59 protein-coding genes, 1 tRNA gene, 1 pseudogene and 1 riboswitch (2 of these 62 running past the window's edge) are annotated in these 55,593 nt (G+C 76.2%); of the genes and pseudogenes, 14 read left to right on the top strand and 47 right to left on the bottom strand.

What is annotated here, in order from left to right; translation table 11 throughout:
* Window positions 1-16: the end of a DUF4383 domain-containing protein gene (locus ACRYM2_RS01675; RefSeq protein ID WP_432519397.1), read on the top strand. Its footprint begins 443 nt before the window's first position; the window shows 16 of its 459 coding nt (coding positions 444-459); the start codon falls outside the window, past its left edge; its stop codon occupies window positions 14-16.
* A 169-nt stretch (window positions 17-185) separates the two neighbouring features.
* Window positions 186-440 (top strand): type B 50S ribosomal protein L31, encoded by a 255-nt coding sequence (locus ACRYM2_RS01680; protein WP_432519398.1) that lies wholly within the window; start codon window positions 186-188, stop codon window positions 438-440.
* A gap of 92 nt (window positions 441-532) precedes the next feature.
* Here the strand turns inward: ACRYM2_RS01680 and ACRYM2_RS01685 are convergent, their stop codons facing one another.
* From ACRYM2_RS01685 to ACRYM2_RS01700, 4 genes are read right to left on the bottom strand one after another with little or no spacing between them, the layout of a single operon-like run.
* Window positions 533-988, bottom strand: a complete 456-nt coding sequence (locus tag ACRYM2_RS01685) for a class I SAM-dependent methyltransferase (RefSeq protein ID WP_432519399.1) — start codon at window positions 986-988, stop codon at window positions 533-535.
* Window positions 989-1,033: 45 nt separating this feature from the next.
* Entirely contained in the window at window positions 1,034-1,453 is a 420-nt protein-coding gene (locus ACRYM2_RS01690) for a PPOX class F420-dependent oxidoreductase (RefSeq protein ID WP_432519400.1), read from the bottom strand.
* Complete coding sequence (locus ACRYM2_RS01695; protein ID WP_432519401.1) at window positions 1,450-2,970, bottom strand: cryptochrome/photolyase family protein; 1,521 nt, start codon at window positions 2,968-2,970, stop codon at window positions 1,450-1,452. The genes ACRYM2_RS01690 and ACRYM2_RS01695 overlap by 4 nt, the downstream gene beginning before the upstream one ends.
* 49 nt (window positions 2,971-3,019) lie before the next feature.
* On the bottom strand, window positions 3,020-3,820 hold the full coding sequence (locus ACRYM2_RS01700; protein ID WP_432519402.1) for an MBL fold metallo-hydrolase: 801 nt from the start codon (window positions 3,818-3,820) through the stop codon (window positions 3,020-3,022).
* 42 nt (window positions 3,821-3,862) lie between these two features.
* Here ACRYM2_RS01700 and ACRYM2_RS01705 point away from each other — a divergent pair, with 42 nt between their 5' ends.
* Genes ACRYM2_RS01705 through ACRYM2_RS01715 form a run of 3 tightly spaced genes read left to right on the top strand, consistent with a single transcriptional unit; the run spans window position 3,863 to window position 5,588 of the window.
* Window positions 3,863-4,339 carry a hypothetical protein gene (locus tag ACRYM2_RS01705; protein ID WP_432519403.1) on the top strand — a complete coding sequence of 159 codons (477 nt, stop codon included), beginning with the start codon at window positions 3,863-3,865 and terminating at the stop codon, window positions 4,337-4,339.
* Window positions 4,336-4,830 (top strand): DUF2243 domain-containing protein, encoded by a 495-nt coding sequence (locus ACRYM2_RS01710; RefSeq protein WP_432519404.1) that lies wholly within the window; start codon window positions 4,336-4,338, stop codon window positions 4,828-4,830. The genes ACRYM2_RS01705 and ACRYM2_RS01710 overlap by 4 nt, the downstream gene beginning before the upstream one ends.
* Window positions 4,827-5,588: a cytochrome c oxidase assembly protein gene (locus ACRYM2_RS01715; protein WP_432519405.1), complete on the top strand. Its 762-nt coding sequence runs from the start codon at window positions 4,827-4,829 to the stop codon at window positions 5,586-5,588. The genes ACRYM2_RS01710 and ACRYM2_RS01715 overlap by 4 nt, the downstream gene beginning before the upstream one ends.
* On the opposite strand, the gene ACRYM2_RS01720 is transcribed toward ACRYM2_RS01715, so the two are convergent.
* From ACRYM2_RS01720 to gcvP, 3 genes are all read right to left on the bottom strand, one after another.
* Window positions 5,557-6,642, bottom strand: coding sequence for an SPFH domain-containing protein (locus tag ACRYM2_RS01720; protein WP_432519406.1), 1,086 nt, complete (start codon window positions 6,640-6,642; stop codon window positions 5,557-5,559). The genes ACRYM2_RS01715 and ACRYM2_RS01720 overlap by 32 nt on opposite strands.
* Window positions 6,642-7,130 (bottom strand): NfeD family protein, encoded by a 489-nt coding sequence (locus tag ACRYM2_RS01725; RefSeq protein ID WP_432519407.1) that lies wholly within the window; start codon window positions 7,128-7,130, stop codon window positions 6,642-6,644. Before ACRYM2_RS01725 ends, ACRYM2_RS01720 begins: the two co-directional genes overlap by 1 nt.
* Before the next feature lie 86 nt (window positions 7,131-7,216).
* On the bottom strand, window positions 7,217-10,108 hold the full coding sequence (gene gcvP, locus ACRYM2_RS01730) for an aminomethyl-transferring glycine dehydrogenase (RefSeq protein WP_432519408.1): 2,892 nt from the start codon (window positions 10,106-10,108) through the stop codon (window positions 7,217-7,219).
* A gap of 73 nt (window positions 10,109-10,181) precedes the next feature.
* A riboswitch (glycine riboswitch) is annotated at window positions 10,182-10,272 on the bottom strand.
* 59 nt (window positions 10,273-10,331) lie between these two features.
* Here gcvP and ACRYM2_RS01735 point away from each other — a divergent pair.
* Both ACRYM2_RS01735 and ACRYM2_RS01740 read left to right on the top strand, forming a co-directional pair.
* On the top strand, window positions 10,332-11,093 hold the full coding sequence (locus tag ACRYM2_RS01735; protein WP_432519410.1) for a ParA family protein: 762 nt from the start codon (window positions 10,332-10,334) through the stop codon (window positions 11,091-11,093).
* Between the two features lie 169 nt (window positions 11,094-11,262).
* Window positions 11,263-11,952 (top strand): SMI1/KNR4 family protein, encoded by a 690-nt coding sequence (locus tag ACRYM2_RS01740; RefSeq protein ID WP_432519411.1) that lies wholly within the window; start codon window positions 11,263-11,265, stop codon window positions 11,950-11,952.
* 118 nt (window positions 11,953-12,070) lie between these two features.
* On the opposite strand, the gene ACRYM2_RS01745 is transcribed toward ACRYM2_RS01740, so the two are convergent.
* From ACRYM2_RS01745 to clsA, 9 genes are all read right to left on the bottom strand, one after another.
* Window positions 12,071-12,667 (bottom strand): MerR family transcriptional regulator, encoded by a 597-nt coding sequence (locus ACRYM2_RS01745; protein WP_166617306.1) that lies wholly within the window; start codon window positions 12,665-12,667, stop codon window positions 12,071-12,073.
* Between the two features lie 138 nt (window positions 12,668-12,805).
* A complete protein-coding gene (locus tag ACRYM2_RS01750) occupies window positions 12,806-13,279 on the bottom strand; it encodes a bifunctional nuclease domain-containing protein (RefSeq protein WP_166617305.1) in 474 nt (157 codons plus the stop codon).
* Between the two features lie 67 nt (window positions 13,280-13,346).
* Window positions 13,347-14,096: a transcriptional regulator FtsR gene (gene ftsR, locus ACRYM2_RS01755; RefSeq protein WP_432519412.1), complete on the bottom strand. Its 750-nt coding sequence runs from the start codon at window positions 14,094-14,096 to the stop codon at window positions 13,347-13,349.
* A complete protein-coding gene (locus tag ACRYM2_RS01760; RefSeq protein WP_432519414.1) occupies window positions 14,093-14,587 on the bottom strand; it encodes an FHA domain-containing protein in 495 nt (164 codons plus the stop codon). Before ACRYM2_RS01760 ends, ftsR begins: the two co-directional genes overlap by 4 nt.
* 77 nt (window positions 14,588-14,664) lie before the next feature.
* Window positions 14,665-15,048, bottom strand: a complete 384-nt coding sequence (gene gcvH / locus ACRYM2_RS01765) for a glycine cleavage system protein GcvH (protein WP_432519415.1) — start codon at window positions 15,046-15,048, stop codon at window positions 14,665-14,667.
* Between the two features lie 41 nt (window positions 15,049-15,089).
* Window positions 15,090-15,908 (bottom strand): DUF881 domain-containing protein, encoded by an 819-nt coding sequence (locus ACRYM2_RS01770; RefSeq protein WP_432519416.1) that lies wholly within the window; start codon window positions 15,906-15,908, stop codon window positions 15,090-15,092.
* Window positions 15,905-16,237 (bottom strand): DUF1290 domain-containing protein, encoded by a 333-nt coding sequence (locus ACRYM2_RS01775; RefSeq protein ID WP_166617301.1) that lies wholly within the window; start codon window positions 16,235-16,237, stop codon window positions 15,905-15,907. Before ACRYM2_RS01775 ends, ACRYM2_RS01770 begins: the two co-directional genes overlap by 4 nt.
* An 11-nt stretch (window positions 16,238-16,248) precedes the next feature.
* Window positions 16,249-17,103, bottom strand: a complete 855-nt coding sequence (locus ACRYM2_RS01780) for a DUF881 domain-containing protein (protein ID WP_432519417.1) — start codon at window positions 17,101-17,103, stop codon at window positions 16,249-16,251.
* The gene (clsA, locus tag ACRYM2_RS01785) at window positions 17,100-17,663 is read right to left on the bottom strand and encodes a cardiolipin synthase ClsA (RefSeq protein ID WP_432519419.1); all 564 of its coding nucleotides are present in this window, start codon (window positions 17,661-17,663) and stop codon (window positions 17,100-17,102) included. Before clsA ends, ACRYM2_RS01780 begins: the two co-directional genes overlap by 4 nt.
* 130 nt (window positions 17,664-17,793) lie before the next feature.
* Here clsA and ACRYM2_RS01790 point away from each other — a divergent pair, with 130 nt between their 5' ends.
* The 3 genes from ACRYM2_RS01790 to ACRYM2_RS01800 all read left to right on the top strand — a co-directional run bounded on the left by ACRYM2_RS01790 (window position 17,794) and on the right by ACRYM2_RS01800 (window position 19,488).
* Entirely contained in the window at window positions 17,794-18,057 is a 264-nt protein-coding gene (locus ACRYM2_RS01790; RefSeq protein ID WP_432519420.1) for a hypothetical protein, read from the top strand.
* On the top strand, window positions 18,054-18,665 hold the full coding sequence (locus ACRYM2_RS01795; protein ID WP_432519422.1) for a hypothetical protein: 612 nt from the start codon (window positions 18,054-18,056) through the stop codon (window positions 18,663-18,665). The genes ACRYM2_RS01790 and ACRYM2_RS01795 overlap by 4 nt, the downstream gene beginning before the upstream one ends.
* Before the next feature lie 67 nt (window positions 18,666-18,732).
* Window positions 18,733-19,488, top strand: a complete 756-nt coding sequence (locus ACRYM2_RS01800) for an SDR family NAD(P)-dependent oxidoreductase (protein ID WP_432519423.1) — start codon at window positions 18,733-18,735, stop codon at window positions 19,486-19,488.
* A gap of 346 nt (window positions 19,489-19,834) precedes the next feature.
* Here ACRYM2_RS01800 and ACRYM2_RS01805 read toward each other — a convergent pair whose 3' ends face one another.
* The 7 genes from ACRYM2_RS01805 to ACRYM2_RS01835 form a co-directional block, all read right to left on the bottom strand.
* The gene (locus ACRYM2_RS01805; RefSeq protein ID WP_432519425.1) at window positions 19,835-20,254 is read right to left on the bottom strand and encodes an Hsp20/alpha crystallin family protein; all 420 of its coding nucleotides are present in this window, start codon (window positions 20,252-20,254) and stop codon (window positions 19,835-19,837) included.
* Between the two features lie 120 nt (window positions 20,255-20,374).
* A complete protein-coding gene (hrpA, locus tag ACRYM2_RS01810) occupies window positions 20,375-24,514 on the bottom strand; it encodes an ATP-dependent RNA helicase HrpA (protein ID WP_432519426.1) in 4,140 nt (1,379 codons plus the stop codon).
* Window positions 24,515-24,620: 106 nt separating this feature from the next.
* A complete protein-coding gene (locus ACRYM2_RS01815; RefSeq protein WP_432519427.1) occupies window positions 24,621-25,289 on the bottom strand; it encodes a cysteine hydrolase family protein in 669 nt (222 codons plus the stop codon).
* Window positions 25,286-26,335, bottom strand: coding sequence for an LLM class flavin-dependent oxidoreductase (locus ACRYM2_RS01820; RefSeq protein ID WP_432519428.1), 1,050 nt, complete (start codon window positions 26,333-26,335; stop codon window positions 25,286-25,288). Before ACRYM2_RS01820 ends, ACRYM2_RS01815 begins: the two co-directional genes overlap by 4 nt.
* Window positions 26,332-27,432 carry an ABC transporter substrate-binding protein gene (locus tag ACRYM2_RS01825; RefSeq protein ID WP_432519430.1) on the bottom strand — a complete coding sequence of 367 codons (1,101 nt, stop codon included), beginning with the start codon at window positions 27,430-27,432 and terminating at the stop codon, window positions 26,332-26,334. The genes ACRYM2_RS01820 and ACRYM2_RS01825 overlap by 4 nt, the downstream gene beginning before the upstream one ends.
* A 53-nt stretch (window positions 27,433-27,485) precedes the next feature.
* A complete protein-coding gene (locus tag ACRYM2_RS01830) occupies window positions 27,486-28,247 on the bottom strand; it encodes an ABC transporter permease (protein WP_432519431.1) in 762 nt (253 codons plus the stop codon).
* Window positions 28,244-29,083, bottom strand: coding sequence for an ABC transporter ATP-binding protein (locus ACRYM2_RS01835; RefSeq protein ID WP_432519432.1), 840 nt, complete (start codon window positions 29,081-29,083; stop codon window positions 28,244-28,246). Before ACRYM2_RS01835 ends, ACRYM2_RS01830 begins: the two co-directional genes overlap by 4 nt.
* Before the next feature lie 40 nt (window positions 29,084-29,123).
* Here ACRYM2_RS01835 and ACRYM2_RS01840 point away from each other — a divergent pair, with 40 nt between their 5' ends.
* Window positions 29,124-29,690 carry a TetR/AcrR family transcriptional regulator gene (locus ACRYM2_RS01840; RefSeq protein WP_432519434.1) on the top strand — a complete coding sequence of 189 codons (567 nt, stop codon included), beginning with the start codon at window positions 29,124-29,126 and terminating at the stop codon, window positions 29,688-29,690.
* Window positions 29,691-29,716: 26 nt separating this feature from the next.
* Here the strand turns inward: ACRYM2_RS01840 and ACRYM2_RS01845 are convergent, their stop codons facing one another.
* On the bottom strand, window positions 29,717-30,340 hold the full coding sequence (locus ACRYM2_RS01845; RefSeq protein WP_432519474.1) for a LysE/ArgO family amino acid transporter: 624 nt from the start codon (window positions 30,338-30,340) through the stop codon (window positions 29,717-29,719).
* Between the two features lie 74 nt (window positions 30,341-30,414).
* Between ACRYM2_RS01845 and ACRYM2_RS01850 the strand changes: the two genes are divergently transcribed.
* The gene (locus ACRYM2_RS01850) at window positions 30,415-31,365 is read left to right on the top strand and encodes a LysR family transcriptional regulator ArgP (protein ID WP_432519436.1); all 951 of its coding nucleotides are present in this window, start codon (window positions 30,415-30,417) and stop codon (window positions 31,363-31,365) included.
* A gap of 113 nt (window positions 31,366-31,478) precedes the next feature.
* Here ACRYM2_RS01850 and ACRYM2_RS01855 read toward each other — a convergent pair.
* From ACRYM2_RS01855 to ACRYM2_RS01895, 9 genes are all read right to left on the bottom strand, one after another.
* Window positions 31,479-31,552 (bottom strand) — tRNA-Pro (locus ACRYM2_RS01855).
* 43 nt (window positions 31,553-31,595) lie between these two features.
* Window positions 31,596-33,119 (bottom strand): ribosome biogenesis GTPase Der, encoded by a 1,524-nt coding sequence (gene der / locus ACRYM2_RS01860; protein WP_432519437.1) that lies wholly within the window; start codon window positions 33,117-33,119, stop codon window positions 31,596-31,598.
* Window positions 33,116-33,871, bottom strand: a complete 756-nt coding sequence (locus ACRYM2_RS01865) for a lysophospholipid acyltransferase family protein (RefSeq protein ID WP_432519439.1) — start codon at window positions 33,869-33,871, stop codon at window positions 33,116-33,118. The genes der and ACRYM2_RS01865 overlap by 4 nt, the downstream gene beginning before the upstream one ends.
* Entirely contained in the window at window positions 33,868-34,668 is an 801-nt protein-coding gene (gene cmk, locus ACRYM2_RS01870; RefSeq protein WP_432519441.1) for a (d)CMP kinase, read from the bottom strand. The genes ACRYM2_RS01865 and cmk overlap by 4 nt, the downstream gene beginning before the upstream one ends.
* 49 nt (window positions 34,669-34,717) lie before the next feature.
* On the bottom strand, window positions 34,718-35,830 hold the full coding sequence (locus ACRYM2_RS01875; protein WP_432519442.1) for a prephenate dehydrogenase: 1,113 nt from the start codon (window positions 35,828-35,830) through the stop codon (window positions 34,718-34,720).
* A 7-nt stretch (window positions 35,831-35,837) separates the two neighbouring features.
* Window positions 35,838-36,200: a chorismate mutase gene (gene aroH, locus ACRYM2_RS01880; protein ID WP_432519443.1), complete on the bottom strand. Its 363-nt coding sequence runs from the start codon at window positions 36,198-36,200 to the stop codon at window positions 35,838-35,840.
* Between the two features lie 65 nt (window positions 36,201-36,265).
* Window positions 36,266-37,231, bottom strand: a complete 966-nt coding sequence (locus ACRYM2_RS01885; protein ID WP_432519444.1) for a pseudouridine synthase — start codon at window positions 37,229-37,231, stop codon at window positions 36,266-36,268.
* Window positions 37,228-38,094: an SMC-Scp complex subunit ScpB gene (gene scpB, locus ACRYM2_RS01890; RefSeq protein WP_432519445.1), complete on the bottom strand. Its 867-nt coding sequence runs from the start codon at window positions 38,092-38,094 to the stop codon at window positions 37,228-37,230. Before scpB ends, ACRYM2_RS01885 begins: the two co-directional genes overlap by 4 nt.
* A 3-nt stretch (window positions 38,095-38,097) precedes the next feature.
* Window positions 38,098-39,006, bottom strand: coding sequence for a segregation and condensation protein A (locus tag ACRYM2_RS01895; RefSeq protein WP_432519446.1), 909 nt, complete (start codon window positions 39,004-39,006; stop codon window positions 38,098-38,100).
* A 197-nt stretch (window positions 39,007-39,203) separates the two neighbouring features.
* Between ACRYM2_RS01895 and ACRYM2_RS01900 the strand changes: the two genes are divergently transcribed.
* Both ACRYM2_RS01900 and ACRYM2_RS01905 read left to right on the top strand, forming a co-directional pair.
* A complete protein-coding gene (locus tag ACRYM2_RS01900; protein ID WP_432519448.1) occupies window positions 39,204-39,629 on the top strand; it encodes a hypothetical protein in 426 nt (141 codons plus the stop codon).
* 211 nt (window positions 39,630-39,840) lie between these two features.
* A complete protein-coding gene (locus tag ACRYM2_RS01905; protein WP_432519449.1) occupies window positions 39,841-41,502 on the top strand; it encodes a cellulase family glycosylhydrolase in 1,662 nt (553 codons plus the stop codon).
* A gap of 75 nt (window positions 41,503-41,577) precedes the next feature.
* Here ACRYM2_RS01905 and ACRYM2_RS01910 read toward each other — a convergent pair whose 3' ends face one another.
* The 14 genes and pseudogenes from ACRYM2_RS01910 to ACRYM2_RS01975 form a co-directional block, all read right to left on the bottom strand.
* Window positions 41,578-43,527, bottom strand: a complete 1,950-nt coding sequence (locus ACRYM2_RS01910; protein WP_432519451.1) for a LysM peptidoglycan-binding domain-containing protein — start codon at window positions 43,525-43,527, stop codon at window positions 41,578-41,580.
* A 12-nt stretch (window positions 43,528-43,539) separates the two neighbouring features.
* A complete protein-coding gene (locus ACRYM2_RS01915) occupies window positions 43,540-44,733 on the bottom strand; it encodes a hypothetical protein (RefSeq protein WP_432519452.1) in 1,194 nt (397 codons plus the stop codon).
* Window positions 44,733-45,419 carry a hypothetical protein gene (locus ACRYM2_RS01920; RefSeq protein ID WP_432519454.1) on the bottom strand — a complete coding sequence of 229 codons (687 nt, stop codon included), beginning with the start codon at window positions 45,417-45,419 and terminating at the stop codon, window positions 44,733-44,735. Before ACRYM2_RS01920 ends, ACRYM2_RS01915 begins: the two co-directional genes overlap by 1 nt.
* Window positions 45,395-45,886 (bottom strand): pilus assembly protein TadG-related protein, encoded by a 492-nt coding sequence (locus ACRYM2_RS01925; RefSeq protein WP_432519455.1) that lies wholly within the window; start codon window positions 45,884-45,886, stop codon window positions 45,395-45,397. Before ACRYM2_RS01925 ends, ACRYM2_RS01920 begins: the two co-directional genes overlap by 25 nt.
* Window positions 45,883-46,296: a TadE/TadG family type IV pilus assembly protein gene (locus ACRYM2_RS01930; protein WP_432519456.1), complete on the bottom strand. Its 414-nt coding sequence runs from the start codon at window positions 46,294-46,296 to the stop codon at window positions 45,883-45,885. The genes ACRYM2_RS01925 and ACRYM2_RS01930 overlap by 4 nt, the downstream gene beginning before the upstream one ends.
* Window positions 46,293-46,694, bottom strand: a complete 402-nt coding sequence (locus ACRYM2_RS01935) for a TadE/TadG family type IV pilus assembly protein (RefSeq protein ID WP_432519458.1) — start codon at window positions 46,692-46,694, stop codon at window positions 46,293-46,295. The genes ACRYM2_RS01930 and ACRYM2_RS01935 overlap by 4 nt, the downstream gene beginning before the upstream one ends.
* 11 nt (window positions 46,695-46,705) lie before the next feature.
* The gene (locus ACRYM2_RS01940; protein WP_432519459.1) at window positions 46,706-46,978 is read right to left on the bottom strand and encodes a hypothetical protein; all 273 of its coding nucleotides are present in this window, start codon (window positions 46,976-46,978) and stop codon (window positions 46,706-46,708) included.
* A 42-nt stretch (window positions 46,979-47,020) separates the two neighbouring features.
* A pseudogene (locus tag ACRYM2_RS01945) lies at window positions 47,021-47,278 on the bottom strand (type II secretion system protein); the annotation flags it as partial.
* Window positions 47,279-48,086: 808 nt separating this feature from the next.
* Window positions 48,087-48,986, bottom strand: a complete 900-nt coding sequence (locus ACRYM2_RS01950) for a type II secretion system F family protein (RefSeq protein WP_432519460.1) — start codon at window positions 48,984-48,986, stop codon at window positions 48,087-48,089.
* Entirely contained in the window at window positions 48,983-50,344 is a 1,362-nt protein-coding gene (locus ACRYM2_RS01955) for a TadA family conjugal transfer-associated ATPase (RefSeq protein ID WP_432519461.1), read from the bottom strand. The genes ACRYM2_RS01950 and ACRYM2_RS01955 overlap by 4 nt, the downstream gene beginning before the upstream one ends.
* Window positions 50,341-51,150 (bottom strand): hypothetical protein, encoded by an 810-nt coding sequence (locus tag ACRYM2_RS01960; protein WP_432519463.1) that lies wholly within the window; start codon window positions 51,148-51,150, stop codon window positions 50,341-50,343. Before ACRYM2_RS01960 ends, ACRYM2_RS01955 begins: the two co-directional genes overlap by 4 nt.
* Window positions 51,151-51,153: 3 nt before the next feature.
* Complete coding sequence (locus ACRYM2_RS01965) at window positions 51,154-51,579, bottom strand: hypothetical protein (RefSeq protein WP_432519465.1); 426 nt, start codon at window positions 51,577-51,579, stop codon at window positions 51,154-51,156.
* A 490-nt stretch (window positions 51,580-52,069) separates the two neighbouring features.
* On the bottom strand, window positions 52,070-54,664 hold the full coding sequence (locus ACRYM2_RS01970) for an AMP-binding protein (RefSeq protein ID WP_432519466.1): 2,595 nt from the start codon (window positions 54,662-54,664) through the stop codon (window positions 52,070-52,072).
* A 288-nt stretch (window positions 54,665-54,952) separates the two neighbouring features.
* On the bottom strand, window positions 54,953-55,593 hold the 3' portion of the coding sequence (locus tag ACRYM2_RS01975; RefSeq protein WP_432519475.1) for a ParA family protein. It continues 226 nt past the right edge of the window; the window shows 641 of its 867 coding nt (coding positions 227-867); the start codon falls outside the window, past its right edge; it ends in the stop codon at window positions 54,953-54,955.

Consider the following 55,593-nt stretch of genomic DNA (forward strand, 5'->3'; position numbering starts at 1 on the left):
GAACGGCATCTTCTGAGCCGCACCGCTCACGGCGCACCACCACCGCCCGGGACCGCGCGTCCCGGGCGGTCGTGCGTGCGGCCCGGGCCGGGACGACCCGGCCGGGGCGGGCATGGATCGGGGCCCGGCGCGGTTGAGCAGGGTGCACCGGTGAGAACAGCTCTCACCGACCTCTGGAGGTCCCCGTGAAGACGAACGTGCACCCCGACTACGCCCTCGTGGTCTTCCGCGACAAGTCCGCCGGCACCTCGTTCCTGTCGCGCTCCACGCTGACCTCGCGCGAGGGCCTGCCGACCGTGGAGTGGGAGGACGGCGGCACCTACCCGGTCTTCGACGTCGACGTCTCCTCGGCCAGCCACCCGTTCTGGACCGGCAACGCGCGCGTGCTGGACACCGAGGGCCGCGTGGAGAAGTTCCGCCGCCGCTACGGCCGCGCCTGAGCCACCGCCCGCCCGCACCGCCCCCCGGCGGTGCGGGCGTCCTGCTGCCCGGTGCGGTGCGCGTGGTCGCCGGGCGGGGGCGCCGGGACCGTTCAGCGCACGGGCACCGCGCGCGCCTCGTAGGTGTACCCGCTGACGCGCGGGGTCCCGGGTTCGACGCCGGTGCGCAGGTCCACCACGGCGAACCCGGCCTCGGCCAGCAGGGCGGGCACGTCGCGGTCGAGGACGCAGCCGGCCAGCCGCAGGTCGAGCCGGTTGCCGCGCCGCTGCCAGCGGGCGGTGCGCTCGTCGGGGGCGAGGCCGTGCTCGAGCAGGTGCAGCGCCGCGCCGGGGCGCAGCACGCGCGCCACCTCCCGCAGCGCGGCGACGGGGTCGGGGACGCCGCACAGCGTCCAGGTGCACAGCGCCGCGTCGAAGCGGGCGTCGGGCAGGTCGAGCCGCTGGGCGTCGTCGCCGGCGATCGTGACCGGGACGGCGGAGGCCTCGCGCCGTTCCCGCGCCAGGCGCAGGGCCGCCGCGGACGGCTCGACGGCCCAGATCCCGCGCACCGACGGTCCTCCTCCGGCCGCGCCGGGGCAAGGGCCCGGTGGACCTCAGCCGGTGACGGTCAGCGCGATCGCGACCCGTCGCCCGTCGAAGCGCCCCAGCCGCTGCAGCAGGCGCTCGAAGGCGCAGTACGCGCGGTACTGCCAGCCGTACGCGTCGAGCATCGCGGCGTCGGCGACCGGCAGCAGGTCGGGCTCCAGCAGGTCGGCGCGGGCGTCCACCGGCCGCCCGCGCGGGGTGCCGCGCACGGTGCAGGGGACGAGCTGGACGTGCGGGTCGCGGCGGATCCGCTTCACCTTGCCCAGCCCGGCCTCGGTCACGACGACGAGCCGGCCGTCGGGCAGCCGGCCGGCCCACACCGGTGTGGGCACCGCCCGCCCGTCGCGGCGGAACGTCGTCAGCTGCACGTACCGCGCCCGCGCCAGCAGCTCGCTCACCCGCGCGGTGTCGATCCCCGGACTGCTCACGGTGCCTCCGCTCCCCGTTCGGCCTCCTGGTGCAACACTCCCTCCAGGTCGCGCAGCCGGTCCAGCCCCCGCAGGGCCTGCGCCATCCGGTGGTTGCCCGCCAGCTGCTCGCGGTGGCGGGCGAGGAAGTTCCAGTAGCCCGCGGTGAAGGGGCAGGCGTCCTCGCCGACGCGGACCTTCGGGTCGTAGCGGCAGCTCCCGCAGAAGTCGCTCATCCGGTCGACGTAGGCGCCGCCGGCGGCGTACGGCTTGGTGGCCAGCAGCCCGCCGTCGGCGTGCTGGCTCATCCCCACGACGTTGGTGGTCATCACCCAGTCGTAGCCGTCCACGAAGTTGCGCCAGAACCAGTCGGCCAGCTCCGCCGGCCGGTAGCCGCGCTGCAGCCCCCAGTTGCCCAGCACCATCAGCCGCGGGACGTGGTGCGTCCAGCCCTCGTCGCGCACCTCCGCGAGCACGTGCCGCAGGCAGGCGGCCTCCACCGCGTCCGCGTCCAGGTCGCCGAACCAGCCCGGGATCGGGGTGGTCGCGCCGAGGGCGTTGCGCTGCTCGTAGCCCTCGCCCAGGTACCAGTACAGGTGCCAGGTCCAGGAGCGCCAGCCGACGACCTGGCGCACGAAGCCCTCCACCGAGGCCAGCCGCACCCCGTTCGCGCGCCCGTGCTCCTCGGCGCGCCGGGCCACCTCCAGCGGGTCGAGCAGACCGAGGTTCTGCGGCGCCGACAGCAGCGAGTGCGACATCCAGCGGTCACCGGCGAGCATGGCGTCCTCGTAGGTGCCGAACTGCTCCAGCCGCCGCTCCAGGAAGCGGCGCAGCGCGGCCAGCGCCTCGCGTCGGGTCACGGCGAAGCGGCGCGGGCCGTCGCGACCGGTGAACTCGACGCCGTCGTCGCGCTCCATGCGGTCCAGGTCCTCGCGCACCTGCGCGTCGATGTCGTCCTCGACCGGCCACCACGGCTCGTCCACGTCCAGCGCCGCCTGCTTCGGCGGGCCGGAGCGGTTGTCGTGGTCGTAGTTCCACGCGCCGCCGACGGGCCGCTCGCCGTCCATCAGCAGCCGGTGGTGGCGGCGGACGTCGCGGTAGAAGTCCTCCATGAGCAGCCGGCGCTGCCCGCGGGCGTCGGCCCAGGTGCGGAACTGCCGCTCGGAGACGACGAAGCCGCGCGAGGCGAGCACCTGCACCCCCTCCAGGCGGCGCACGAAGCGCCGGGCCGGGTAGGAGGTGGGGTCGCACACGCTCACCGGCTCCCCGCACTCGCCCAGGCCCTCGCGGTAGGTGGGGGCGCGCACGTACAGGGCCTGCTCGCCCAGCTCGGCGGCGCGGTGGCGCAGCGCGGACAGGACCAGGTGCGCCTTGCGGCGGTGGAAGCGGCCCCGGGTGAAGACGTCGGTGGACTCCAGCAGCAGCACCGGCTGGTGCGGGCCGTCGAGGAAGTGCGGGCCCAGCTGGTCGGCGAACAGCCACCGGCGGGTGCCCGGCGAGCGCTCGGGGAGGTCCTCGACCACGACGTCCGTGCCCACGACCCCACTGTGTCGTCGGCGGGCGCTCCCGGCACCCCGGGAGGCGCTGCTAGAAGTCGGCGGTCTCCCCCCGCTCCACCCAGCGCACCACCCCGCCGAGCCCGCGGCGCTCCACCTCGGCCCGGAAGTGCGACAGCGGGGAGCGGAAGACGCCGTAGTCGTCGTAGTGCACCGGCACGGCCGCGGCCGGCTCCACCAGCTGCAGCAGGTCCGCGCCGGCCACGCCGTCCATCGTCACCACCACGCCGCCCGGCAGCGTCGTGCCGCCCAGGTGCAGCACGGCCAGGTCGACGTGCGGGTAGCGCAGCGGCACGTGCGCCAGCTCGGGCACGTTCAGGGTGTCGCCGGAGACGTAGACGGTGCGCTGCACCGGCCCGCCCACCGGGCCGAACTCCAGCAGGCTGCCCATCACCGGCGGCAGCAGCCCCTGCACGGCCCCCGGCGCGTGCCGGCCGGGCGCCGCGGTCACCCGCACCTGCTCGGTGCCGGCGGTCAGCACGTGGTCCTCCCAGGTGCGCAGGCCGGTGACCGCGCTGAAGCCGTGCCGGCCGCTGAGGCGCCGCTGCGCGTGCGGGGTGGTGACGATGGGCACCGAGCGCTCCAGCCCGCGCCGGGCGACGCGGTCGAAGTGGTCGCCGTGCAGGTGCGAGAGCACCACCCCCGTCAGCGGCGGCAGGTCCTCCACGGCGATCGCCGGGTCGGTCAGACGCCGGGAGACCAGGCCCTTGCCGAGGTAGGCGTACTGGCCGCGGTGCAGGAAGTTCGGGTCCGTCAGCAGCGTCAGGCCGCCCCAGCGCAGCAGGACGGTGGCGGTGCCGACGAAGGTCAGCGACAGGTGCGGGGTGTCCACCCCGGGGGGTTACCCCGTCCGGGCGGTGGGTACGCGTGCGGTGTGGACCTGCTGAGCGTGTACGTCGACGACCACCTGGCCGGAGCGGCCGCGGGCCGCGCCCGCTTCGCGCGGGCCGCCAAGGCCCAGCGCGGCACCCGCTACGGGGAGGCGCTGTCCCGGCTGCACGACGAGGTGGCGCAGGACCGCCGGGCGCTGGAGCGCATCGCCCGCTCGCTGGGCGTGCAGCCGCGGCGCTCGCTGCAGCTGGCGGCCCGGGTGGGCGAGGCCGCCGGGGCGCTCAAGCCCAACGGGCGCCTGGTGCGCCAGTCCCCGCTGCGCCTGGTGGTGGAGCTGGAGGTGCTGACGCTGGGCGTGCTCGGCAAGGCGGCGGGCTGGCGCAGCCTGCTCGAGGTCGCCCGCACCGACGCCCGGCTCGACGCCCACGAGCTGCAGGAGCTGCTCGCGCGCGCCGAGCGGCAGGCGGCGGAGCTGGAGCAGCTGCGCCGCGACGCGGTCGTGGAGGTCCTCGTCCCGTGAGCCCCGAGCGCCCGGCGGGCTCCGAGCGCCGCGGGAGCCCCGGCGGCCCGCGGCGCAGGTCGCTGGTCACCGGTCTGCTCATCGGGGTCGGGATCGCCGCCTTCGTCGACGAGGTCGTCTTCCACCAGCTGCTGCACTGGCACCACTTCTACGACCGCTCGACCACGACCGCCGGGCTGGTCTCCGACGGCTGGTTCCACGCCTTCGGGTGGCTGGCGATGGTCGGCGGGATGTTCCTGTTCGCCGACCTGCAGCGCCGGCGGGCCACCGTGCGCCCGCGCCTGCTGGCGGGCGTCCTCGTCGGCAGCGGCGGCTTCCAGCTCTACGACGGGCTGGTGCACCACAAGCTGCTGCAGCTGCACCAGGTCCGCTACGGCGTGGAGCTGCTGCCCTACGACCTGGTGTGGAACCTCGCCGGCGCCCTGGCGCTCCTCGCGGGCCTGGCGCTGCTCGCGCGCCACCGGCGGCGCGAGCGGGCACGGACGGGGTGACGCCGCTGCTGCCCGAGGCCGTCGCCGTGGCGGCCTGGGCCGGGCTGGGCGCCTACCTGTGGGCGGAGTCGCGGCTGCACCGGCGCGGGGACCGCTGGCCGGTGGCGCGCACGGCGGTGGCGGCTGCCGCCGTGCTCAGCGCGAGCGCCGCCGCGCTGTGGCCGGTGCGCACCCTCGTCGACGAGGTCGCGGTGCACCTGCTGCTGACGATGCTCGCCCCGCTGCTGCTGGCGCTGTCGGCACCGGTGAGCCTGGCCCTGCGCACCCTGCCGCGCGCGCCGCGGCGGGTGCTGCTGGCGCTGCTGCACAGCCGCTGGGCCCGGGCGGTGACGTGGGCGCCGGTGGTGCTGGTGCTGCAGGTGGGCGGGGTGGCGGTGTTCTGGCTGGCGCCGCTGCCGCACGCGCTGCACGGGCCGTTGATGGTGCACATGCTCGCCGCGGGGTGGTTGTTCAGCACCTGCCTGGTCGGCCGCGACCCGGTGCCCGGGCGGCCGGGCACCCTCGGGCGCGCGGTGCTGCTGCTGGTGGCCGCCGCCGCCCACCACGTCGTGGCCAAGCTGCTGTACGCCCGCGGCGGCGGCTCCGGGGCGGAGCTGCTGTTCTACGGCGGCGACGCGGTCGAGGTGGCCACCGCGCTCGTGCTGTGCGCGCAGTGGTACGAGCGCACCCGGCCCCGGCCGGGCCGGGACGCCCGGGCCGACGTGACCGGCGGGGAGGTCGGGCGGCTCAGGGACCGGCGACGGGTCCCTGCCCGCTGATGCGGGTGGTCTCCTCCGCGTCGCGGGAGGCGCCGGCGGCCTCCTCGCGGGCGCGCCGCAGCGCCTCCTCGGGGTCCTCGAGCACGACCTCCTCGAAGTGGGTCGCCGGCTCGGGAGCCGGGCGCGGCGCCCGGGCGGCCCCCGCGGCGGAGGCGCCGCCGCCCTGCCCGGCGCCGTCGCCGTGGGCGGCGAACATCGAGCCGAACCCCTTGAGCGCGTCGTTCAGCTCGCTGGGCACGATCCACACCTTGTTGGCGTCGCCCTTGGCGATCTGCGGCAGCGTCTGCAGGTACTGGTAGGCCAGCAGCTTGGGGTCGGGGTCGCCGCGGTGGATGGCGTCGAAGACCTGCGTGATGGCCTTCGCCTCACCCTGCGAGCGCAGGATCGCCGCCTGCGCGGCGCCCTCGGCGCGCAGGATCGAGGACTGCTTCTCGCCCTCGGCGGTGAGGATCTGCGACTGCTTGAGGCCCTCGGCGTTGAGGATCGCGGCGCGCCGGTCGCGCTCGGCGCGCATCTGCTTCTCCATCGAGTCCTGCACGCTGGCGGGCGGGTCGATGGCCTTCAGCTCGACGCGGTTGACGCGGATGCCCCAGCGGCCGGTGGCGTCGTCGAGGACCCCGCGCAGCTGGCCGTTGATCTGGTCGCGGCTGGTGAGGGTCTGCTCCAGGTCCAGCGAGCCGATGACGTTGCGCAGCGTCGTCACGGTCAGCTGCTCGATGCCCTGGATGTAGTTGGCGATCTCGTAGGTGGCGGCCTTGGGGTCGGTCGGCTGGTAGTAGATGACCGTGTCGATGCTCACGACGAGGTTGTCGGAGGTGATGACCGGCTGCGGCGGGAAGGAGACGACCTGCTCGCGCAGGTCCACGGTGGCGCGGACCTTGTCGATGAACGGCACGAGGAAGTGCAGGCCCGCGTCGAGGGTGGTCTTGTAGCGGCCGAGCCGCTCGACGATGACGGCGGTGGCCTGCGGCACGATGCGGATCGTCCGGATGATCACCGCGGCGACGAAGACCACCACGAGGACGAGGACGATCAGGGTGACGGTGGTGCCCATCAGGGCGCCTCCTCCGGTCGTTGGGGCGCGGGGGGTGCGTCGACGACGGCCGTGGCGCCCTCGATGGCCACGACGACGACGTCCTCGCCCGCGGCGAAGGTCCGCCCGGCGGCGGTGCGCGCCGACCAGGTCTCCCCGACGAGCTTGACCAGGCCGCCGCGGGCGCTGACGTCGTCCAGGACGAGCGCCGTGCGGCCGAGCAGGGCGGGGGTGTTGGTGGTGCCCGCCGCCGGCATCCGCAGCCGCCGCAGCAGCAGCGGGCGGATGGTGGCCAGGAGCAGGCCGGCCGCGAGCGCCGCCACGAGCACCTGCCCGACGTAGCCCAGGCCCAGGGCGTCGGCGCCGGCGCCGGCCAGGGCACCGCCGGCGAGCATGGCGAAGACGAGGTCGAGGCTGGCCAGCTCGAGGATGCCGAGGACGAGGGCCGCGGCGATCCACAGCAGCCAGCTGTTCTCCAGCAGCGACTCCAGGAACCCCACCGCGACCACCCCCTCGTGGTCCCGACCCTACCCGCCCCTCCCCGCGGTGATCCCGTGCGGGATCACCGCGGGGGTCACCGCCGGGAGGGAGCCCGTCAGGACTCGTACTCCTCCAGCGGCGGGCAGGAGCAGACGAGGTTGCGGTCGCCGGCGGCGCCGTCGATGCGGCGCACCGGCGGCCAGTACTTGGTCCGCGGGTCCATCCCGCCCGGGTAGACGGCCTGCTCACGGGTGTAGGGGTGCTCCCACTCCCCCACCAGGCTGGCGGCGGTGTGCGGGGCGTGCCGCAGCGGGGAGTCCGCCACCGCCCACGCGCCGTCGGCGATCTCGCGGACCTCCTCGGCGATGGCGAGCATCGCGTCGCAGAAGCGGTCCAGCTCGGCGAGGTCCTCGCTCTCGGTGGGCTCGACCATGAGGGTGCCGGCGACGGGGAAGGACATCGTCGGAGCGTGGAAGCCGTAGTCGACCAGCCGCTTGGCGACGTCGTCGACGGTGACGCCGGTGGCCTTCGTCATCGGCCGCAGGTCGAGGATGCACTCGTGGGCCACGAGCCCGCCGGGGCTGCGGTAGAGCACCGGGTAGGCCTTCTCCAGCCGCGTGGCGACGTAGTTCGCGCTGAGCACGGCCTGCACCGTCGCCGCGCGCAGCCCGTCGGGGCCCATGAGGCGCAGGTAGGCCCAGGAGATCGGCAGGATGCCCGCGGAGCCGAACGGCGCGGCGGAGACCATGCCCACGCCGGAGCCGTCGGCGCCGGCGGCCGGGGAGGTGCCGGGCAGGAACGGCGCCAGGTGCGAGCGCACCGCCACCGGCCCGACGCCGGGGCCGCCGCCGCCGTGCGGGATGCAGAAGGTCTTGTGCAGGTTCAGGTGCGAGACGTCGGCGCCGAACGTGCCCGGGCGCGCCAGGCCGACGAGGGCGTTGAGGTTGGCGCCGTCGACGTAGACCTGCCCGCCCGCCTCGTGCACCAGGGCGCAGACCTCGCGGATGGACTCCTCGTACACCCCGTGGGTGGAGGGGTAGGTCACCATGAGGGCGGCCAGGCGCTCGGCGTGCTGGGCGGTCTTGGCGCGCAGGTCGTCCAGGTCCACGTTCCCGGCCTCGTCGCAGCGCACGACGACGACCTGCAGCCCCGCCATGACGGCGCTGGCGGCGTTGGTGCCGTGCGCCGAGGAGGGGATCAGGCAGACCGTGCGCTCCGCGTCGCCGCGGGAGAGGTGGTAGGCGCGGATGGCCAGCAGGCCCGCGAACTCCCCCTGCGAGCCGGCGTTGGGCTGCAGCGAGACCGCGTCGTAGCCGGTGACCTCGGCCAGCCAGCGCTCGAGGTCGGCGACCAGCTGGGCGGTGCCGGCCAGCTGGTCGGCGGGCGCGTAGGGGTGCAGGTCGGCGAACTCCGGCCAGGAGACCGGCTCCAGCTCCGTGGTGGCGTTGAGCTTCATCGTGCACGAGCCCAGCGGGATCGCGCCGCGGTCCAGGGCGTAGTCGGCGTCGGAGAGCCGGCGCAGGTAGCGCAGCATCGCCGTCTCGGAGCGGTGCTGGGAGAAGACCGGGTGCTGCAGGTAGCCGCTGCGGCGCAGCAGCGCGGCCGGCAGCGCGTGCTCCTGCGCGCCCTCCAGCGGCTGCACGCCGAAACCGCGCAGGGCGGCCGCGACGTGGGCGTCGGTCGTGGTCTCGTCGACGGTCAGCCCCACGTGGTCCTCGTCGACCAGGCGCAGGTTCACCCCGGCGGCCAGGGCGTCGGCGACGACCCGGCGGGCCCGGCCGGGCACCCGGGCCACGACGGTGTCGAAGAACTCCGCGTGCAGCAGCTCGACCCCGCCCGCGCGCAGCGCGGCGGCGATCGCGCCGGCGCGGCGCGCGACCTGCCCGCCGATGGTGCGCAGGCCCTCGGGACCGTGCCAGACCGCGTAGCAGCCGGCCATCACCGCGAGCAGGACCTGCGCGGTGCAGATGTTGGAGGTCGCCTTGTCGCGGCGGATGTGCTGCTCGCGCGTCTGCAGGGCCAGGCGGTAGGCGGGCTTGCCGTCGGCGTCGACGGAGACGCCGACCAGGCGCCCGGGCAGCGAGCGCTCCAGGCCCTTGCGCACGGCCACGTAGGCCGCGTGCGGGCCGCCCGCGCCCATGGGCACGCCGAAGCGCTGGCTGGAGCCGACGGCGACGTCGACGCCGAACTCCCCGGGCGCGCGCAGCAGGGTGAGGGCGAGCAGGTCGGCGGCCGCGACGGCGACCGCCCCGCGGGCGTGGGCGTCGGCCACGACGGCCTCGAGGTCGCGGACCCTGCCCGAGGTGCCCGGGTACTGCACGAGCAGGCCGAACACCCCGCGCTCGCCGACGGCGGCCAGCGGGTCGGGCGCGTCGAGGTCGACCTCGAGCAGCTCGATGCCCAGCGGCACGGCGCGGGTGCGCAGCACCGCCAGCGTCTGCGGCAGGACGTCGGCGTCGACGGCGAACACCGCGCCGGCGGGCGCCTTGGAGGTGCGGCGGGCCAGCGTCATCGCCTCGGCCGCCGCGGTGCCCTCGTCGAGCAGCGAGGCGTTGGCGACGTCGAGGGCGGTCAGGTCGGCCACGGCGGTCTGGAAGTTCAGCAGCGCCTCGAGGCGGCCCTGGGAGATCTCCGGCTGGTAGGGCGTGTACGCGGTGTACCAGGAGGGGTCCTCGAGCACGTTGCGGCGCACGACGGCCGGGGTGCGGGTGCCGTGGTAGCCCAGGCCGATCATGGAGGGCACGACGCGGTTGCGGCCGGCCAGGGCGCGCAGCGCCGCGGTGACCGACGCCTCGTCGAGGGCCTCGGGCAGGTCCAGCACGCCGTCGCGGATGCCGGCGGGCACGGCCCGCTCGACGAGCTCGTCGGTCGAGGTCAGCCCCACGACGGCCAGCATGCGGGCCACGGCGGCGGCGTCGGGACCGATGTGGCGGGCGCTGAAGGGCAGCGGCGCGGGGTCGGCGGAGAGCTCCGGCAGGGCGGTGGGCTCGGGTGCGGTCGTCGTCATGGGACGCTCCGGAGGTCGCGGGCGGGGGTACGGACCTCCCCGTCTGTCACCCGCGGCGGGGCTCCAGATCGGCCTGTCCCGCGTGGTCCTTCCGCCTGAGAGGTTCCGGGGATGTTGCCCCTTCGGCGCCCCGGTCGCACCGGGGTCTCTCCCGCGCGGGATGCACGGCCGCGCACCACTGTAGGGCACCGGGGCAGGGCCGGCGGAGCGCTAGGGTTCGCCCGTGATCAGCCTCGCCGTCTGCAGCGCCAAGGGTGGTGTGGGCAAGACGTCGGTGGTCCTGGGTCTGGCCTCGGCCGCCCTCCAGCGCGGCACCAGCACCCTCGTCGTCGACCTGGACCCCCAGGCCGACGCCACCTCCGGCCTCGACGTGAGCGCGCAGCGCCCGCACGACGTGGCGGCGGTGCTGCGCAACCCCAAGCGGCGCGTCGCCGAGGAGGCGGTGGCCCCCAGCGGCTGGGTCTCCGACCACCCCGGGCTGCTGGACGTGCTCACCGGTTCCGCCGAGTCCGCGGGCCTGGACGGCCCCGACGCCGACGAGGAGGCGCTGAGGTCGCTGCGGCGGGCGCTGCGCAAGGTCGACGACCACGACCTCGCGCTGCTGGACACCCCGCCCTCGCTCAACGGCCTGACCCGCTCGGCGTGGCGGGCCGCCGACGCGGTCCTCGTCGTCAGCGACGCCAGCCGCTTCTCCGTCGCCGCGGTGGACCGCACGCTGCGCGAGGTGCGCGCGCTGCGGCCCGCGCCGCGCGTCGTCGGGGTCCTCGTCAACCGCTTCACCCAGCGCTCGGGCGAGCAGCGCTTCCGCTACGAGGAGCTGCGCTCGCTGTTCGGCGACCTCGTGCTGGAGCCGCTGCCGGACCGGGCCGCGGTCCCGCAGTCGCAGGGCGCCGGGCTCCCGCTGCACGCGCTGCGCGCCCGCACCGCCAAGACGCTCGCGCTGCAGTTCGACGCCGTCCTGGACCGCGTGCTGGAGAAGGACTGAGCGCAGCGGTCGCGCCGGCCGGCACCGGGGGAACCGGGCGGCGCCGGCGCGCGTCCGAGGTGCGGGACGATCACCGAGCACCTACCGTCGTGTTCGGTGGTGCGCCGCAACCGTTCTGGCAGCAACCACCCCTGATCCCCCGCGCAGCGGCGCGGTCCGAGGAGGTCCCGTGACGTCGAAGGCCCCGGTCGAGCGCCAGCGGCTGGTCCGCGCGGCGCGCGGCAGCGCTGCCGGCCCCGCCCGCCCGAGCAGCCCGGAGGTCCCCGAGCGCCCCACCGGTGCGGAGGCTCCCGAGGCCGTCCGCATCCACGAGCTCGTGCAGCGGCTGCGCGCGCACTGGACGCGCTCGGGCGCCGACATCGCCACCCGGTTGCGCCCCGGCGTGGACGACTCCCGCCTCGACGCCGTCGAGCGCCAGCTCGGGCTGCTGCTGCCGCGCGCGGCGCGGGCGTGGTGGCGCGAGGTCGACGGGGTGGACCCGGTGCGCACCCGCTACCGCACGAGCGCCCCCACGGTCGGCCCCGGCGGCTGGGTGCCGCTGGACCTCGACGAGGCGCTGCGCCGGGCCAGCGGCCAGGGGCCCGGGCTCGCCGCTCCCCCGGCGCTGCTGCCGATGTTCGCCCGCGACGAGGAGCTCATCGCGGTGCGGCTGGGCTCCAGCCGCGCGGACGTGGAGCAGCTCGTGCTCTCCGAGGACGGCGAGGGCTACCAGCACTCCTGGCGGGTGGGCCTGGACGAGCTGCTGGGCACCTGGGCGGACTCGCTGCTGGCGGCCGTGCTGTGGCTGCCCGACGCGCACGACTGGGTCGTGGACCCGTTCGCGATGCAGGCGCTGCCCCGCCCGGAGCTCGTCGACTGAGGGCGTGCACCGGGCGGGCCGCCCGGTGCACGAACGAGGCCCGGAGCCCCCGTGCGGGGCGTCCGGGCCTTCGACGTGCGGGAAGGGGCGAGCAGGGCCAGGCGGGTGCCGACCGGCGTCAGCCGGCCTCGCGGGCCCGGCGGCGGGCGGACAGCTCGTCGGCCAGCACCATCGCGGTGTGCCCGGGGTCCCGGTCGGCCGGGCGCTCGCTGGGCAGGGAGGCCAGCTCGCCCTCCACCTCGCGCCAGACGCGGCCCACCGCGATGCCGAACACGCCCTGACCGCCCTGGACGAGATCTATCACCTCGTCCGCCGAGGTGCACTCGTAGACGCTGGCGCCGTCGGACATGAGGGTGATCTGCGCCAGGTCGTCGACACCGCGCTCGCGCAGGTGCGTCACCGCGGTGCGGATCTGGTGCAGCGAGACCCCCGTGTCCAGCAGCCGCTTGACGACCTTGAGCACGAGGATGTCGCGGAAGCCGTACAGCCGCTGCGAGCCGGATCCGGAGGCACCGCGCACGCTCGGCTCGACCAGACCCGTGCGGGCCCAGTAGTCCAGCTGGCGGTAGGTGATGCCGGCCGCCTTGCACGCCGTCTGACCGCGGTAGCCCACCTCGTCGTCGAGGTCCGGGAGGTCCTCCTCGAACAGCAGACCCTGCGCGCGGGCGGGTTGGGACTTCCGCGACGACCCCGCGACTGCGTCGCTACTGCTCACGCCGGCCTCCTCGTCATCGCCACCCGTCGAGGCTTCGAGCGGGAGCGTCCTGCACACTGACCGTAGAGCGGCACCCCCGGAGCGTCAACGAGGCGCGCGGCGCGCCGCCCTCCGACCTTCTCCCGGTGGACCGCGGACTCACCGCTCGCCGGACTCGAAGTCCTCCGGGGAGATGTGGTCCAGGAACTCGCGGAACTTCTCGACCTCGTCCTCGTCCTCGTCGGGCACCGGCACGCCGCCGGAGTCCAGGACCTCCTCGGCGCTCACGATCGGGCACCCCACCCGCAGCGCCAGCGCGATGGCGTCGGAGGTCCGCGAGCTGACCACCAGGCCGCCGTCGAAGGCGAGCTCGGCGAAGTAGACGTTGTCGCGCATCTCCACGATGCGGACCTCCTCCAGGCGCCGGCCGACGGCCTCGATGACGTCCTTGAGCAGGTCGTGGGTCAGCGGCCGCGGGGGCACGACGCCCTGCTGGGCGAAGGCGATGGCGCTGGCCTCCGGCGCACCGATCCAGATGGGCAGGTACCGGTCCCCGTCGCGTTCGCGCAGGAGCACGATCGGGTTGTTGGAAGGCATCTCGACCCTGACGCCGATGACATCGAGCGCGCGCACGGCTTCACCGTACCCCGTGCCCGGTGCCCGCACCCGGGAGGCCGCCCGGCCGGTGCCCGACCGGTGCTCAGCCGGTGACGCGTCCCAGCGCCCCGGCGACCAGCGCGGTGTGCAGGCGCAGGCAGGCGGCGGAGATCTCCCGCGCGACCTGCTCGGCGCGCGCGGAGGCCTCCGCCGAGCGCTGGCGCTGCATCGGCGCGACGACCTGCTCGGCGAGGGCGACCTCGCGGTCGGCGGCGGTGCGGAACATCCGCAGGTGGCGGGCCTCGATGCCGTGCGCGGCCAGGGCGGCGGCGGCCCGCAGGACCTCCAGCGCCTCGCCGTCGTACCAGGGCCCGCCGGGGGCCGGGGAGAGCACGCCGAAGCCCTCGAGGGCGTCGAGCATCTCCGCGGCGACGCCGGACTCGCGCAGCAGCTCGGTGCGCGTCAGCCGCAGGTCGGCCGCGCGGCCCTCGAAGCGCTCGGCTCCGGGCACGCCCGCGGCGGGGACCACCGTCGGCACCCGCGGGGCCGCCCCCGGCTGCTCCGGGGGCTGCAGCCCGCGGTCCATCGCCTCGAGGTTCTCCCGGATGACCCGCAGCGGCAGGTAGTGGTCGCGCTGGGCGGAGAGCACGTAGCGCAGCCGGTCCACGTCGTCGGAGGAGAACTTGCGGTACCCGGCCGCCGTGCGCCCCGGCTCGACGAGCCCCTGCTCCTCGAGGAAGCGGATCTTGGAGATGCTGACCTCGGGGAAGTCCGGCGACAGGATCGCCATGACCTCCCCGATCGTCATCCGGGGGGCGCTCGGGTCCAGCGGGCGGGCTCCGGAGACGCTCACGGCTGCGCGACCTCCGAGCTCGGGTGGTAGTCCATGCGGTACTTGCCGATCTGCACCTCGTCGCCGGCCTTGAGCAGGACGTCGTCGATGCGCTCGCGGTTGACGTAGGTGCCGTTGAGGCTGCCCACGTCGCGCACCCGGAAGCCGGGGCCGGTCACCGGGTCCGGGGCGCGCAGGAACTCCGCGTGCCGCCGGGAGACCGTCACGTCGTCCAGGAAGATGTCGCTGGTCTGGTGCCGGCCCGCCGACGTGCGCTCGGCGTCCAGCAGGAAGCGGGAGCCGGTGTTGGGCCCGCGGCGCACCACGAGCAGCGCGCAACCGGCCGGCAGGGCTTCGATGGCGGCCCGGTCGTCGCTGGTGAGGCCGCGCTCGGCGCCCTCGTGCACCTCCGGCGCGACCAGGCCGGCGAACGACATGGTCGAGTCCACCGGCCGCTCGGCCGCCACCTCGTCAGGGGTCTGGTCGTCCTCCGGCGACGTGCCCGCAGACATCGACACCACCTTCCACGCACTGGCCACGGATCTTCGCGACCACCCTAGCCGGGAGGACCCTGCGGGTCAGCAGGCAGTCACCCGGCGTGCACCGCGTAGGCCTGCGCGTCGAGCAGGGCGTCGACCTCGGCGGGGTCGGAAGGGGTGATGGTGAACATCCACCCCTCGCCGTAGGGGTCGCTGTTGACGAGGTCGGGACGCGTCTCCAGCCCGGGGTTGTGCCCGGAGACGGTGCCGCTGACGGGGGCGGTGATCTCGCTGACGCTCTTGGTCGACTCCACCTCGCCGCAGGAGCCGCCGGCGCTCACGCTCTCGCCCTCGGCCGGCAGCGAGACGTAGACGACGTCGCCGAGCGCGTCCTGGGCGTGGTCGGTGATGCCGACGCGGACGGTGCCGTCGGCCTCGACGCGCACCCACTCGTGCTCGCTGGTGTAGCGCAGGTCGGCGGGGACGTTCGACATGGCGGCGGGGACTCCTCGGGTGGCGGGCGGCTGGGTGGTGCTCACTGGTCCGCAGAGGGCTCCGGCGACGCCGGGCGAGCGTACTGAGGCGCGGAGAGCGCGTGCAAGGCGCTGACCCGCACCACCTCGGAGGTCTGCACCTCCAGCTGCGCGCCGGCCTGGCGCAGCGTCTCGCGCACGCCGCCGGGGATGTCCAGGGCCGTGGAGAGGGTGTCGGGGTCGCCGACGGCGGTCACGACGTAGGGCGCCGGTTCGGTGCGGCCGCCGACGAGGACGCCGCCGGGGTCGTCGGCGAACGCGGTGCTCGCCACGACGCGGGTGCCGCCGACCTGCAGGGCCTCCGCCCCCGCGTCGCGCAGCTCCTGCACGAGCTGGATGAGGTGGGTGGAGCGCACCGCGCCGCCGGGGTCGGAGACCGTGGCCACGATCCCGGGCCCGCTCGCCGGCAGCGTGCCGGCCAGCAGGCCGTACTCGGTGGCGCGCTCGGCGGCGGCGCGCTCGGCCGCCTGGGCGGAGTCGCTGCCCTCGGTGAGCTGCTCGCGGGTCGCCTCCAGGCTGCGCAGCTCGTCGGCCAGCCGGTCCCCGCGCTCGGTGGTGTCGTCGAGGATGCGCACCAGGTCGCTCTCGCGCAGGTCGTCCAGCCCCGAGGAGTCGGTCGAGCGCACCTGCACGACGACCCCGAAGCCCAGCGCGGCGCACAGCAGCCCGGCCAGCAGCTGACCGCGGGTGGCGCGCGGGCGGCCGGCGCGCAGCAGCCGCCGCCAGGGCGGGCGCCGCGGAGGTGCGGGGGCCCGCTCCCCCGGGTGCTCCTGCGGGCGCTCCCCCGCGGGCTCCCGCGGCGGCCGCCGGTCGGCGCTCACGCGTTGAGCAGGTGCCGGCGGATCGCGGCGGCGTTGGAGAAGATGCGCACGCCCAGCACGACGACGACACCGGTGGACAGCTGCGAGCCGACGCCGAGCTGGTCGCCGAGGTAGACGATCAGCGCCGCCACGACGGCGTTGGAGGCGAAGGAGACGACGAAGACCCGGTCGTCGAAGATGCCGTCGAGGACGGCGCGCAGACCGCCGAAGACGGCGTCGAGGGCGGCGACGACGGCGATCGGCAGGTAGGGCTGCAGGAACACCGGCACCTCGGGGTGCAGGAGCACGCCCGCCACGATGCCGACGAGGAGTCCGAGCGCTGCGACCACGTCGCGGAACGCTACCGCGCGTCCGCGACGGTCAGCCGCAGGTCCAGGCGCTGGGCCGCCGGCAGCGTCAGCGGGTCGTCCTCGGTGCGGGCCTGCACCTCGACGCCGATGCCGTAGTTGTCGCGCAGCACCTGCAGGTAGCGGCCCGCGACGGAGGCCGCCAGGCCGGTCTGCAACCGGGTCGGGTCGCCGACGGCGGAGACGGCGTAGGGCGGGGTGAGGGGGCGGTGGTCCACGAGCACGGCCTCACCGGCCGCGCGGATCGACGACAGCGCGCTCAGGCGCTGGCCGTTGACCGAGACGGCCTCCGCGCCCGCCTGCCACAGGCCGTTGACGACGAGCTGGACGTCGCGGTCGAGGACCCGCCCGGAGGTGTCCGCCGCGCCGGTGCCGATCCCCTCGTCCGGCACCGGCGCGTCGTCGAGGACGACGCGCACCCCGGGCCCGCTGACGGCCACCGCGGCCGCGGCGACCGCGAGCTCGTCGGCGCGCGCCGAGGCCGCCGCGGCCGCGCTGCCGCCCAGGCGGGCGGCCAGGTCGGCGTTGGCGGCCTGCAGGGCGGCCACCTGCGCGGCGAGGGCGTCGGTGCGCGCGGTGCCCGCCTCGACGCGCTCCAGCAGCTGGCGCCGGCCGCGGTCGGCCTCCGGCTCGGCGGCGGCGGCGCGCAGGCCCGCCACGGCGAGCAGGACGCCGATGGCGAGCGCGGCCAGGAGGGTGCCGGCCCGGGCGGCCGGGCGGCGCTGCTCGCCGCGCTCGGCGCGCCGGGCCGCCGCGGCGGCGTAGCCGGGGTCCAGCGGGCGCTGCATGACCTCGGTGAGCAGGGCGGTGCTGGCGGCCGGGTCGCGCGGGGCCCGAGCGCCGCTCACCGGCGCTCGGCGCGCCACAGCTGCACCACCTGCTGCACGTAGAGGACCCCCGCCCACCAGTACAGGCCCGTGCCCCACAGGGCGAACGCCCAGCCCAGCGCGCCGGCGACCTCGGCCACGGAGTGCGCGACCTCGCCGAGCAGCAGCAGCGGGAAGGCGTAGAGCAGGCAGAAGGTGCCGGCCTTGCCGAGGAAGTGCACGGGCAGGACGCTGTGGCCGAGGGCGGCCAGGAAGGGCACCGTGCAGGCCAGCACCACGTCGCGGGCGACGAGCACGACGACCAGCCACCACGGCACCAGCCCGCGGTGGGCCAGGCCCAGCAGCGTGGTGAGGATGTAGAGGCGGTCGGCGAACGGGTCGAGCACCTGCCCCAGCCGGGTGACCTGGTCCCAGCGGCGGGCGAGCAGGCCGTCGAGGTAGTCGCTGGCGCCGCTGACGGCGAGCACGAGCAGCGCCCAGCCGTCGTGGCCGCGCACGATGAGCACGGCGAAGACGGGCACGAGCAGCAGCCGCAGGGCGCTCAGCGCGTTGGGCACCGTGAGGACCCGGTCGCTGACCACCTGCCCACCTGCCGCCGCCACGGCGCCACCACCCCCCGCTGGTCCTGGGCGTCCACCCTACGGGGCCGGATCACCCGGAGCGGTCAAGAAGTTCTTGACAGGCTCACGTCGTCAAGACATCATTGACGACATGAGCGCATCCCCCGACAAGCCCTCCACCGTCAACCTGCTCCTCCTGCCGGGCCTGGCCTGCATCGCCGTCGTCCTGTGCACGACCTACCTGCCGGAGACCTGGTGGCGCACCGCCCTCGTGCTGGCCGTCACCCTCGTCGGTGCCTTCGCCGCCGGGCTGGGGCTGCGGGCGCAGAGCGCCCGGAACCGCGCCGCCCAGCGCGACCAGGAGGCCCTCGACGGCCTGGAGCCCCTGCCCCGCAACCGCCCCGACGCCCGGTGAGCGCCGTGGAGCTCGGCAAGGGCGCGGGCGCGGGTGCGGGTGCGCGCGAGGAGGCGCTGGCCCTGCTGCGCGAGCGCATCGAGGCCGCCGTCGTGGAGGCCGCCGGCACCCCGCAGCCGGAGGGCGACCCCGACGCGACGCTGGAGCTGGTGGCGGCGAGCAAGGTGGCCGCCGAGGAGACCAGCCGACTGCTGCGCGCCTCCATCGACGCGGCCCGCTCGGCCGGGCACCGCTGGGACACCGTCGGCGCCCTGCTCGGCGTCAGCAAGCAGGCCGCGCAGCAGCGCTTCGGCCAGCGCTCCGGCACCCCGGGCCAGGAGGCCGCACCCGGCGCGGACGGCGCGGTGCGCCGGGTGCTCACCCCGCTGACGGCCTTCGACGAGATGGAGGTCCTGGCCCGCGAGGGCCGCCGCGGCTGGCACGTCGTCGACTACGGCACCCTCTACCACCTCGTCGAGGCCTCCGACCACCAGTGGGAGCACCTGCGCCAGCCGTGGAACCCCGCCGCGCGCCGGCGCCTGACCGAGCAGGGCTGGACCCTCGTCAAGGGCACGACGTTCCCGTGGGGCTACTGGAAGCGCCCGCTGGACCTGCCGGCCGAACCCTGAGGACCTGGTCGCGGGCGTAGCATCCTCTTGTTGTCCGACACGTGTCGCACAGACGGAGGAGATCGAGATGCCCACCGAAGACCTGCAGGACCGGTCCGCGATCGTCACCGGGGGCGCCTCCGGCATCGGCCGCGCCGTCGCCCTCGCCCTGGCCGCCGGCGGGGCGGCCGTGCTCGTCGCCGACCTGCACGAGGAGGCCGCGCAGCGCGTCGCCGACGAGATCACCGCCGCCGGCGGCACCGCGCGGGCCTTCGCCGGCGACGTGGCCGATCCGGCCGTGCACGAGGCGATGGTGGCGGCGGCCGGCGCGCTGGGTCCGCTGCGGGCCGCCGTCAACAACGCCGGCATCGGCGGCGAGGCGGCCACCGTCGCCGACTACTCCCTGGAGAGCTGGCACCGGGTCATCCAGGTGAACCTCAACGCCGTCTTCTACGGCCTGCGGGCGCAGATCCCCGCGATGGTCGCAGCCGGCGGCGGCGCGATCGTCAACATGGCCTCCGTGCTGGGGAGCGTCGGCATCGCCGGCTCCAGCGCCTACGTCACCGCCAAGCACGCCGTCGTCGGCCTGACGAAGAACGCCGCGCTGGAGCACTCCGCTCAGGGCGTGCGGGTCAACGCGGTGGGTCCGGGGTTCATCCACACCCCGCTCGTGGACGCCAACCTCTCCGCCGACGCCCAGGCCGCCCTGGCCGCGCAGCACGCGCTGGGCCGTCTCGGCACTCCCGAGGAGGTCGCCGCGCTCACCGCGTTCCTGCTCGGCGACGGCGCGAGCTTCATCACCGGCTCCTACCACCTCGTCGACGGCGGGTACGCCGCGCGCTGACCGGGCGAGGGCGGCCGGGACCGCCCGCGCGCACGGCGCGCGGCCGGCACCCGCTGCGGCCGGCGGCCCGATGGCCCGGCGGCCCGGCGGGGGTGAGCGTTCCCGGCCCGTCGGCCGGCGGGCCGGGAACACCTCGGGTGCCACCTCGCGGCGGTGCACCCGGCGACGGGACCGGCCGGCCGGCGCGGGCGCGGTCAGCGTCGCGGCGAGGGCGCGGAACTGCGCGTCGAACCACTGCTGCAGCCAGTGGTCCAACCCGTCGTCCGAGCACGCACCCACCCGCTGCGCCGCCGCGCCCGGGGCCTGCGACCGGTCCGCGCTGAGCACGTCCACGGCGCTGCGCCCGTCAGGAGCCGATGGCCTGCGGCTGCTCGGACGTCTCGATCGTGATGCGCCGCGGCTTGGCCTTCTCGGCCACCGGGACGCGCAGGGTCAGCACCCCCGCGTGGTAGTTCGCCGAGATCCGCTCGGTGTCGAGGTTGTCGCCGAGGATGAGCTGGCGGCTGAAGACACCTCGCGGGCGCTCGGCGGCGACCATCTCGTGCGGGCCCTCGGCCACCGGTCGCTGCGCGCGCACGGTCAGCACGTTGCGCTCCACGTCCAGCTCGACGCTCGCCGGGTCCACGCCCGGCAGGTCGAACTCGACGACGAACTCGTCGCCGGAACGCCAGGCGTCCATCGGCATCGCCGTCGGGCGAGCGGCCGTGCCGAACACCTGCTGGGTGATCCGGTCGAGTTCCCGGAAGGGGTCAGTGCGCATCAGCATGGGAACCACCTCCACTGCGAGACAGGAAGATGCGCTACCGGTCGTGCCGTCGGCCCGTCCGTCGGCACAGTTCTGAAATAGCACTCCGGCGACCCGAGTGCAACCCCTGCGGGCGGCGCCTCAGCCGATCTCCGCGAGGGCCTTCAGGACGCGCTCGTCGCTCACCGGGTGGGCCGTCGGGACGCCCTGGGCGAACTTCTGCAGCCGCAGCTCCTCCAGCACCCAGCGGATGCGCGCCAGCTCCGGCGGCACCGGGGTGCCGGCGCGGCGCAGCCGGTTCGCGTACTCGTCGCGGACCCGGGCGAACTCGGCCATCCGCACCCGGTCGCGCTGGGGGTTGTCCGGCATCGTCTCCAGCCGGCGGGTGATCCCCTGCAGGTAGCGCAGCAGGTCCGGCAGCCGGTCCACCCCCGTCTCGGCGACGAAGCCGGCGTGCACCAGGGCGGTGAACTGCTCGCGGACGTCGGCCAGCGAGGGCACCAGCGTCAGGCTGGTGGTGCGCGAGATCGCGCGCTCGACGCCGGCCGCCGAGCGCAGCACCCGCAGCGTCCGGTCCACGGCGCTCGCCGTGACCTCCGGCAGGCGCGCACCGACGGTGCGGGCCAGCTCGGCGAACGCGGCGGCGGTGCGCACGTCGGCACCCCCGGCCTGCTCCAGCAGCGCGTCGGCGGCGGCGCGCACGCAGTCGTCGAGGACGGCGGCCGCGCTGCCGTGCGGTGCGCGCGCCAGCAGCAGCTTGGCGTCGTTGGGCAGGCCGCACTGCACCGCCCGCACGGGCGAGGGCAGCGTGAGCAGCAGCAGCCGCAGCACCCCGGCGCGGTGCTCGGCCCGGGCCTGCCCCGGGGTCGCGAACGTGCGCAGGCCCACGGTGGCGCCTTCGTCGACCAGCGCCGGGTAGGACGTCACGTCGCTGCCCCGCCGGACGCTGGTGTGGGTGAGCGGGACCTCCTCGGGCAGCTCGGCCCACGAGCGCGCCCCGGTGCGCTGCACCTCGTCGGCGGCCTCGGTGAGCGTGGCCACGACCTCCGTCTCCAGGGCGGCCCGCAGCCGCGGGAAGTCCTTGCCCTGCGCCAGGACCGCACCGTCCGCGCCGACGACGCGGAAGGAGGGCCGCAGGTGCGCGGGCACCTTCGCCCAGTCCACGTCCTCGGCGTAGACCTCGGTGCCGTCGCCCAGCCGGGGCATCTCGCGCTCGAACGCCGTCCAGAACGGCTCGGCGCGCGGGGTCACCCGCTCCAGGAACCGCGCCGCCACGTCCGGTGCGGGCACGAGGTTCTTGCGCAGCTGCTTGGGCAGCGAGCGCAGCAGGGCGGTGACCATGTCGTGGCGGAAGCCCGGCACCTGCCACAGCAGGTCGCGGTCGTCGAAGCGGTTGACGACCTCGACCGGCACGTCGACGGTCACCCCGTCCAGCGGGGAGCCGGGGTCGAAGACGTAGGAGAGCGCGAGGTCCAGGTCCCCCTGGCGCCAGCTGAGCGGGAACTGCTCCTCGCTGATGCCGGGGTCGTCGGCGACGAGCATCGCCGGGTCGAAGGTCAGCAGGTCGGGGCGGGTGCGCCGCTCGGTCTTCCACCAGGCGTCGAAGTGCCGGCCGGAGACGACGTCGGCGGGGATGCGCGCGTCGTAGAAGGCGAACAGCACCTCGTCGTCGACGACGATGTCGCGGCGGCGGGCGCGGTTCTCCAGCTCCTCGGCCTCCTCCAGCAGCTCGCGGTTGCGGGAGAAGAACTCATGGCGGGTCTCGAAGTCGCCCTCGACGAGGGCGTGCCGGATGAACAGCTCCCGGGAGGTCTCCGGGTCGATCGCGCCGTAGGGCACGGTGCGCCCGGCCACGATCGGCACGCCGTAGAGGGTGACGCGCTCGGTGGCCACGACCGCCGCCCGCTTGCGCGACCAGCGGGGTTCGGAGTGGTTGCGCTTGACGACGTGCTCGGCGAGCGGCTCGATCCAGCGCGGGTCGATCGCGGCGGCGACCCGCGCCCACAGCCGGGAGGTCTCCACGAGCTCGGCGGCCACGACCCAGTCGGGGTTGCGCCGCCCGAGCGCGGATCCGGGGAAGAGCGCGAACTTCGCCCCGCGGGCACCGAGGTACTCCTGCTGGGCGGGGCGCTGGGACTCGCGGCGCCCGCCCTCGCGCCGGCCGCGACCCTCCTCGCGCACGTCCTTGAGCCCGATGTTGCCCAGCAGCCCGGCCAGCAGCGAGCGGTGCACGGCGTCGGCGTCGTAGCCGGGGTCGGGGAACAGCTGGTCCTCGGCCGGCTGGCCGAGCTCGGGCGCCCGGACCTCGAAGCGCAGGTCGCGCACGACGCGCCGCAGCTGCGAGTAGGTGTCCTGCCACTCGCGGATGCGCAGGTAGTGCAGCATCTCGGCCTTCACCCGGCGCCGGAACGCCGAGGAGGACAGCTCCCGCTGCAGGTGCTGCAGGTAGGACCACAGGTTCAGGTACGTCAGGAAGTCGGAGCGCTCGTTGCGGAACCTGGCGTGCAGCTGGGCGGCGCGGTCGCGCTGCTCCAGCGGGCGCTCGCGCGGGTCCTGCACCGACAGGGCGGCCACGACGACGAGGACGTCGTGCAGGCAGCCGTTGCGCTGCGCCTCCAGGACCATGCGGCCCAGCCGGGGGTCGATGGGCAGGCGGGCCAGGTCGCGGCCGGTGCGGGTCAGCCGCGGCACCCCGCGCTCCCCCGGCCGGGCGCCCTCGATCGCACCGAGCTCGGCCAGCAGGGCCAGGCCGTCGGCGATGCTGCGCGCCTCCGGCGGTTCCACGAACGGGAAGGCGGCGATGTCGCCCAGGCCCAGGGAGGCCATCTGCAGGATGACCGCGGCGAGGTTGGTGCGCAGGATCTCCGGGTCGGTGAACTCCGGGCGGGACTCGAAGTCGGCCTGGGAGTACAGCCGGATGCAGATGCCGTCGGCCACGCGCCCGCAGCGGCCGGCGCGCTGGTTCGCCGACGCCTGCGAGATCTTCTCGATGGGCAGCCGCTGCACCTTGGTCCGGTGGCTGTAGCGGGAGATGCGCGCGGTGCCGACGTCGACGACGTAGCGGATCCCCGGGACCGTCAGCGAGGTCTCGGCGACGTTGGTGGACAGCACGATCCGCCTTCCGGGGTGGGGGCGGAAGACCCGGTGCTGCTCCTCGGCGCTCAGCCGCGCGAACAGCGGGACGACCTCCACCTCGCGCAGCTCCCGGCGGCGCACCAGGTCGTCGAGGGCCTCGGCGGTGTCGCGGATCTCCCGCTCGCCGGGCAGGAAGACCAGGACGTCCCCCGGCCCCTCGGCGACGAGCTCGCGGACGGCGTCGAGGACGCCCTCGGTCTGGTCGCGGTCGTCGACCGGCAGCGCGTCCTGCTCGTCGAGCCCCTCGCCCACGCCGCCGTCCTCGTCCTCGTCGCCGTCCCCGGCGAGCTCGGCCGTCAGCTCCTCGGCCAGCAGCGGGCGGTAGCGGACCTCCACGGGGTAGGTGCGCCCGGACACCTCCAGCACGGGCGCCCCGCCGAAGTGCCGGGAGAAGCGCTGCGGGTCGATGGTCGCGGAGGTGATGACGAGCTTGAGGTCGGGGCGGCGCGGCAGCAGCTGGGCGAGGTAGCCCAGCAGGAAGTCGATGGTGAGGCTGCGCTCGTGCGCCTCGTCGACGATGAGCGTGTCGTACTGCAGCAGCTCGGGGTCGCGCTGGATCTCGGCGAGCAGGATGCCGTCGGTCATGACCTTGACGAGGCTGTCCTCGCCGACGGTGTCGGTGAAGCGGACCGCGTACCCGACCAGGCCGCCCAGCTCGGTGCCCAGCTCGTCGGCCACGCGCTCGGCGACGGCGCGCGCGGCGATGCGCCGGGGCTGGGTGTGCCCGATGCGCCCGCGCACGCCCCGGCCGATCTCCAGGCAGATCTTGGGCAGCTGGGTCGTCTTGCCCGAGCCGGTCTCGCCGGCGACGACGACGACCTGGTGCTCGCGCAGCGCGGCGGCGATGCGGTCCTTCTCCTGGCTGACCGGCAGCTGCTCGGGGTAGCTGAGCACGGGCACGCTCGCGGCGCGGGAGGCCGCGCGGGCCTCGGCGGCGGCGGTCTGCGCCTCGACGTCGGCGAGGGCGGCCTCGAGCGGGCGGTCGCCGCGGGCCAGGACCGCCAGGCGCCGGCGCAGCCGGTCCTCCTCGCGCAGCGACACCGCGCCCAGGCGCTGCGCGAGGGCCCGCACGCGGGGGTCGTCGGGCAGCGTCGCCGCGGGTGGACGGTGGGACCGGCGCGGACCGCGCCCAGAAGACCTCGACATGACGCCGCAGAGTCTAGGTGCCCGCGCGGACACTCCACCCGTCCGGAGCACCCGGTGACGCCCGGTCGCGCTGCAGCGGCTGCTCCTCGCTCCTGCGGGCCCCCGCCTACTCCTCCCCCGCGACCCGAGCCCGCGCCCCGGGTGCGGGCGGCCACAGCGCCCGCACCGCCTCCACGTCGGCGACGACCGCGCTGTGCAGCGACAGCAGCAGCAGCGCCGCCTCGTGGGCGCGCACGTCCTCGGCGGCCGTGGCGTCGGCGAGGACGACGACGCGCAGGCCGTGCGTGAAGGCGCTGCCCGCGGTCTCCAGGACGCAGCAGTCGCTCGTCAGCCCGGCGATCGCGACCCACTCGACCCCGCGCTCGCGCAGCAGCCGCGCCAGCCCCGTGCCGGCGAACCCGTCGTAGGTGCGCTTGGGGACCACGGGCTCACCGGGCGCCGGGGCGAGCGCGTACCACTCGACGCCGCTCGTGCCCTCCACGCAGGGCTCCCACTCGTTCGGCCAGGGGTCGTCGGGGCCCAGCCCGCGCAGCCAGTTCGACGCCGGCCACGGCTGGTCCGGCGGCACCCGCAGCTGCACCCACACCACGTCGGCGCCGGCGGCGCGCGCGAGCGCGAGCGCGTCCCCGGTGCGCGCGACGGCGGCCGCCGTGCGCGAGCGCGCGTCGTCGTCGAGGTGGGCCAGGTGCGCGGGGTCGGCGAAGGAGCGCTGCACGTCGACGACCAGCAGCGCACCGCGCAGCCCGCGCAGCGCCGCCAGCCGCTGCGCGCTCACCCCGCGGCCCGCAGGCCCGGCAGGACGAGCTCGCCGAACGGCTCGGTGTCGCGCAGGTAGTCGGGGAAGACGAGCATGAGCCCGTCCAGCTCGGCGTCGTGGACCTGCTGCGCGATGCGCTCCACCACGGTCTGCGGGCCGCCGACGACCACCGCCGTCTGGAACGCCTCGTGCGCCCGGTCGCCGGCGGTCATCGACATCGCCCGGTCCAGCGGCAGCCCCCACGACAGCTTCATGCTCGTGATGGCCTCGGCGTCGTAGCCGCGGCCGTACTCGGCGAAGCGGCGCTGCGCGGCGGCGTCGGTCTCGTCGAGCACGACCGTGAGCATCGCGTACGTCCTGATCGAGCGGCCGCGCTCGGCCGCGAGCGCCTTCACCTCGCGGCTGGCCGCGCGCAGCCCGGGCAGGTCCTCGGCGGTGAGGAAGGAGCCGTCGCAGTGGGCCGCCTGGAAGCGCACGCCCGCCGGTGAGCGGCCGGCCGAGATGACCGTGGGGCGCCGCGCCGGGTGCGGTCGCGACTGGCAGTCCTCCAGGGTGAAGAACTCCCCGCGCGCGCTGACGGAGTCCTCGCTCCACAACCGCTGCACCAGCTGCAGCCACTCCTCGGTGTAGCGGTAGCGGTCGTCGTGGGTCAGGTCGCTGCGCCACTGCCCCATCTGGGAGAACTCGTGCTCGTAGGCGCCGACGACGACGTTCATCCCGCACCGCCCGCCCGAGACCTGGTCCAGGGTGGCGAACACCTTGGCCACCACCGCCGGGTGGAACAGGTTCGTGTGCACGGTCGCCCACAGCTGCACCCGCTCGGTGGCCTCCGCCAGCGCCGCCGTCATGGTCATCGACTCCAGCGTGCGGCCCCAGTGGTCGGTGCGGCCGCCGTACCCGCGCCACTTGGCCATGGACATCACGAAGTCCAGGCCGATGCGCTCGGCGGCCAGGGCGGCCTCGCGGTTGTACGCCCAGGTCGCCTCCGGGTGCGGCGCCGTCTCGGACATGATCCAGCCGCCGTTGCCGATGGGCAGGAAGACGCCGTACTCGCGCGCGCTCACGGCACCGGCCACACGAGCGCCCCGTCGGCGTACAGCGACGGCACGAGGTCGGTGTCGACCAGGGAAGCCGGGTCCGGCACCGCGGGGATCTGGCCCATCCGCACCAGGAAGTCGCCCTCGGCCTGCACGGAGGCCGGGTCGATCTGCCCGAGGACCTGCCCGGCCGGCAGCGAGTCGTCGACGAGCCGCGCCTCGGTCTGCCAGACCTGGACGTTGTGGTCGGTGTCGTAGCCGGCCTGCGCCTGCTCGGCGGCGTGGCCGACGCACTCGGCGGCCTGCTCCTCGGAGGCCTCGCAGTAGCGGTACGCCTTCAGCTGCGCGCGCAGGAAGTCCTCCACGGCGCCGCGGTGCTCGGCCAGGAAGTCCGGGTTGACGATGGTCGTCGCGATGGAGCCGGGGACCCCGTGGTCCTCGGGGTTCCACTGGGTGACCTCCTCGCCCAGCGCCTCCAGGGTGAGCGGCTCGTTGGACTTGTAGCCGGTCAGCGACTGCACCTGCCCGCGCACCAGCACCGTCGGGTCGAAGCCCACGACGACCTGGGTGATCGCCTCGACGTCGACCCCGGCGGCGCGCAGCATGGCGTCGATCGCCACGGGCAGCGCCCCCTTCTGCCCCAGCGTCGTCCCCTCCAGCTGCTTCAGGTCGGTGATGCCCGGCCCCGTCATGAGGGTGGCGATGGGCACGTGCCCGAACAGCGCGACCGCCTTCACGTCGACGCCGTTGGCGACGTTGACCAGGACGTCGGAGTTCCCGCTCATCGAGGAGACCTGCGCGGTGCCGGCCGCGACGAGCTGGGCGTTCTGGGCGGTCTCCCCGGTGCCGGGCTGGATCTCCACGTCGAGGCAGAGGGCGTCGAAGTAGCCCAGCGCCTGCGCCGCGACGGGGTCCAGGATGCTCGCCGACGCCTGGTACTGGTAGCCGGTGACGTAGGTGATGGTCCCGGCCGCCTCGTTGCTCGCGCACCGCTGCGCCGAGACCGCCGACCCCCGGCCCTCCCCGGGCCCGGGGCTCCCCGCGCCGTCGTCGGGACCCGAGCAGCCGGCGAGCAGCAGGGCCGCGGTCGCGCCGAGGGCGAGGGCAGTGCGCAGGCGGGTCACGGGGTTCCTCCAGGGTGGGGCGGTGCGGTCGTCGTGCGGGGTCGCTGCGGGGGTCAACGGTTCTGCGAGTCGTGCCACGACAGCGCCCGCCGCTCCAGGGTGCTCACCACGAGCAGCAGCAGCGAGCCCATGGCCGCCAGGCAGGCGATCGCGGCGAACACGCGGTCCAGCTGGGAGTTCGAGCTGGCCACGCTGATGAGCGTCCCGAGGCCGGACCTCGCGCCCGCGGCGGCGAACTCGGCGACGATCGCGCCGACCAGCGAGAGCGGGAAGACGACGCGGAACGCGGAGAACAGGTACGGCAGCGCGCTGGGGAAGCGCAGCCGCAGCAGCACGTCGAGGCGGGAGGCGTGCACCGTGCGGAACACGGCGAGGACGTGGCGGTCCACCGAGCGCAACCCCGTCGCGGTGTTCATCAGGACGGGGAAGAACGTGATGAGCCCGGTGACGATCACCTTGGGCAGCATGCCGAAGCCGAAGGCCACGACCAGCGCGGGGGCGATCGCGACGACGGGGGTGACGTTGAGCACGACCGCCAGCGGCGTCACCGCGCGGCGCACCAGGCCGGACTCGCTCACGAGGACGGCCAGCACGACGGCCGCGACGGTCCCGGCCACCAGGCCCAGCATCGCCTCCTGCAGCGTCGTCCACGCGTTGAGCAGGTACAGGCCGGGCTCGCTGGCCAGCTGGCGGCCCACCGCGGACAGCGGCGGCAGCACGTAGGGGTTGTCCCGCGCCACCCACGACCACAGCAGGGCCGCCGCGGCGAGCGCGACGAGGGTGGGCAGCCAGAACCGCGGGTGCAGGAACCTCACGCGGCGTCCCCGGGGCGGTCGGCGGACCAGGCGGTGCCCAGGCACTCGCGGATGCGGTGCTCGTGCTCGTGCAGCTCCGCGGACTCCAGCTGCCCCCGGCGGCGCGGCCGGTCCAGCGCGACGTCCACGACGCCGGCGATGCGGCCGGGGCGGGCGGCCATGACGACGACGGTGTCCGAGAGCAGCACGGCCTCGGAGATGGAGTGCGTGACGAAGACGACGGTCGTGCGCAGCTCCTGCCAGACGTCCAGCAGCTGCAGCTGCGCGGCCTCGCGGGTGAACTCGTCGAGGGCGGAGAAGGGCTCGTCCATGAGCAGCACCTCCGGCTGCAGGGCGAAGGCGCGGGCGATGGCGGCGCGCTGCTTCATCCCCCCGGACAGCTGGCGCGGCCGCCGGTGCAGCACCTCCCCCAGGCCTAGGCGGGTCAGCAGGGCGACCGGGTCGGCGGCCAGCCCCCCGCGCCCCGCGCCGGCCTGCTCGCGGCGGCGGCGCAGGGTGGCGGCCCGGTTCACCTTCTCCAGCACCCGCACGTTGGCGAGCACGTCCAGCCACGGCAGCAGCGCCGGCACCTGCGGCACGAAGCCGATGACCTTGTCCGCGCGCGCGGCGGCGGGCGTGCGCCCGCAGATGCGCACCTCGCCGCCGTCGGGGGCCTCCAGGCCCGCGATGAGGCGCAGCAGCGTGGACTTGCCGCAGCCGGAGGGGCCGATGACGCTGACGAAGCGCCCGCGCGGCACCTGCAGGTCGACGTGGTGCAGCGCCCGCGTCGCACCCGGTCCGCTGCCGTAGGTCTTGCAGGCGTCGTGGACCGCGACGAAGGGCTGCTCGTGCGACATGCCGCGACCCTACTTCCAGGGCGGCGGTACCCTCGCGGTCGTGGACGCTCGTGCTCGGCGCAGTCTCGAGCGCCTGTCGACCGCCGTGCTGGACCTGGCCGGGCGCAAGGCCCCCGAGACGCTGTCGGTCTCGGAGGTCGCCCGCGTCGCCGGGGTGCACCGCTCCACCTTCTACGAGCACAGCGACTCCCCCTCCGAGCTGCTGCGCACCGTCCTGCGCACCGAGCTCGACGCGGTCCGCGAGCGCCACCTGGGCGGGCAGGCCCCGCCCGACGTGGCGCTGCAGGTGCACCAGACCACCCTGGAGGTCCTGGAGCACCTGGAGCGCCACCGGGCGGTGTACCTGCGCAGCTTCGCCAGCCCCTCGGACGCCTCGCTGCGCACGATGCTCGGCGAGCACGTGCGCGCCTCGGTGCTGCTGCTGCTCGAGCGCGGTGCGGTGACCTCCCCCGTCGGCGACCGCGCCCTGGCCGCGCAGTACCTGGCCGAGGGGGCCGTGGGCGCGCTGTCGGTCTGGCTGGCCGGGCCGGCACCGCGCTCGGCGGAGGCCTTCCTCGCCGACTACGCCCGCCTCGTGCCGCCGTGGTGGCCGTCGATCGAGGGCTGAGGAGGTCCGCCGGGCGGGCGCGGCGCTCAGCGCGCGGCGAGCAGCAGGGAGGCCGCCAGGGCGGCCATGACCAGGGCGATCCCCGCGTCGAGCACCCGCCAGGCGCCGGGCCGGGCGAACAGCGGGCGCAGCAGCGCCGCGCCGAAGCCCAGGGCGGTGAACCACGCGGTGCTGGCCAGGGCCGCGCCGGCGGCGAACCACCACTGCCGCCCGGGGTGGCCCTGGGCGATCGAGCCGAGCAGGACCACCGTGTCGAGGTAGACGTGCGGGTTCAGCCACGTCAGCGCCAGCGCCGTGCCCACCGCCGCCGCCCGGGAGGCCGGCACCGCTCCCTCGCCGGCCTGCAGCGCCTGCGGGCGCAGCGCGCGGCGGGCGGCCGTCACCGCGTACGCGGCCAGGAACGCGGCGCCCACCAGGCGCACCGCGTCCAGCAGCCCGGGGTGGCTGCGCACCACCGCACCGGCACCGGCCACGCCGGCGCAGATGAGCGCGACGTCGGAGAGCACGCACACCAGCACCACGGCGCCCACGTGCCGGGCGCGCAGGCCCTGGCGCAGCACGAAGGCGTTCTGGGCGCCGATCGCCACGATGAGCGAGAGCCCGAGCCCCAGCCCGGAGGCGGTGGCGAGCAGGGCGGAGGCGGTAGGCAGCACCCGGCGACCGTAGGCACCCGCCGCTCTGAAGGGAAGCTTCTCCTCCTGCAGCGCCGTTAGCATCGCTGTTCGTGGACCTCGCCTCGACGCTGGACCTGGCCCAGCTGCGCGCCCTGAGCGCGGCGGTCTCCGAGGGGACCCTCGAAGCCGCCGCCCGCGCCCTGCACGTGACCCCGTCGGCGGTCAGCCAGCGGCTGCGCGCCCTGGAGGTGGCCACCGGCCGGGTCCTGCTGGTGCGCAGCAGACCCGTGCAGCCGACCGAGTCCGGCCGGGCGCTGCTGCGCCTGGCCCGCCAGGTCGAGCTGCTGGCCGGCGACACCCTCGCCGAGCTGGAGGCCGGCGGGGGCGGCGGGCCGGTGGACCGCGGGCCGCAGGTGCTGCCCATCGCCGTCAACGCCGACTCCCTGGGCACCTGGGTGCTGCCCGCGCTGGCTCCGCTGGCCGACCCGTCCGCGGCCGCGCCGGTGTGCTTCGACGTCCACCGCGACGACGAGGGGCACACCGCGGGGCTGCTGCGCTCGGGGGCGGTCGTGGCCGCCGTCACCACCGACCCCGACCCGGTCGCCGGCTGCTCGGTCACCCGGCTGGGCGCCATGCGCTACCGGCCGATGGCCGCGCCCGCCTTCGCCCGGCGCTTCTTCCCCGAGGGCCCCACGGCCCCGGCGCTGGCCCGGGCCCCCGTGGTGGTCTTCGACCGCAAGGACACCCTGCAGGAGCGCTACCTGCGCCGGCACCTGCCGCAGGGCCCCGCGGGCGCGGTGCGCGCCGCACCGCCCGCGCACCACGTGCCCTCCTCGGCGGACTTCCTGGCCGCGGTCCGCCTGGGCCTGGGCTGGGGCATGCTGCCCGAGCTGCAGGTCCGCGCCGGGCGGCACGAGCCGGGCGAGGACCTGGTGGACCTCGACCCGGGCGGCGCGATCGACGTCGCGCTGCACTGGCAGCAGTGGAAGCTGGGCTCGGCGTCGCTGGAGCGCGTGGCCGCCGCCGTCACCGCCGCGGCCCACCGCCACCTGGTGCAGTGAGCGGCACCGCGGCGACCGGCACCGCGAGGGGGTTCCCGTCGCGCGGGGCGCCGGAACGCGGAACGGGTGCCCACCCGAAGGTGGACACCCGTTCTGACCTGCGCGAACGCCGGTCGGGCTGACAGGATTTGAACCTGCGACCCCTTGACCCCCAGTCAAGTGCGCTACCAAGCTGCGCCACAGCCCGATCGACCCGACCCCTTGCGGGGCGAGCCGGGTAGAACCTTACCTCATCGCTTGCGCTTCTCCCGCACCCGCACGCTCAGCTCGATGGGGGTGCCGGTGAAGCCGAACTCCTCGCGCAGCCGGCGCTCCAGGAAGCGGCGGTAGCCGGCCTCCAGGAAGCCGCTGGCGAAGACGACGAAGCGCGGCGGGCGGGTGGAGGCCTGCGTGCCGAAGAGGATGCGCGGCTGCTTGCCGCCGCGCACCGGGTGCGGGTGGGCGGCGACGACCTGGCCGAGGAAGCTGTTGAGGCGGCCGGTGGGGATGCGCGTCTCCCACGAGGCCAGGGCGGTGTCGATGGCCGGGACGAGCCGCTCCATGTGCCGGCCGGTCTGCGCCGACACGTTGACCCGCGGCGCCCACGGGACCTGGACGAGCTCCTTCTCGATCTCGCGCTCGAGGTAGTGCCGGCGCTCCTCGTCGGTGAGGTCCCACTTGTTGTAGGCGACGACGAGGGCGCGCCCGGACTCCACGACCGTGGAGATGATGCGGATGTCCTGCTCGGCGATCGGGACGCTGGCGTCGACGAGGACGACGGCGACCTCCGCCTTCTCGAGGGCGGCCTGGGTGCGCAGCGAGGCGTAGAAGTCCGCGCCCTTGGTCAGGTGCACGCGGCGGCGGATGCCCGCGGTGTCCACGAACCGCCAGGTGCGCCCGCCGAGCTCGATGAGCTCGTCGACGGGGTCGCGGGTGGTGCCGGCCGTGGGGTGCACCACGACCCGCTCGGAACCGGCGAGCTTGTTGAGCATCGAGGACTTGCCGACGTTCGGGCGCCCCAGCAGCGCCACCCGCCGCGGGCCGCCGGCGTCGGGCAGGCCACCGCCGACGGCGGAGACCGCGGGCAGCAGCTTCACCGCGGCGTCCAGGGCGTCGCCCGTGCCCCGTCCGTGCAGCGCGGAGACCGGGTAGGGCTCGCCGAGCCCCAGCGACCACAGCTCGGTGGCGTCCGCCTCCTGGCGGGGACCGTCCACCTTGTTGGCCACGAGCACGACGGGGCGCCCGGAGCGGCGCAGCAGCCGCACGACCTTCTCGTCGCTGGCGGTGGCGCCCACCGTGGCGTCGACGACGAAGAGGACGGCGTCGGCCAGCTCGATGGCCAGCTCGGCCTGGTCGGCGACCGCGAGGTCCAGGCCCTCCGCCTTGGCCTCCCAGCCGCCGGTGTCGACGAGGGTGAAGTCGCGCCCGGCCCAGTTGGCCGGGTAGGCCACGCGGTCGCGGGTGACGCCCGGGACGTCCTCCACGACCGCCTCGCGGCGGCCGATGATGCGGTTGACCAGCGTCGACTTGCCGACGTTGGGGCGCCCGACGACGGCGAGCACCGGCAGCGGCCCGCGGGGGGCCTCCTCCGGGCCGCCCTCGCCGTCGGCCTCGAGCAGGGCGACGTCCTCGGGCGAGAGGTCGTAGTCCTCCAGCCCGACGCGCAGCGCGTTCTCGACGTTGTCGTCGACGCCGTCGCCGGCGCTCGGGTCGGTGCTGGCGGGGACGTCGGCGAGGACGTCCTCCGGGGTGTCCGGGGTTTCTGGTGCGCTCACCGGGAGCCTCCTGGCAGGTCGTCGGACGCCAGCTCGGCGAGCCCCAGCTCGTCGGCGGCGGCTTCGTCGTCGGGCAGTCGCATCCGCGTGCGCTGCAGGGAGTCCAGCACGTGGCTGGACAGCTTGTCGCGGACCTGGTCCACCGCGGCGGCCAGCGCGAGCCGGCCGGGGACGCCGGGTTCCTTCACGACCGTGAACGGTTCGCCGAAGCAGAACCACAGCCGCCGCCGCAGCGGCGGCAGGGCCCGCTCGCGCTCGCCCGGCAGGTGCGCGCCCAGGCAGGCGACCGGGACGACCGGGGCGCCGGACTGCAGCGCGATCCAGGCGATGCCTGAGCGCACCGAGGCCGCGTCACCGCGACCGCGGGTGCCCTCGGGGAAGACCCCGGCCGCCCCGCCGGCGGCCAGCACGGCCAGCACCGACTGCAGCGCGTCCCGGTCGCCGCGCTCGCGGTCGATGGGGATCTGCCCGGCCTGCAGCAGCGACCAGCCGAGCAGGCGCGTGGGCAGCGAGCCCTCGAACATCTCCTTCTTGACCAGGAAGTGCGCCGGCCGCGGCGCCATCCCGTACAGCAGCGGCCCGTCGAGGATCGAGGCGTGGTTGGCGGCGAAGAGCACCGGCCCGCTGGTGGGGACGTTCTCCGCGCCCAGCGCGCGACCGGCCCACACGCCGCGGGACAGGACGGTGCCGACGGCCCGCGTCCAGGGCCGGGGGGCGTCCGGGTGCGAACCGCCGACGGGTGCCCGGTTCACCGCTGCCCCCGCACCGGCCGGGCGGCGGCCACCACGTCGAGCAGGGCGGCGACGGTGCCCTCGAAGTCCAGGTGGGTGGAGTCCAGCGTCACGACGCCGTCGGCGGCCGCGGTGAAGGCGGTGGTGCGCGCGTCGACGCGGTCGCGCTCGACGACGGCGCGCCGGGTGGCCTCCAGCGCCGCGGCGTCGTCGGAACCGAGGTCCTGCTGGGCCCGGCGGGCCAGGCGCACGGCCTCGTCGGCGGTCAGCAGCACCCGCACGTCGGCCTCGGGGGCGACGACGGTGGTGATGTCGCGGCCCTCGGCCACGACGCCGGGACGGCCACCGGGGGCCGGTGCGGCGCAGGAGGCCTCGATGATCGCGCGCTGGCGCAGCACGAGGTCGGCGCGCACCGCCGGCACCGAGGCGACGGCGCTGACGCGGGAGGTCACCTCCGCCGAGCGCACGGCCTCGGTGAGGTCGGTCTCGGTGCCGTCCGCGGCGACGACGGCGACGGTCGGCGCGGCCGGGTCGGTGCCCACGCGCAGCGCGACCGCGCGCACGTGCTCGGCCACCGCGGCCGGGTCGGCGAGGTCGGTGCCGTGCTGCAGCGCCGACCACGTCACCGCGCGGTACATGGCGCCGGTGTCCAGGAAGGCCACGCCCAGCGCCGCGGCGACGGCCCGGCTGACGCTGGACTTGCCGCTGCCCGAGGGACCGTCGACGGCGACGACGATCGGCGTGGTCACGACGGGCGCGCCCGGGTCGTCCCCGGCCGGGGACGCGACGGAGCTGCGGGGTGCGGGCGAGGTGGACACCGGAAGAGGTTAGTCGACCGCACCGGGCCCGGCAGAACCGCGCGCGGGCTCAGAGCGGGACCGTCCAGCCGCGGGCCCGCAGCGACTGCTCGAGGGGCTCCTTGGCGGCCGGCAGCACGTCGATGGCCGCCAGCGCCACGGCCTGGCCCTCGGAGTGCTCCAGGCGCAGGTCCTCCAGGTTGACCCCCGCCGCCCCGACGTCGGTGAGCAGCCGGGCCAGCGCACCGGGGCGGTCGGGCACGACGACGACCACCGTGGCGTAGGCGGTGGGGGCCGAGCCGTGCTTGCCGGGGATGCGCTCGCGGCCGGCGCCGCCCGCCGCGATGACGCCGGCCAGCCGGCCGCGCGCGCCGGGGGCGGTCGGGTCGGCGGCGAGCGCGCGCAGGGCGCCGATGACGTCGTCGAGGTCGCGGCGCAGCTCCTCCAGGACGTCGGCGACGGGCGCGGCGTTGCCGGCGAGGATCTGCGCCCACAGCGCCGGGTCGCTGGCCGCGATGCGGGTGACGTCGCGCAGGCCCTGCCCGGCGAGCGCCACGGCCGGGTCGGGCGCCTCCCGCAGCCGGGCCGCCACCAGGCTGGCGGCCACCTGCGGGGCGTGCGAGACCAGCGCCACCGCCTCGTCGTGCTCGTCGGCCGGCATCGCGACCGGCACGGCGCCGCAGTCCAGGGCCAGGTCGCGCACCGCGCGCACGGCCGCCGGGCCGGCCGCCGCGGGGGCGGCCACCACCCACGGCCTGCCGGCGAAGAGGTCGGTGCGGGCGGCGACCGCCCCGGAGCGCTCCCGGCCGGCCATCGGGTGCCCGCCGACGTAGCGGGACAGGTCCGCGCCGGCCGCGCGCAGGGCGGCCAGGGGGCCGCCCTTGACGCTGGCGACGTCGGTGACCACGGCCCGCGGGAAGGCGGCCAGCTCGGCGCGGACCACCTCGGCGACGACGTCCGGCGGGGCGGCGACCAGCACCAGGGCCGGGTCGTCGCCGGGGGCCGCCAGCCGCCCGGCGCCCATGTCCCGCGCGAGCGCGGCGGCCGTCGGCGAGGGGTCGTGCAGCACGACGTCGACACCGCGCAGGCTCAGCGCGAGCGCCGCCGACGTGCCCAGCAGACCGGTGCCCACCACGCGGACCGTGCCGCGGGTGCGGGCGGGCGCCGCCGCGTCGAGGGTCACGGCGCCCTCACTGGGCGATGTCGCGGCGCAGCGCCTGGGCGCCGTTGAGGTACACGTGGCGCACCTCGCTGCGCGAGCGCGTCGTCTCCACGTGCGCCATGAGCCGGATGACGCGCGGCATCGAGCCCTCGATCTCCAGCTCCCGCGCGCACATCAGCGGCACGTCGCCCATCCCGAGCTCGCGGGCGGCCACCGCCGGGAACTCGGAGACGAGGTCGGCGGTGGAGGTGAAGATGACGCTGATGAAGTCGTCCAGCGACAGCTCGTTGACCCGGACCACCTCGGCGACGAGGTCGCGGGTGCGCGCCAGCACCTCCGCGCGCTCGTCCACGTCCACCTGCACCGCACCACGGATCGCCCTCACCGACACGCGCGGCAGGCTACCCGCCTCGGGTCCGGAGCCGGGTGCCGGTGCCGGTGCGGGGTCGGCGGCGCTCACAGGCCCGCGGCCGCCATGAGCTGCTGGACCTCGCCCCTGGTCAGGCGCCGGTTCTTGCCCGGCTTGAGGTCGCCGAGCACGAGCGGGCCCATCTGCACGCGCACCAGCTTCAGCACGGGGTAGCCCTCGGCCTCCAGCAGGCGGCGCACGACGTGCTTGCGGCCCTCGTGCAGGACGACCTCGACGAGGGCGTAGCCGGGCTTGGAGTCCACCAGGCGGAAGGAGTCGACCGCCACCGGCCCGTCCTCCAGCTCGACCCCGGCGCGCAGGTTCCGGCCCAGGTCGCGCTTGACGGGCCCGCGGACCTCCGCGAGGTAGGTCTTCTTCACCCCGAAGGAGGGGTGCTGCAGCCGGTGCGCCAGGGTCCCGTCGTTGGTGAGCAGGATCAGGCCCTCGGTGTCCAGGTCGAGGCGGCCGACGTGGAACAGCCGCTCCTCGCGTGGGCCGACCATGTCCGCCAGGTTCAGGCGCCCCTCCTCGTCGTACATCGTCGACACCACGCCCTTGGGCTTGTTGACCATGATGTAGACGAGGTCGTCGTCGATGGAGAAGCGCATGCCGTCCACGTGCACGACCTGGCGGGTGGGGTCGATGCGCACGCCGAGCTCGGTGACGACCTGGTCGTCCACCGTGACCCGGCCGGCGGTGATCATCTCCTCGCAGGCGCGCCGCGAGCCGGCGCCCGCCGCGGCGAGGAACTTCTGCAGGCGCACGCCCTCCGGGTCGTGCACGTCGACGCCGGTGCGCGCCTTGACCGGGGCCGGGCCGCGCCGCGGCGGCTGCGGCGCCGGGGCCACCTGGTCGGTCATCCGCTTGGCGGCGCCCTTGCGACCACCACCGCGGCCGGTGCCGCCGGCACCGCCCGCACCGGCCGCCGAGGGGCGGCCCCCGGTGCGGGGCGCGGGTCGGGACGGGCGTCGCTGCCCACGGCCGCCGCCGCTGCGGGGCGCGTTCGGGCTCATGTCGGGTCTCCCTGCTGGTGTACGTCGTCTGGCCGGTCTGCGCGGTCCTGCTGGTCCCGGGTCTGGTCCCGGGTCCGGTCCTGGTCCGCCTGGGCGGCGGGCTCCCCGGTCCCCCCGGGCTCCTCGAGCTCGAGGTGCCCGAGCTCCAGCTGCTGGTGCGCCGACCCTCCATCATCCCCCACTCCGGAGCCGCCGCCGACCGCCAGCGGCGGGAGGGACCCGGCGAGCACCTCCCGCGGCTCCAGGTCGTCCAGCGAGACCTCGTCGGGCAGGAACGGCGCCAGCGGCGGCAGGTCGTCGAGGCTGCGCAGCCCCATGCGCTGCAGGAACTCCGGCGTCGTGGCGTAGAGCGTGGCCCCGCTGGTGGCCTCGACGCCCGCCTCGCGCACCAGCCCGCGCGTCAGCAGCGTGCGCATCACGCCGTCCACGCCGACCCCGCGCACGGCCGAGACCCGGGCCCGGCTCACCGGCTGGCGGTAGGCCACGACCGCGAGCGTCTCCAGCGCCGCCTGGGTCAGCTTGGCCGTCTGCCCGTCGAGCAGGAACGCCTCGACGACGTCGGCGTGCTCGGCGCGCGAGTACATCCGCCAGCCCTCGCCGACCTCGCGCAGCTCGAAGCCGCGGCCGGTCTCGGAGTACTCCCCCGCCAGCTCGCGCAGCAGCAGGTCCACCTCGTCGGGCTGCTCCCCGACCGCGCGGGCCAGCGCCTGCACGCCGACGGGCTCGTCGGCGACCATGAGCACCGCCTCGACGGCCGCGCGCACCCGCCGGCCGGGGTCCTCGTCCCGCTCCGCCTCGACCTCCGGGGCCGCCTCCGGGGCCCGCTCGCGCAGCTCCTGCGGCTCCTGCACCTGCTCGCCCACCGATCAGCCCTCTCCCGCGCCCGGCGCGGCGCCCTCGAACTCGTCCAGCCCCGCGGGCACCGCGGTGCCCGCGGCCCCCCGGTCCGCCTCCACGGCCTCGTCCCAGCGCACCGTCAGCACGCCCAGCGCCTCCGGCTGCTCCAGGCGCACCCGCTGCTCGCGGAACAGCTCCAGCACCGCCAGGAAGCGCGCGACGACCACCAGCGTCCCGTGCTCGCCCTCGCCGGCGTCGGCGACCAGCTCCGCGAACGTCGCGCTCCCCTTGCGGCGCAGCCGGTCCACCACCAGCACCGCCTGCTCGCGCACGCTCACCGAGCTGGCGTGCAGGTGGCCGAGGTCGACGACGGGCACCGGCCGCGGCGTCAGCGCCCGCGCCGCCAGGGCCGCCAGCTGCTCCGGGCTGACCGTCAGGACCAGCTCGGGCAGCAGCTTCTCGAAGCGCGGTTCCACCGCGACGGCGCGCGGCACCCGCCGCGAGCTCTCGGCGAAGCTCTCCGCCAGCACCGTGGCCACCTGCTTGTAGGCGCGGTACTGCAGCAGCCGCGCGAAGAGCAGGTCGCGCGCCTCCAGCAGCGCCAGGTCCTCCGGGTCCTCGACCTCGGCCGCCGGCAGCAGGCGCGCCGCCTTCAGGTCCAGCAGGGTGGCCGCCACGAGCAGGAACTCGCTGGCCTCGTCGAGGTCCCAGTCGGCGCCGCCCTCGGCGGCCGCGGACTGCGCCGAGCGGATGTGCGCGATGAACTCGTCGGTGACGGCGGCCAGCGCCACCTCGGTGACGTCGAGCTGGTGCTTGGTGATCAGCCCCAGCAGCAGGTCGAAGGGACCGGTGAAGTTGGGCAGGACGACCGTGAAGGCCCGCCGGCCCGGCTCCGCCCCGCCCTCGGCGGGGGCACTGGTGTCGGCGGCAGCGGTCACGGCCACCACGGTAGCGACCGGACGGACGGGGGCGCCTGCTGCCGACCCTCGTCACCCCCACCCGGTGCGCAGCACGGACGTCGCGGTGCAGGTCGACGACGACGCCCGTCGTCGTGCGCGCCGGCGCTGCCGCAGGTGCTGGAGCTGGCGCAGCTCCCGGGTCCGCCGGAGCGGGCGCGGGCCCCGAGCGCGGTCGGGTGCGCCCGCTGCCCCCGGGCCTGGCCGACCTGCCGCGCGAGCAGGGCGACCGCGTCTCCCGGCCCACCGAGCGGCTGGGCGCGGAGGTCCACCGGCGCCGGCGGCCGCGGGCCGAGCAGGGCTCCGCCTCCGTCGCCGGGCAGCGCCTCCGTCGCCGGGCAGCGCCTCGCCGTCGCCGCGGGGGCGTGGAGGAGCTGCCGTCGATGCACCGGGGACCGGTCCCCGCCCTCGCGCGCCGGCGCACCGGGCTGCTGCTGACCCGGCGCGGCGCGGACGCCGGCGGCCTGTTCGGCCGGCGCCTCCCGCGCCGCGTCCTGGGCGGCCCGGCCGGGCGCGGGCTGCTCGTGCGCGCGGGCGCCGGGGTGGGCGCCGGGGTGGGCGCCGGGGTGGGCGCCGGGGTGGGCACGCAGGTCCTGCTCCCCTGAACGGGTGCGGGTCCTCGGCACGCGCACGGGCGATCTGGAGCCGTCGTGACGGGTTTCACACGGTGCGGAGATCACCGGCGGAGATCATCGCCGGAACGCCGTGGAACGTTACGAAGTTCTAGAGGAGAACCGCTAAAGGCGTGACGGGCCTGGGCCGATCGAGTGAGGGAACCACTCCCCCCGATGGTCTCGACAACTTGGAGCACCCCCCGTGCAGAACCAGAAGCCGCGTCGCCGCTGGCCCTTCGCCCTCGGTGGCGCCACCTTCACCGCCGTCGCCCTCGCCGTCACCCCCGCGGGCGCAGCGGTCAGCGGCCTCATCGGCCCCACCCAGGGCGTGATCCTGGAGGCGCCGAACGGCACCCGCCACACCCTGTCCGTGGACGACGCCGGCAAGATCCTCACCACCCCGCAGAAGAGCACGACCCCCACCACGCCGCCGACGACGACGAAGCCGACCGCCGCTCCGACGACCGCCCCCGCGAAGCCTGCGGCCACCACCACGGTCCAGGCCGAGACCGGCTCGGCGTTCACCTACGCCGGGAACTGGGAATCCGGTGCGAGCGACGAGTTCACCCACCAGTCCGGCGCGACCGCGGTCCTGAAGTTCACCGGAACCCGCGTCGTGCTGCACGGCACCGTCGACGCGCACCACGCGAACGCCACCGTGACCGTGGACGGGAAGGTCCTGGGCCGCACCACCTCCCAGGGCAGCCCCCGCGCCGAGGGTGCGGTCGTCTTCACCGCGGGCGGCCTCGCCGACGGGAACCACACCCTGGTGCTGACCGCGGGCGGGACCTTCTCCCTCGACAAGGCCGTCATCACCGGCACCGTCGTCCCGGGCACCGGGCCGACCAGTTCCGCGCCGAAGCCGTCGACCTCCACGACGAGCTCCGCACCGAAGCCGTCCACCTCCACGACGACCAGCCCGGCGACCCCCGCCAAGAAGGGTTTCGTCACCCGCAGCGGCAGCCGCCTGATGCTCGACGGCCAGCCCTACAAGTACGTGGGCTACAACGCCATCAACCTGTTCGGCTGCACCAACGGGACGCGTCAGCTCACCGACCCCGAGGGCTACTACAAGAACGTCGCGGCCGGCATGACCGACCGCCTCTGGGTCATGCCCGGTGAGGACATGGCCGCCGTCGACCGCGCCGTCGCCGCCGCGAAGGCCAACGACGCCAAGCTCATCATCACCCTGTTCGACGCGCTCGGCTGCAAGGGCCCCAAGTGGGACGCCACCAAGGCGAACTGGGGCACCTACAAGTCCCACGTCGACAAGGTGGTGAACCGCTACAAGGACTCGCCCACCATCATGGCGTGGGAGATCGCCAACGAGCCGCCGAACGACCGCGCCGGTTTCGACCTCATCGGCGGCCACATCAAGTCGCTCGACAAGAACCACCTCGTCGCCAGCGGCACCTCCTCCACGTGGTCGGACTCCGGCATCGCCGGGTTCCGCAGCGCGGCCCTGTCCCCGCACGTCGACATCCTCTCGATGCACGAGTACGACACCATGGTCCCCGGCGCGTCCCCGCACACCGACCGCCACGTCAAGGCGATCCGCGGCACCGACGGCGGCCAGGCCATCAACAAGCCGATCATCATCGGCGAGTTCGGCATCGACGCCAGCCCGACCGGCGGCGGCCGCGGCCAGACCGCGAACAACGGCTGCGTGAGCTTCGCCCAGCGCGCCACCCTGATCCGCCAGAAGACCGACGGCTACCTCTCGATCCCCGAGGTCGCCGGCGTCAACTACTGGAGCGTCGGCCGCGCCGACATCGGCGGCTGCGACTCGTACATGAGCCTGAACGACAAGCAGGGCCTCGACGCCATGAAGGCCGCTTCGGCCAAGTGGAGCGACAACCGCTGACACCTCCGCCCGACCACGTGAGCCGCTCCACCCCGCGAGGGGTGGGGCGGCTCGCGCCGTTCCGCCGGAGGACCGTCAGGACCCGCTGCGGCGGACGATCTCGGCGTACCCGTCGTCGTCCAGGGCGAACGCTCGCCCGGCCACTCCGAGGACCCCCAGGTCCACGCCCCCGCCGGCGTCGCAGCGGAAGCGCCAGCGGGCGTTCGGCACGTCACCGACCACGATCACCGCGAACGGGGTGCGGCCGGCGGCGACGAGGGCGTCCAGGCGCGCGGCGTCGGCGGCCGACGGCGGCCCGGACAGCACGACGACGTGCGGGCGCGGGCGCACCGCCTCCCGGGAGCGCCGGCCGGTCAGGACGCCGTCGATCCCCAGCGCGCGCGCCGTGCGCTCGTGCTCGGCCGCGGTGGACTCCAGCTCGTGCAGCAGGTCCGCCGGCGAGGGGACGTCGGTGACGAACTGCGGTGCCAGCGCCGCGTGCGGGGCGGCGAACCCGACGAGGTGGACGTGCACGCCGTCCGACCACGGGTTCAGCGCCAGTTCCGCGGCCGCCGACAGCGCCAGCGCGCGGGCGGTGCCGTCGTCACCGCCGAGGGCGAGCAGACCCGGTGCGGCCTCCAGGTCCACGAGCAGGTCGCCGTCGCCGACGCGCGCCAGGTCGACCAGCGCCGGGTAGGGCGCCGCCGTCCGGGCCGGGACGGGCGAGGCCAGGGCCGCCGCCTCCAGCGCCGCGCGCTCCAGGGTCCAGGTCCGCCCCTCGCCGCGGAAGGGTTCCGGCACCCGCAGGGTGGGCAGCTCGCCGAAGTGCAGCACGAGGTCGTCCACCTCCAGGCGGACCGCCAGCAGGTCCGGCAGCACCGCGCCCGCGTCGTCGGCGGCGGCGGCCAGCCGGCGCAGCGCCGCGTCGAGGAAGCGGGCGCGGTCGGGGTCGTCCAGACCGCGCACGAGCGGCGCCCGGGGTGCCTGCGCCTGCGAGCGCCGGGCCGCGGCCAGCAGGCCGACCGCCACCAGCCCGCCGCTGAGCACCGAGCGCTCCGGGGTGCCGGCGCCCTCCCCGGCCGGGTCCTGCACCGGGGCGGGGACCGGGGCGGGGACCGGGGCGGGGACCGGGGCGGGGACCGGCAGTGCCGTGCTGCCGCCCACCGCGTCGGCCGGCAGCAGCAGCGTCCACCCGGGCCGGATGAGGTCGGCGTCCACGAGGCGGGAGCCGTCGGGCTGCACCCGGTCGGCGTTCAACGCGAAGATCTCCCGGTAGCGCAGCGGGTCGCCGAGGGTCCGCTCGGCGATGTCCCACAGGCAGTCGTGGTGGCGCCCGTGCGGCGGCTGGACGAGATGGACCACGGGTTCGGACCCGGCCTCCGCCGCGGCCCCCGCCGTGGGGACGCCGTGCCAGCCCGCGTCGGGGACGCCGTGCCAGCCCGCGTCGGGGACGCCGTGCCAGCCCGCGTCGGGGACGCCGTGCCAGCCCGCGTCGGGGACGGCGGCCGCCGCGGTCGCGCCGCTGCGCGCCGCACCCGCCTCGCCCACCGTGCCCGCGCCGTCCGCAGCGGCCGGTGCGCCGACCGTGGCGCTGACGGGCGCGGCGTCGAGGACGGGCACCGCACGGGGCACCCAGACGGCGCCGGCCGCCAGCAGCAGCACGGCGGCGACCAGGCGCTGGGCGAGCAGCTGGTTGGCGCCGCCGAGCGGCACCGCGCGCGGGGAGGCGCCGCGCACGTGGTCGCGGAGCTCGACGCCCACGCAGACGGCGAAGTGCGCCCACACCAGCCACAGGACGACCGCGAGGACGTCGAGGACGGCGGACGCGCTGAGCTCGGCGTCCAGCCAGCTGCGCGAGGGGGGCGTCGACGGCAGCGGGTCGCCGACGAGCTCGACGAGGGCGAGCGGGACGCCGCCGAGGACGGCGAGCAGGACCAGCGCGGCCAGCGCGCCGCGCAGGAGCTCACCGGCGCGCGCCCGGCGGGTCAGCTCGGCGCGCGGCAGCCGCGGGGCGGGTCGCGGTCGGGTGGGTGCTGCTGTGCTCACGGGTGTTCGGCCTCACGGTGCGGGGGTGGCGGGGCGGAGCGGGACGACGAGGGTCTGCACCTCGGTGACGCGCAGCCCGGTCGTGACGGGCAGGGTGACGACGCGCTCGGCGGTCCAGGTGAGCCCGGCGTCCACGCTCACCTCGATGCGCCAGCGCTCGGTGGCCGTCACCTCGAAGGTGTCCGGGGCGTCGTAGCTGTGCCCGCCCGAGGTGCGGCGGTAGGTGGAGGAGCAGATGTCCGGGCCGGTGCGGCGCGTGGCGCCCGCCTCGAGCCGGATCCCTCCCCCGGTGCACGTCACCGGCGGGCTGCCGCCCTCCCCGGTGTCCACCGTCAGCGACTCCAGCACCGCGCGCATCCTCGTGGCGCCGACGCCGATGGTGCGCGCCTGCGCGTCGCCGACGCTGAAGGCGATGGTCTGCCCGATGCGCGGCGAGGTCGACGGCGAGGTGACGAGGGCCCCGCGGTCGATCGAGGCACGCTGCTCGACGCGGTCGGCGTACGCGCGCTGCCCCGGGGTGAGCTCCCACCAGAACCGCAGCCGGTCCGGGTCGTCCGGGGAGAGCACGACGGTCGCGGTGGTGAACCCGGTGCCCCAGCCGGGCAGCAGGGAACCGGGCAGCGGCGGCGGGTCGAGGCAGACCTTCGTGAACTCCTGCGCCGGCGCGGTCGTGGGTGTGGGCACCGGCGGAGGCACCGGAGCCGGCACCGGCGCGGGGGTGGGTGCGGGAACCCCCGTGGGGGTGCCGGTCGGGACGGGGGTCGGGCCCGCCGTGGGGTCCGCCGTGGGGTTCGCGGTGGGGTTCGCGGTGGGGTTCGCGGTGGGAGCGGGCAGGGGCGTCGCCGGGCCGTCGGCGAACGGCACGGCCCAGGTCTTCGGCGTCAGGTCGGTGGACCCCGCGGGCAGCAGCCAGCACGTCGGCGGCGCGCTGCCCTGCAGCAGGTCGGCGTAGCTGCGGGCCCCGCCACCGCCGGAGCAGAGCACCCGGTAGTCCCCGGCGACCGACGACCAGGTGCGGCAGGTGCCCGCGACCCGGTAGCCGTCGGAGGCGGCCAGCGGCCGCGCACCACCGGCCTCGGCGGCCCGGGCGGGCGCGGCCGCGGGACCGCTCGCGACGAGCAGGGCGGCGGTGAGCAGGGCGGCGGTGAGCAGGGCGGCGGGGCGCGCGGGAACCGCCGCGGTGGGCAGGAGCCGCGAGGCGCGCATCAGAACCTCTCCACGACGACGTCGGCGGCCGAGCACTCGCCGCCGTCGGTGACGAGGTCGTCGACGAGCCAGCGCTCGCCCTGGCGCACCACGACCGCGCGGGCGGTGGCGAAGCGGGCGGCGTTCACCGGCTGCCCGCTGGCGCGGTCGACCTGCCAGCCGCGGTCCTGCAGGCACACCTGCAGCGCGACGCGGTCCTCGCCCTCGCGGGTGCTGGTGCGCACCCCGAGCGGGTAGGGACCGGGCATCCGGTCGCCGAGGTTGGCCGCCAGCAGCGGCAGCGCCCACTGCTGGGCGGCCTGGGTGAGGGTGGCGGTGAAGGCGGGCAGCTGCGCGGGGTCGGCGACGCCGGCGTTGACGGCCAGCGCCTGCTCGCGCAGGTAGGCGCGCACGGCGACGGCGGCCGGGTCGCCGTCGTGGACGCCGGTGGACGCGCCGGTGGACGCGCCGGTGGACGCGCCGGTGGACGCGCCGGTGGACGCCGTCGGCGCGGCGACATCGGCGGCACCCGCCGCGGGGACCGGGGCCGCCGGCGGTGCCACGTCGGAGGCGCCGCCGGAGCAGGCGGCGCAGCCGAGGACGGCGGCCAGCACCGCGGCTGCCGCCGCGGAACCCCCCACCGCGGAACCCCCCACCGCGGAACCCCTCACCGCTGAATTTCTCAGCACGAACGCCTCTCCCTGCACGTCACGTCCTCCTCGCTGGTCCCCTCGAAGGGGCGGGCCCGGCCGTCGCCGGCGGCCCGCAGTCGCTGCACGCCGACGATCCCGAGCAGCGTCGTGCGCAGCTCGACCTCGACGTGCGTCTCGACGACGATCCGCCGCCCCAGCGGATCGCCGTCCTCGGTGGTCCCCCGGAAGCAGTGCCGCGGGTCCACGATGGGCGCGCCGGCGGCGGCCGCCGCCTCGCAGTAGGCGTCGACCCGCTCGCGCACCTGCTCCACCGGCAGCAGCCGCAGGTCCTCCGCGTCCAGGTCGATGGCGGCGGCTCCCGCGCGGGCGGCCTCCTCGGCGTAGGCGACGGCACGCGCGCGCGCCGTCAGCTGCCGGGAGGCGTCCACGACCAGCCCGGCGAGCATCAGCAGCACCAGCGCCAGGACGGGCACGGCGGGGGCGATCGACCCCTCCTCGCGTCCTGCCCACCGGCGCGTCACCGCAGTTCCCGGTTGGGGTCCAGCGGGCTGGAGAACGCGCTGCGCACGGTCAGCGAACCCGGCGCACCCGGCAGGCCGAGGTCGGCGACGGAGGAGCTGCACGAGGCCGTCACGGTCACCGGCCGCCCGGCGCGGAACTCTGGGATCCGCTCCACGACCAGCGAGTCGGCGCAGTCGCCGGGCCCGACGGCCGCCTGCAGCACCTGCAGGGCGAGGTGCTGCGCGTCCTCGACCGAACGGGCGGTCGTCGCGCTGCGGGCCGCGTCCCGCACCCCGGCGTCGAGGGTGGCGTTCAGCTGCCCCACCCGGGCGCAGGCCAGCAGCAGCGCGATGAGCAGCAGCAGGGCGGGGGCGACGAGCGTGAACTCCAGCGCCACGCTGCCGCGCTCGCGCTCGGTGGCGGGGTTCACCGGACGCTCCGGAAGCGCTCGGCGGTCCCACCGGCCCGCTGGGTGGTGCGCAGGTCCAGACCGGGCACGAGGCTGATGACGCGACCGGACACCTCCACGGTGACACGGTTGCGCTCGGGGTCCCAGCTCGTGCTCGCCCGCGGTTCCAGCAGCGACTCCCGGCCGATGGTGGTGGCGAACTCCTCCACGTGCCGGCGCACGGCCGGGTCGGCCGCGGCGGCCTGCTGCTCGTCGGTGACGACGCGCAGCTGCGCGACGCCCTCGCGGGCCGCGGCCAGGGCGACCGAGCGCCCGTAGGCCCACAACCCGGCCTGGATGCCGAGGAACACCAGCAGCAGGAACACCGGGGCCAGGAACGCCATCTCCAGCGCCGCAGAACCCCGGTCGCCGCCCACCACCCGCCCGCCGGTCAGCTCCCGGAGGTCTTCCCGCCCGCGCAGGCGTCGCCGACGGCGACCGTCGCGCAGGTCTCCAGCGCCGCGCTCTTGGTCTGCACGATCTTGTAGATCGCGCCGCCGATCACCGAGGCCGCGACCACGACGACCGCCGCGATGATCGCCCACTCCAGCGCCGAGGCGCCGGCGTCGCGACCGCTCGCGGCGGCCCTGCGGGCCCGTGCCGGCAGCGTGCGGGCCAGGCGGGTGAGGAACGTCCCGGAGATCGGGGAGGTGGTGCTGGACAAGGTCGGTCCCTTCGGTGGTGGCGGTCGTGGCGGTCGTGGCGGTCACGACTGGCTCATGAGGTTGGAGACGGCGGGGAAGGCGAGGAACACCATGAACGCGGTGCACAGCAGCAGCTGGGCGACGAGCATGGACTGCGACTTCTCCCCCGCCTCGCCCTCGACGTCGGCCATGTCGCGCCGGCGCATCGTGGCGGCGCGGGCGGCGAGCGAGGCGCGGATCTTGGCGCCGTCGTCGGCGGCCAGCGCGAGGGCACCGGCGAGGTCGGACAGCTCCGGCACGGCGAGCTCGGCGCCGAGCTCGGCCCCGCCCGCCACCGCGACCTCCCCCGCCCTCCCCCCGCCCCCCGCCGCCCCCCCCCCCCCCCCCCCCCCCCGCCCCCCCCCCCCCCCCCCCCCCCCCCCCCCCCCCCCCCCCCCCCCCCCCGCGCCTCCCAGGGGCTGGTGCCCAGCAGGCGGGCGTTGGCCAGCGCCTGGCGGATGCGCACCAGCGCCCAGTAGTCGCTGACCGAGGCCGAGCTCAGCAGCGCCTCCGGCAGGCCGCGCCCGCCGGCCAGGTTCATGGCGACGAGGTCGGAGAACACCCCGACGACGCGGCGGAAGTCGCGGCGGCGGCGTTCGGCGTCCGCGCGCAGCGCCAGGTCCGGCACGAGGAGACCCGCCGCGCCGAGCACCAGGGCCAGCGTCAGCGGCACCCCGCCGGGCAGCGGGACCCCGAACAGCCGCAGCACCGCCCAGCACACCGGTGCCAGCAGCAGCAGGAGCAGCCCGGCGACGACCTTGGTGGCGAGGAACTCCCCCGTGCGGCGGCCGAGGACGGCCAGGTCGGCGCGCGTGCGCCGCAGCCGCCAGCCGCGTTCGCCGCTGAGCACCTCCAGCCGGTCGGCGAGCGCCGCGACGAGGCGCCCGAGGGTGGAGGCGGTGCCGAGCAGGCCACGGCCGGGCGCCGCGGAGGCCGCGGCCTCGGCGGCCGACAGCACCGTGCGCGCCGCCGAGCGGCGCGCGTCGTGGCGGGCGACCTGCACGGCCACCGACGGCTGCGGGCGCACCAGCGCGGCGACCAGGAGCACGACGCCGAGGGCGCAGACCGCACCGCTGAGCAGGGCTAGGTTCACCGGGCCACCGCCTGCGGCCGCCGGGGGGCGCTGCGCTGCGCGGCGGCGAGGAAGCGCTCGTGGGTCTCCACCCGCGCCAGCCGGCGCAACCAGGTGAGGCCGAGCAGGAACAACCCCGCGACGACGAGCAGCGCCAGCTGCCCCGGCACCGAGGAGTACGGGGCCACGTAGTCGCGGTTGAAGACCGCCAGCAGGCCCATGACGCCGAGGACGAGGAGCAGGACGATGCGCACGCTGCGGCGGATGCTGCGCCGGCCGGCCTCGATGCGCCGGCGCACGTCCAGCTCCTCGCGCGTGGAGGCCGCCAGGGCCGTCAGCACGTCGCGCAGGCCGGGCCCGCGCAGACGGGCGTTGAGGACGAGCGCGGCCACCACGACGTCGGCGCTGGGGTCGTCGACGTCGTCGGCGAAGCGCAGCAGCGCCTCGGGCAGCGGTTCGCGGATCCGCAGCCGGTCCACCAGCAGGTTCAGCGAGGGCCGCAGGACCGCCGCCGAGGTGCCGGCGGTGGCCGGGACGGCCTGCTCCAGGCCGATGGCGCCGGCGATGGTGTCGCGCAGCGACTCCGTCCAGGTGGCCAGGGCCTCCAGGCGGGCGATGCCGCGGCCCTCGTCGGCGCTGCCGCCGACGAGGCGGTCCCAGCCGGCGACCAGCAGGCCGATGCCGGCGGCGGCGACCAGCCAGCGGGTGAGCAGCAGCACGAGCAGGCCGGCGACGACGCCGAGCAGCGCCTGCCGGCTGGACCGGGCCGCGGTGCGCCGCCGCCACGGCGGCCGCCCGCCCGCGACCGCGGGACGCCCGAGCAGGCCGAGCACGGCCAGCAGCACGCCCAGCCCGGCGGCCGCACCGGTCGCGGCGACCACGACCTCCGGCGCCAGACCGGGCAGCGGGGCGTTCACGCCCCCCACCGCGTCAGCACGGGGGCGACCCAGCCGGCGGCCTCGAGGTCGGCGGCGCACTGCAGCGGGGCGTGGGCGCGCGCGACGCCGTCGGCGCCGGCGGTGAACACCTCGGAGCTGAGGACGCGGCCGTCGACGCCGGTGACCTCGCGGACGCTGGCCACCACCCGGCGCAGCCCGCCGCCGAGGTGGTAGGTGTTCTGCTTGTCGAGGAAGACCACGAAGTCCACCGCCCCGGCGATGAGCATGTGGCTGGCCTCCACGGGCAGGTGCTCCTCGGCCTGCAGGGCGTAGGTGGCGATGCGGTTGAACACCTCCGCGGAGGAGTTCGCGTGGATCGTCGACAGGGAGCCGTCGTTGCCCTGGCTCATGGCGTTGAGCATCGTGACGATCTCGTCGCCGAGGACCTCGCCGACGATGACGCGGCTGGGGTTCATGCGCAGCGAGCGGCGCACCAGCTCCGCCATCGTGACCCCGCCGACCCCTTCGGAGTTCGGCAGCCGCTCCTCGAAGGCGACGGCGTTGGGGTGCGCCCGCACCTGCTGGTCCAGACCCAGTTCGAGGGCGCGCTCGACGGTGATGAGGCGCTCGTGCGGCGGGATCTCCGCGGCCAGCGCGCGCAGCAGCGTGGTCTTCCCGGAGTTCGTCGACCCGGCGATCATGATGTTCTTGCGGGCGCGGACGGCCGCGCGCAGGAACTGCGCGAGGTCCTCGCTCATCGAGCCGCCGGCCACGAGGTCGGCCAGCGATGCGCTGGAGAGCCGGGCGCGGCGGATGCTCAGCGCGGGGCGCTGGCAGACGCCCATGACCGCCGACAGGCGCGAGCCGTCGGGCAGGCGCAGGTCCAGCTGGGGGTTCGCGGCGTCGAAGGGGCGGCTGGTGAGCCCGACGTTGGAGGCCAGGACCTGCACGAGCTCGACGAGGTCCTCGTCGGAGTCGGCGACCGGCGCCGACAGCTCCTCGCGGCCGTCGGCGTAGCTGACGAAGACGCGGTCGCAGCCGTTGATGTCGACGTTCTCCACGTCGGGGTCCTCCAGCAGCGGCTGCAGCCGGCCCACGCCGAACAGCGCGGCGCCGATGGCCGCGGCGACGGCCTCCTCGGCGGCCGGGGCCAGCGGCGGGCGGCCCGCCTCCATCTCGGCGCGGGCGTGGTCCTCCAGGACCTGCACGACCAGCGAGTGGGCGAACTGCCGCTCGTCGGCGGCGGACATCGGCGCCCGGCCGGCGGCGTCGTCGCGGCGGCGCTGGGCGGAGAGCCGGTCGGCGACCTGCACGCGCAGCCGGCGCACGAGCTCGTGGTCGACCTGCCGCGCCTGGCGACGCCCGTCGTGCAGCCCGGGGGTGAGGACGGCGCTCACGCGGCCTCCTCCGCGGTGCCCGCGCGCCGGGAGCGCGGTCCGGCGCCGGCGGCGGCGGCGAGCGCGCCCACCAGGGTGCGCCCGGCGCGCACCAGGGCGGTGCGCTCGGGCCGGGCGGTGCGGGCCCCGTCGAAGACGGCGGCGCCCGCGGGGTCCAGCGGCAGCCGGCCGAAGTCGTCGACACGGTCGCCGGCGGAGCGCAGCAGCCGGCCCACCTCCTCGTCGCCGCGGTGCGGTGGACCGACGCGGACGACGCCGAGGCGCGGCAGCAGCCCGTCGGCGCGGCGCAGCGAGGTGGTCAGGGCGCGCAGCCGCTCGCGGGCGTGCAGGACGCCGCTGACGTCGGCGCGGACGACGAGCACCACCACGGCCGACTCGCGCAGCAGCGGGAGGACGAGCGGGTCGGCGCCGAGCCGGCCGGCGTCGACGACCACGTCGACGGCCTCGCGCCGGCGGCCGAGCTCGGCGGCCGCGGCGGCCAGCGCCGGCCAGGCCGGGCCCGCCGCGACGGCCTGCTCGGGCGTGCCGAGCCCGCACACGGCCTGCGCACCGCCGGCCAGCTGCTGCGCCTGCGCGAGGACCTGCTCGGCGCCCAGGCCGCGGCGGGCGGCCGTCAGCAGCGGCAGCAACCCGCGGTCGGCGTCCAGGACGCCGCCGTCGGCGGCCGGGACGCGGGCGGCCACGTCACCGCCGGCGGGGTCGGCGTCCAGCAGCAGCGCCGGGCGCGGCCACAGCGCCGTCGTCAGCAGCGCGGTCGTCGTCACGCCGGGGGAACCCTTGGCGGAGCAGAGGGAGACGATCGCCACGGCCTACTCCCGCACCAGGTCGACGGGCGGGGTGGTGGCGTCGGCCAGGCGCACCAGGGCGACCTGCCCGGCGGCGGCGGCCGCCACGACCTCCGCCGCACCGGACGCGGGCACGAGCAGCGAGACGCCGCCGCCGTCGGCGCTGCCGCCGGCGGCGACGACGCGGGCGGCCTCCAGCAGGACGGTGCCGGCGGGCTGGCCGCTGACGGTGCTCGAGCCGTCACCGGCGACCAGGTAGGCGCGCACGACGTCCCCGGCGCCGAGCGCGTCGCTGGGCCGCTGCTCGGGGCCGAGCACCACGCCGACGACCGCCGCGTCGGCGGGCACGGTGCCCCCGGCCAGGAACATCGTCCGGTTGACGAGGGTGTCGGCGGGGATGCGGGCGGTCGCGTAGGTGCCCACGAAGTTGCGCAGGGCAGAGGCCGGCACCACGGCCGCACCGTCGGCGGCGACCCGTGCGACGCCGAGGTCGTCGGCGCCGACCTGCTCGCCGGGGCGATCTCGTGGCGGGCGACGAGGACGTCGACGCGGTCGCCGCTGCGGTGCACCACGAGAGCGCTGCCGAGCGCACCGGCCACGACGAGGACGAGGCCGGAGGCGACGAGGGCGGGTCGCCGCTCGCGCACCGGTCCGGGCAGGCGGGCCGGTGCGGCCCCGGGGTCCGGTGTCGGCCGGGACGGCTCGCGCAGCGTCGAGCGCGCAGCTGCGGTGGGTGGCATGCCGACGACCGTGGCACGCACCCCGCGGCGCGGAGGTGACCGTGGGCCACGCCTTGCGCCGTTCGGGGCCGCTGCGTCACCCGCTTCGCGCAGGCTCCGAGGACGCTGCGTCGTCGCTTCGGGTGAAGCGCCCCGACGGTGGCTGGATCCGGTGGAGGGGCCGGCGCGGGCGGTGGGGCCGGGCCGGCCCCACCGCGGCGTCAGCGGTCGGCGAGGTCCGCCGTGCGGCTGCGCCCCTGCTCCGGCACGGCCGGGCCGCCCTCGAGCGCCGTGAGGTCCAGCTCGCGCTGCAGCGCGGCGGAGACCAGCTGCGCCACGCGCTCCACGCGCGGGTCGCGCAGGATCGACATGTGCTCCCCCGGGACCTCGACGACGACGGCGTCGGGTCCCAGGTGGGTGGCCCACTGCCGGCGCGCACCCGCGTCGACGTCGTCGGCGGCCACGACGACGAGCGTGCGGCCGCGGTAGACCTCGGTGGTGTAGCGCCGCTGCAGGAAGTTGCCCTGCCGGAAGAAGCGGATGTAGTGCCCCAGGCCGGAGTGGGCCTTGATGCCGGTCAGCGCCAGCGAGGCGCCCTCCTTCACCTTGGCGAGCAGACCGGCGTGCTCGAGCGCCGGCATGAGCGAGGGGTCGGGCGGGAAGGAGTCCAGCACCGCCAGCAGCTCGACGTCCTCGCCCGCGCGCCGCAGCTGGTGGGCCATCTCCAGGGCGACGAGGCCGCCCATGGAGTGCCCGGCGAGGCGGTAGGGGCCCTGCGGCTGCTGCTCGCGCACCGTCGCCACGTGCCGGCGGGCGATGCGCTCGACGGACCAGTCCGGCAGCGCGCGGTTCTCCAGGCCGTTGGCCTGCAGGCCCAGGACCGGCACCCCGGGGGTGATGCGCTGGGCCAGGGTGCGCAGCGCGAGCGCGGCGCTGCCGGCCCCGGCCACCACGAACAGCGGGCGCTCGGAGCCCTCGGCGCGCAGCGGCACCAGGGTCGGGCGGGAGCTGCGCACGGTGGAGCGGGCGGCGGCCGCGAAGGCGGCGACCGTCGGCGCCGCGGCCAGGGTGGCGGTGCCGATGGGGGCCAGCGCGGCGTCGCCGAGCGCCTCCATCCGGCTCACGAGCGCCTCCGCGGCCAGCGAGTCGCCACCGAGCTCGAAGAAGTCGTCGTGCACGGAGAGGTCCTCCAGCTCCAGCACGGCGCAGAACTGCTCGTGGACGATCTCCTCCCAGCTCGAGCGCGGCACCTCGTAGGGCGCGCTGCTGCGCGGGGGCTCGGGCAGCCGCGAGCGGTCGAGCTTGCCGCGCTCGGTGCGCGGCAGCGCGTCCAGGAACACCACGTGCTCGGGGACCATGTGCGAGGGCAGGTTCTCGCGCACGACGGCGCGCACGGCGGAGGCCTGCGGGCGCGGGCCCTCCGGGACGACGTAGGCGACCAGCGACATCCGGCCCGTGCGCGGGGACGGGCGCCCCACGACGAGCGCCTCGCGCACGTCGGGCTGCGCGAACAGCAGCGCGTCGACCTCACCGGGTTCCACGAGCAGCCCGCGGATCTTCACGCTGTGGTCGCTGCGGCCCAGCAGGCGCAGGCAGCCGTCGGCGCCCAGCGTGCCGACGTCGCTGGTGCGGAAGGTGCGCGAGCCGTCGGGGTTGTCGGTGAACACCTCGGCGGTCTTGTCGGGGGCGCCGAAGTAGCGCCCGCCCAGCCAGCGGGAGGTGAGCACGACCCGGCCGGTGCCCTCGTCGGCGAGGGTGCCGTCGGCCAGCTCCACCTGCAGCCTGGCGCCGGGCACCGCCCACCCGACGGGGGTGGCGCCCTCGGGGGCCTCGTCGTCGCCGCTGATGGCGTACTCGGCCATCAGCCACGTCTCGGTCGAGCCGTAGCGGTTGCGCACGACGCACTCCGGGCCGACGGCGCGGCGGATCGCGGCGAGCTCGGCGCCGTGGACGGTCTCGCCCGCCATCGTCACCGTCCTCAGGCCCTCCAGGCGGCCCCGCGGGCCCAGGGAGGCGACGACGCCGCGCAGGATGGCCGGGGAGGCCAGCAGCACGTCCGCGCCCACCTCGCGCACGAAGTCCGGCAGCTGGGCCACCGAGCGGCGGCGCGGGTCGAACAGCTCCAGGCGCGCCCCGGCCAGCAGCCCGCCGAGCGTCGGCGTGACGCCGGCGCTGAAGGCCATCGGCAGCAGGTGCACCACGACGCTGCCGGCGGGGTAGGCACCGGTGCCCTCGGAGTTGACCCACGTGTCGTGCAGGATCGAGCGGTGGTCGCAGGCGACGCCCTTGGGCGCGCCCGTCGAGCCGGAGGTGTAGACGATCACCGCGGTGTCGTCGGGGCCGGCGGGCGAGCCGAGCAGGCTCGTCGCCGCCTGGAGGTGGTCCGGCCAGCGGCCGGGGTCGGCGTCCGGGTCGACGACGGTGGCGGCGACCTCGGCGGCCGTGCCGGCGCGCGCGGCGTCGGAGACGACGAGGTCCGCACCGGCCGCCTCGACGTAGTGGCGCAGCCGGGCGGCCGGCGTCGTCGGGTCGAGGATGACCACGGGGTGGCCGGAGGCGATGACGCCGACGATCGCGGCCACCGCCCCGACGTCGTGGCCGCGCAGGACCGCCACGGGCGTGCCCGGCGCCTGCCCGGCCTCCAGGACCGCCGCGCGCACCAGCGCCGCCCGGCGCAGCAGGTCGGCGCCGGTCAGGCGGTCGGTGCCGTCGGCGACGACCACGTGCTGCGCGAGCGCCAGCGCGACCTCGACGATGCGCGGGACGAGCTGCCCCTGCGCGTGCTCCTCGGAGAACCTCGTGAACCCCTCGTCCACGGCGTCCGCCCCAGCGTGTCCCCCCACGGGTGCGCCCCCTCCCCCGACCGGAGCACGGAACTCCGGTCACGTGTGGCCCGAACCATAGCCCGTTGGAGCTCGCTCGGACGGCGCATCCGGGACGGGGAACGGCGATGACCGCCGCTCGGGCGCCGAGGATCGACGCAGAGCGCCGGAGGGTTCACGCGCAGCGACCGAACCTCCCGTCCGGCGGCGGTTCACGGCCCGCGATCCCTTACGCCGCGGCAGGTCGCGCCGGGCGCCGGCGAGCACCGGCACCCGCGCGGTTCAGGCCGCGTCGCCCCGCGCGACGAGTTCGCGGGCCAGCTGCCGGTAGGCCTCGGCACCCGGGTGGGTGGCCGCGTAGGTGGTGATCGGCTCGGCGGCCACGGTGGCGTCCGGGAACTTCACGGTGCGGCCGATGACGGTGTGGAACACGTCGTCGCCGAAGGCGTCCACGACGCGGTTGACGACCTCGCGGCTGTGCAGGGTGCGGCCGTCGAACATCGTCGCGAGGATGCCGTCGACCTCCAGCGCGGGGTTCAGCCGCTCCTGGACCTTCTCGATCGTCTCCACCAGCAGTGCCACGCCGCGCAGGGCGAAGAACTCGCACTCCAGCGGGATGAGCACGCCGTGCGCGGCGGTCAGCGCGTTCACCGTCAGCAGCCCCAGCGAGGGCTGGCAGTCGATGAGCACGACGTCGTAGTCCGCCAGCGCCGGGCGCAGCGCGCGCGCCAGCACGCTCTCGCGGGCCACCTCCCCCACCAGCTGCACCTCGGCGGCCGACAGGTCGATGTTGGCCGGCAGCAGGTCCAGCCCGTCGATGCCGGTCTCGCGGATGACCTCGCGCACGTCGGTGCCGCGCTCCATGAGCAGCTGGTACACGGTCTTGTCGAGCTCGTGGGGGTTCACGCCCAGGCCCGCCGACA

It is taken from the genome of Kineococcus aridisoli, from assembly GCF_050871885.1.
GTDB lineage: Bacteria > Actinomycetota > Actinomycetes > Actinomycetales > Kineococcaceae > Kineococcus.

What these genes read in the sequence shown, in the direction of transcription:
- ACRYM2_RS01760 (WP_432519414.1), bottom strand. Translation starts at nt 14,587, where the DNA reads ATGTCTGCGGGCACGTCGCCGGAGGACGACCAGACCCCTGACGAGGTG.
- ACRYM2_RS01805 (WP_432519425.1), bottom strand. Translation starts at nt 20,254, where the DNA reads ATGCTGATGCGCACTGACCCCTTCCGGGAACTCGACCGGATCACCCAG.
- ACRYM2_RS01800 (WP_432519423.1), top strand. Translation starts at nt 18,733, where the DNA reads ATGCCCACCGAAGACCTGCAGGACCGGTCCGCGATCGTCACCGGGGGC.
- gcvP (WP_432519408.1), bottom strand. Translation starts at nt 10,108, where the DNA reads ATGACGACGACCGCACCCGAGCCCACCGCCCTGCCGGAGCTCTCCGCC.
- ACRYM2_RS01915 (WP_432519452.1), bottom strand. Translation starts at nt 44,733, where the DNA reads ATGCGCGCCTCGCGGCTCCTGCCCACCGCGGCGGTTCCCGCGCGCCCC.
- ACRYM2_RS01835 (WP_432519432.1), bottom strand. Translation starts at nt 29,083, where the DNA reads ATGTCGCACGAGCAGCCCTTCGTCGCGGTCCACGACGCCTGCAAGACC.
- ACRYM2_RS01885 (WP_432519444.1), bottom strand. Translation starts at nt 37,231, where the DNA reads ATGAGCCCGAACGCGCCCCGCAGCGGCGGCGGCCGTGGGCAGCGACGC.
- gcvH (WP_432519415.1), bottom strand. Translation starts at nt 15,048, where the DNA reads ATGTCGAACGTCCCCGCCGACCTGCGCTACACCAGCGAGCACGAGTGG.
- ACRYM2_RS01790 (WP_432519420.1), top strand. Translation starts at nt 17,794, where the DNA reads ATGAGCGCATCCCCCGACAAGCCCTCCACCGTCAACCTGCTCCTCCTG.
- hrpA (WP_432519426.1), bottom strand. Translation starts at nt 24,514, where the DNA reads ATGTCGAGGTCTTCTGGGCGCGGTCCGCGCCGGTCCCACCGTCCACCC.
- ACRYM2_RS01720 (WP_432519406.1), bottom strand. Translation starts at nt 6,642, where the DNA reads ATGGGCACCACCGTCACCCTGATCGTCCTCGTCCTCGTGGTGGTCTTC.